Annotated in this window: 56 protein-coding genes (2 of these 56 only partly in view); 26 read left to right on the forward strand and 30 right to left on the reverse strand. The window is 64.7% G+C overall.

Going from position 1 to position 55,417, the window contains the following annotated elements:
* On the reverse strand, positions 1–302 hold the start of the coding sequence (locus tag ABID58_RS05615) for a hypothetical protein (RefSeq protein WP_354031867.1). The gene continues 364 nt to the left of window position 1, outside the view; only the first 302 of its 666 coding nucleotides appear in the window; it begins with the start codon at positions 300–302; the stop codon falls past the left edge of the window.
* Between the two features lie 290 nt (positions 303–592).
* On the opposite strand from ABID58_RS05615, the gene ABID58_RS05620 reads away from it, so the two are divergent.
* From ABID58_RS05620 to ABID58_RS05630, 3 genes are all read left to right on the forward strand, one after another.
* Complete coding sequence (locus tag ABID58_RS05620) at positions 593–1,138, forward strand: sigma-70 family RNA polymerase sigma factor (RefSeq protein ID WP_187434940.1); 546 nt, start codon at positions 593–595, stop codon at positions 1,136–1,138.
* A gap of 2 nt (positions 1,139–1,140) precedes the next feature.
* Positions 1,141–1,779, forward strand: coding sequence for an NrsF family protein (locus ABID58_RS05625; protein ID WP_148752058.1), 639 nt, complete (start codon positions 1,141–1,143; stop codon positions 1,777–1,779).
* 134 nt (positions 1,780–1,913) lie between these two features.
* Complete coding sequence (locus tag ABID58_RS05630; protein WP_354032176.1) at positions 1,914–2,552, forward strand: response regulator; 639 nt, start codon at positions 1,914–1,916, stop codon at positions 2,550–2,552.
* A 178-nt stretch (positions 2,553–2,730) separates the two neighbouring features.
* Here ABID58_RS05630 and ABID58_RS05635 read toward each other — a convergent pair whose 3' ends face one another.
* Both ABID58_RS05635 and ABID58_RS05640 read right to left on the reverse strand, forming a co-directional pair.
* The gene (locus ABID58_RS05635; protein ID WP_354031868.1) at positions 2,731–3,843 is read right to left on the reverse strand and encodes a DUF2336 domain-containing protein; all 1,113 of its coding nucleotides are present in this window, start codon (positions 3,841–3,843) and stop codon (positions 2,731–2,733) included.
* Between the two features lie 60 nt (positions 3,844–3,903).
* Entirely contained in the window at positions 3,904–5,061 is a 1,158-nt protein-coding gene (locus ABID58_RS05640; RefSeq protein ID WP_148752056.1) for a GGDEF domain-containing protein, read from the reverse strand.
* A 437-nt stretch (positions 5,062–5,498) separates the two neighbouring features.
* On the opposite strand from ABID58_RS05640, the gene ABID58_RS05645 reads away from it, so the two are divergent.
* The 4 genes from ABID58_RS05645 to ABID58_RS05660 all read left to right on the forward strand — a co-directional run bounded on the left by ABID58_RS05645 (position 5,499) and on the right by ABID58_RS05660 (position 9,609).
* Positions 5,499–6,068: a sigma-70 family RNA polymerase sigma factor gene (locus ABID58_RS05645; protein WP_354031869.1), complete on the forward strand. Its 570-nt coding sequence runs from the start codon at positions 5,499–5,501 to the stop codon at positions 6,066–6,068.
* The gene (locus tag ABID58_RS05650) at positions 6,065–6,757 is read left to right on the forward strand and encodes a hypothetical protein (protein WP_354031870.1); all 693 of its coding nucleotides are present in this window, start codon (positions 6,065–6,067) and stop codon (positions 6,755–6,757) included. Before ABID58_RS05645 ends, ABID58_RS05650 begins: the two co-directional genes overlap by 4 nt.
* 16 nt (positions 6,758–6,773) lie before the next feature.
* Positions 6,774–8,462 (forward strand): S8 family serine peptidase, encoded by a 1,689-nt coding sequence (locus ABID58_RS05655; protein WP_354031871.1) that lies wholly within the window; start codon positions 6,774–6,776, stop codon positions 8,460–8,462.
* 481 nt (positions 8,463–8,943) lie between these two features.
* Entirely contained in the window at positions 8,944–9,609 is a 666-nt protein-coding gene (locus tag ABID58_RS05660; protein ID WP_354031872.1) for a TIGR03809 family protein, read from the forward strand.
* Positions 9,610–9,620: 11 nt separating this feature from the next.
* Here ABID58_RS05660 and ABID58_RS05665 read toward each other — a convergent pair whose 3' ends face one another.
* The 3 genes from ABID58_RS05665 to ABID58_RS05675 form a co-directional block, all read right to left on the reverse strand.
* Complete coding sequence (locus ABID58_RS05665; RefSeq protein WP_354031873.1) at positions 9,621–10,991, reverse strand: TIGR03808 family TAT-translocated repetitive protein; 1,371 nt, start codon at positions 10,989–10,991, stop codon at positions 9,621–9,623.
* 202 nt (positions 10,992–11,193) lie between these two features.
* Entirely contained in the window at positions 11,194–11,841 is a 648-nt protein-coding gene (locus ABID58_RS05670; protein WP_148752051.1) for a pyroglutamyl-peptidase I, read from the reverse strand.
* Between the two features lie 82 nt (positions 11,842–11,923).
* Complete coding sequence (locus ABID58_RS05675) at positions 11,924–12,529, reverse strand: CGNR zinc finger domain-containing protein (RefSeq protein ID WP_354031874.1); 606 nt, start codon at positions 12,527–12,529, stop codon at positions 11,924–11,926.
* Between the two features lie 88 nt (positions 12,530–12,617).
* On the opposite strand from ABID58_RS05675, the gene ABID58_RS05680 reads away from it, so the two are divergent.
* Positions 12,618–13,520 carry a haloalkane dehalogenase gene (locus ABID58_RS05680; protein WP_354031875.1) on the forward strand — a complete coding sequence of 301 codons (903 nt, stop codon included), beginning with the start codon at positions 12,618–12,620 and terminating at the stop codon, positions 13,518–13,520.
* A 76-nt stretch (positions 13,521–13,596) separates the two neighbouring features.
* Here ABID58_RS05680 and meaB read toward each other — a convergent pair whose 3' ends face one another.
* The 13 genes from meaB to ABID58_RS05745 form a co-directional block, all read right to left on the reverse strand.
* Positions 13,597–14,583 (reverse strand): methylmalonyl Co-A mutase-associated GTPase MeaB, encoded by a 987-nt coding sequence (gene meaB, locus ABID58_RS05685; RefSeq protein WP_354032177.1) that lies wholly within the window; start codon positions 14,581–14,583, stop codon positions 13,597–13,599.
* A gap of 21 nt (positions 14,584–14,604) precedes the next feature.
* On the reverse strand, positions 14,605–14,949 hold the full coding sequence (locus ABID58_RS05690) for a HepT-like ribonuclease domain-containing protein (RefSeq protein ID WP_354031876.1): 345 nt from the start codon (positions 14,947–14,949) through the stop codon (positions 14,605–14,607).
* Positions 14,950–15,264: a nucleotidyltransferase family protein gene (locus ABID58_RS05695; protein WP_148752047.1), complete on the reverse strand. Its 315-nt coding sequence runs from the start codon at positions 15,262–15,264 to the stop codon at positions 14,950–14,952.
* Positions 15,265–15,388: 124 nt separating this feature from the next.
* Positions 15,389–16,378, reverse strand: a complete 990-nt coding sequence (locus tag ABID58_RS05700; RefSeq protein WP_354031877.1) for a tripartite tricarboxylate transporter substrate binding protein — start codon at positions 16,376–16,378, stop codon at positions 15,389–15,391.
* A 124-nt stretch (positions 16,379–16,502) separates the two neighbouring features.
* Positions 16,503–17,303: an RsiV family protein gene (locus ABID58_RS05705; protein ID WP_502916381.1), complete on the reverse strand. Its 801-nt coding sequence runs from the start codon at positions 17,301–17,303 to the stop codon at positions 16,503–16,505.
* A 157-nt stretch (positions 17,304–17,460) separates the two neighbouring features.
* Positions 17,461–19,617, reverse strand: coding sequence for a methylmalonyl-CoA mutase (scpA, locus tag ABID58_RS05710; RefSeq protein ID WP_354031878.1), 2,157 nt, complete (start codon positions 19,615–19,617; stop codon positions 17,461–17,463).
* 32 nt (positions 19,618–19,649) lie between these two features.
* Entirely contained in the window at positions 19,650–20,114 is a 465-nt protein-coding gene (locus ABID58_RS05715; protein WP_148752043.1) for a GFA family protein, read from the reverse strand.
* Positions 20,111–21,982 (reverse strand): methylmalonyl-CoA mutase family protein, encoded by a 1,872-nt coding sequence (locus ABID58_RS05720; protein ID WP_354031879.1) that lies wholly within the window; start codon positions 21,980–21,982, stop codon positions 20,111–20,113. The genes ABID58_RS05715 and ABID58_RS05720 overlap by 4 nt, the downstream gene beginning before the upstream one ends.
* An 81-nt stretch (positions 21,983–22,063) precedes the next feature.
* Positions 22,064–22,555: a 2-amino-4-hydroxy-6-hydroxymethyldihydropteridine diphosphokinase gene (gene folK, locus ABID58_RS05725; protein WP_354031880.1), complete on the reverse strand. Its 492-nt coding sequence runs from the start codon at positions 22,553–22,555 to the stop codon at positions 22,064–22,066.
* Position 22,556: 1 nt separating this feature from the next.
* Complete coding sequence (gene folB, locus ABID58_RS05730; RefSeq protein WP_027533885.1) at positions 22,557–22,925, reverse strand: dihydroneopterin aldolase; 369 nt, start codon at positions 22,923–22,925, stop codon at positions 22,557–22,559.
* A complete protein-coding gene (gene folP / locus ABID58_RS05735) occupies positions 22,922–23,782 on the reverse strand; it encodes a dihydropteroate synthase (protein WP_354031881.1) in 861 nt (286 codons plus the stop codon). The genes folB and folP overlap by 4 nt, the downstream gene beginning before the upstream one ends.
* A gap of 211 nt (positions 23,783–23,993) precedes the next feature.
* Positions 23,994–24,401, reverse strand: a complete 408-nt coding sequence (locus tag ABID58_RS05740; protein ID WP_354031882.1) for a DUF4332 domain-containing protein — start codon at positions 24,399–24,401, stop codon at positions 23,994–23,996.
* A gap of 26 nt (positions 24,402–24,427) precedes the next feature.
* Positions 24,428–24,793, reverse strand: coding sequence for a DUF2267 domain-containing protein (locus tag ABID58_RS05745; protein WP_354031883.1), 366 nt, complete (start codon positions 24,791–24,793; stop codon positions 24,428–24,430).
* A gap of 343 nt (positions 24,794–25,136) precedes the next feature.
* Here ABID58_RS05745 and ABID58_RS05750 point away from each other — a divergent pair, with 343 nt between their 5' ends.
* The 3 genes from ABID58_RS05750 to ABID58_RS05760 all read left to right on the forward strand — a co-directional run bounded on the left by ABID58_RS05750 (position 25,137) and on the right by ABID58_RS05760 (position 29,682).
* A complete protein-coding gene (locus tag ABID58_RS05750; RefSeq protein ID WP_354031884.1) occupies positions 25,137–26,759 on the forward strand; it encodes a helicase HerA-like domain-containing protein in 1,623 nt (540 codons plus the stop codon).
* A gap of 150 nt (positions 26,760–26,909) precedes the next feature.
* Entirely contained in the window at positions 26,910–28,238 is a 1,329-nt protein-coding gene (locus ABID58_RS05755) for a glycosyltransferase family 87 protein (RefSeq protein WP_354031885.1), read from the forward strand.
* Positions 28,239–28,263: 25 nt separating this feature from the next.
* A complete protein-coding gene (locus tag ABID58_RS05760) occupies positions 28,264–29,682 on the forward strand; it encodes a M20/M25/M40 family metallo-hydrolase (RefSeq protein ID WP_354031886.1) in 1,419 nt (472 codons plus the stop codon).
* A 119-nt stretch (positions 29,683–29,801) separates the two neighbouring features.
* On the opposite strand, the gene ABID58_RS05765 is transcribed toward ABID58_RS05760, so the two are convergent.
* The 3 genes from ABID58_RS05765 to ABID58_RS05775 form a co-directional block, all read right to left on the reverse strand.
* Entirely contained in the window at positions 29,802–31,073 is a 1,272-nt protein-coding gene (locus tag ABID58_RS05765) for an IS110 family RNA-guided transposase (protein ID WP_354032179.1), read from the reverse strand.
* A 363-nt stretch (positions 31,074–31,436) separates the two neighbouring features.
* Positions 31,437–32,216 carry a class II aldolase/adducin family protein gene (locus tag ABID58_RS05770; protein WP_148752034.1) on the reverse strand — a complete coding sequence of 260 codons (780 nt, stop codon included), beginning with the start codon at positions 32,214–32,216 and terminating at the stop codon, positions 31,437–31,439.
* A 133-nt stretch (positions 32,217–32,349) separates the two neighbouring features.
* Positions 32,350–33,999 carry a glycosyltransferase family 39 protein gene (locus tag ABID58_RS05775; protein ID WP_354031887.1) on the reverse strand — a complete coding sequence of 550 codons (1,650 nt, stop codon included), beginning with the start codon at positions 33,997–33,999 and terminating at the stop codon, positions 32,350–32,352.
* 314 nt (positions 34,000–34,313) lie between these two features.
* Here ABID58_RS05775 and ABID58_RS05780 point away from each other — a divergent pair, with 314 nt between their 5' ends.
* Positions 34,314–35,189 (forward strand): DUF308 domain-containing protein, encoded by an 876-nt coding sequence (locus ABID58_RS05780; RefSeq protein WP_354031888.1) that lies wholly within the window; start codon positions 34,314–34,316, stop codon positions 35,187–35,189.
* Positions 35,190–35,351: 162 nt separating this feature from the next.
* Positions 35,352–35,768, forward strand: coding sequence for a Ros/MucR family transcriptional regulator (locus ABID58_RS05785; RefSeq protein ID WP_148752031.1), 417 nt, complete (start codon positions 35,352–35,354; stop codon positions 35,766–35,768).
* A 129-nt stretch (positions 35,769–35,897) separates the two neighbouring features.
* On the opposite strand, the gene ABID58_RS05790 is transcribed toward ABID58_RS05785, so the two are convergent.
* Positions 35,898–36,326 carry a SufE family protein gene (locus tag ABID58_RS05790; protein ID WP_148752030.1) on the reverse strand — a complete coding sequence of 143 codons (429 nt, stop codon included), beginning with the start codon at positions 36,324–36,326 and terminating at the stop codon, positions 35,898–35,900.
* A gap of 69 nt (positions 36,327–36,395) precedes the next feature.
* Complete coding sequence (locus ABID58_RS05795; RefSeq protein ID WP_354031889.1) at positions 36,396–36,830, reverse strand: DUF5330 domain-containing protein; 435 nt, start codon at positions 36,828–36,830, stop codon at positions 36,396–36,398.
* Positions 36,831–37,241: 411 nt separating this feature from the next.
* On the opposite strand from ABID58_RS05795, the gene ABID58_RS05800 reads away from it, so the two are divergent.
* The 3 genes from ABID58_RS05800 (at position 37,242) to ABID58_RS05810 (ending at position 40,212) form a co-directional block, all read left to right on the forward strand.
* Positions 37,242–39,098 (forward strand): PAS domain-containing sensor histidine kinase, encoded by a 1,857-nt coding sequence (locus tag ABID58_RS05800; RefSeq protein ID WP_354031890.1) that lies wholly within the window; start codon positions 37,242–37,244, stop codon positions 39,096–39,098.
* Positions 39,091–39,804 (forward strand): peptidoglycan-binding domain-containing protein, encoded by a 714-nt coding sequence (locus ABID58_RS05805; protein ID WP_354031891.1) that lies wholly within the window; start codon positions 39,091–39,093, stop codon positions 39,802–39,804. The genes ABID58_RS05800 and ABID58_RS05805 overlap by 8 nt, the downstream gene beginning before the upstream one ends.
* Positions 39,805–39,867: 63 nt before the next feature.
* Positions 39,868–40,212, forward strand: a complete 345-nt coding sequence (locus ABID58_RS05810) for a DUF1491 family protein (RefSeq protein WP_148752026.1) — start codon at positions 39,868–39,870, stop codon at positions 40,210–40,212.
* A 104-nt stretch (positions 40,213–40,316) separates the two neighbouring features.
* Here ABID58_RS05810 and ABID58_RS05815 read toward each other — a convergent pair whose 3' ends face one another.
* On the reverse strand, positions 40,317–41,294 hold the full coding sequence (locus ABID58_RS05815) for a DUF2336 domain-containing protein (protein WP_354031892.1): 978 nt from the start codon (positions 41,292–41,294) through the stop codon (positions 40,317–40,319).
* Between the two features lie 251 nt (positions 41,295–41,545).
* Here ABID58_RS05815 and ABID58_RS05820 point away from each other — a divergent pair, with 251 nt between their 5' ends.
* The 6 genes from ABID58_RS05820 (at position 41,546) to ABID58_RS05845 (ending at position 47,652) form a co-directional block, all read left to right on the forward strand.
* The gene (locus ABID58_RS05820) at positions 41,546–41,734 is read left to right on the forward strand and encodes a hypothetical protein (RefSeq protein WP_148752024.1); all 189 of its coding nucleotides are present in this window, start codon (positions 41,546–41,548) and stop codon (positions 41,732–41,734) included.
* Positions 41,735–41,749: 15 nt separating this feature from the next.
* On the forward strand, positions 41,750–42,511 hold the full coding sequence (locus tag ABID58_RS05825; RefSeq protein WP_354031893.1) for a hypothetical protein: 762 nt from the start codon (positions 41,750–41,752) through the stop codon (positions 42,509–42,511).
* A 288-nt stretch (positions 42,512–42,799) separates the two neighbouring features.
* The gene (locus tag ABID58_RS05830; protein ID WP_502916386.1) at positions 42,800–46,201 is read left to right on the forward strand and encodes a CHAT domain-containing protein; all 3,402 of its coding nucleotides are present in this window, start codon (positions 42,800–42,802) and stop codon (positions 46,199–46,201) included.
* Positions 46,202–46,228: 27 nt separating this feature from the next.
* Complete coding sequence (locus ABID58_RS05835; RefSeq protein WP_354031895.1) at positions 46,229–46,675, forward strand: hypothetical protein; 447 nt, start codon at positions 46,229–46,231, stop codon at positions 46,673–46,675.
* Positions 46,676–46,687: 12 nt separating this feature from the next.
* Positions 46,688–46,885 carry a hypothetical protein gene (locus ABID58_RS05840; protein WP_354031896.1) on the forward strand — a complete coding sequence of 66 codons (198 nt, stop codon included), beginning with the start codon at positions 46,688–46,690 and terminating at the stop codon, positions 46,883–46,885.
* 2 nt (positions 46,886–46,887) lie between these two features.
* Positions 46,888–47,652, forward strand: coding sequence for a hypothetical protein (locus tag ABID58_RS05845; protein ID WP_148752019.1), 765 nt, complete (start codon positions 46,888–46,890; stop codon positions 47,650–47,652).
* Positions 47,653–47,689: 37 nt separating this feature from the next.
* Here ABID58_RS05845 and ABID58_RS05850 read toward each other — a convergent pair whose 3' ends face one another.
* The gene (locus ABID58_RS05850; protein ID WP_354031897.1) at positions 47,690–48,565 is read right to left on the reverse strand and encodes a LysR family transcriptional regulator; all 876 of its coding nucleotides are present in this window, start codon (positions 48,563–48,565) and stop codon (positions 47,690–47,692) included.
* 94 nt (positions 48,566–48,659) lie between these two features.
* On the opposite strand from ABID58_RS05850, the gene ABID58_RS05855 reads away from it, so the two are divergent.
* Positions 48,660–49,487: an MBL fold metallo-hydrolase gene (locus ABID58_RS05855; protein ID WP_148752017.1), complete on the forward strand. Its 828-nt coding sequence runs from the start codon at positions 48,660–48,662 to the stop codon at positions 49,485–49,487.
* A gap of 88 nt (positions 49,488–49,575) precedes the next feature.
* Here the strand turns inward: ABID58_RS05855 and arsC are convergent, their stop codons facing one another.
* The 4 genes from arsC to ABID58_RS05875 are packed head-to-tail and all read right to left on the reverse strand — an operon-like array spanning position 49,576 to position 51,460.
* Positions 49,576–49,977: an arsenate reductase (glutaredoxin) gene (gene arsC / locus ABID58_RS05860; protein ID WP_354031898.1), complete on the reverse strand. Its 402-nt coding sequence runs from the start codon at positions 49,975–49,977 to the stop codon at positions 49,576–49,578.
* The gene (locus tag ABID58_RS05865; RefSeq protein WP_354031899.1) at positions 49,974–50,675 is read right to left on the reverse strand and encodes an aquaporin; all 702 of its coding nucleotides are present in this window, start codon (positions 50,673–50,675) and stop codon (positions 49,974–49,976) included. Before ABID58_RS05865 ends, arsC begins: the two co-directional genes overlap by 4 nt.
* A 57-nt stretch (positions 50,676–50,732) precedes the next feature.
* Entirely contained in the window at positions 50,733–51,095 is a 363-nt protein-coding gene (locus tag ABID58_RS05870) for an ArsR/SmtB family transcription factor (RefSeq protein WP_354031900.1), read from the reverse strand.
* A 32-nt stretch (positions 51,096–51,127) separates the two neighbouring features.
* The gene (locus tag ABID58_RS05875; RefSeq protein WP_354031901.1) at positions 51,128–51,460 is read right to left on the reverse strand and encodes a hypothetical protein; all 333 of its coding nucleotides are present in this window, start codon (positions 51,458–51,460) and stop codon (positions 51,128–51,130) included.
* Positions 51,461–51,771: 311 nt separating this feature from the next.
* Here ABID58_RS05875 and ABID58_RS05880 point away from each other — a divergent pair, with 311 nt between their 5' ends.
* The 3 genes in view from ABID58_RS05880 to ABID58_RS05890 are tightly spaced (each overlapping or abutting the next) and all read left to right on the forward strand, a layout consistent with a single transcriptional unit that may run on beyond the window.
* Entirely contained in the window at positions 51,772–52,179 is a 408-nt protein-coding gene (locus ABID58_RS05880) for a FixH family protein (protein WP_354032180.1), read from the forward strand.
* Positions 52,176–53,585 carry an efflux RND transporter periplasmic adaptor subunit gene (locus tag ABID58_RS05885; RefSeq protein WP_354031902.1) on the forward strand — a complete coding sequence of 470 codons (1,410 nt, stop codon included), beginning with the start codon at positions 52,176–52,178 and terminating at the stop codon, positions 53,583–53,585. Before ABID58_RS05880 ends, ABID58_RS05885 begins: the two co-directional genes overlap by 4 nt.
* Positions 53,582–55,417 carry the 5' portion of an efflux RND transporter permease subunit gene (locus ABID58_RS05890; RefSeq protein WP_354031903.1) on the forward strand. Its footprint extends 1,350 nt past the window's final position, so 1,836 of the gene's 3,186 nt are visible here — the first part of the coding sequence; it begins with the start codon at positions 53,582–53,584; the stop codon falls past the right edge of the window. The genes ABID58_RS05885 and ABID58_RS05890 overlap by 4 nt, the downstream gene beginning before the upstream one ends.

A 55,417-nucleotide genomic window follows, 5' to 3' on the forward strand; every position in this document is an offset into this window, starting at 1 on the left:
TCCGGGGGCATCTGGCTCGACGCCGGAACGTCGGTGCTGGCCTCTTTGCCAGCCTTGGCCTGGTCGGCCTGCGGCGTGGCATCCGCCTTGTCAGTCTTGTCGTCGGATTTCTGCGCCGTCTTGCTGTCGGTGTGGCGCGACGAATGGCGTCGCGGCTTACCCGGCTTGTCCGCTTCGGCCTGTTTGCTTGCGCCGTCCGGCTTCGTGCTCGCAGAGTTCGGCGCGGCCTGCACCGAAGCTCCAAACAGCAGCAATAGTCCGGCCAGAACGACCAATGCCGCGCGTCCGCTGGCTTTCATCATGTTGACGATCTCCCCAATTCGCCCGTCCCGGGGCGAACAGAGACCCCGGCCCATGACGACAGCGGGGCAAAAAATGGGAATCTTCGGGCCACACCGGGCAAAACCGGGGCAAACCGGTGGGGTACAGAGGCGGCCGGGTGCGGCAGAGACCGATCGGTGTTATGAGCCCCTGACAGAGTTTCTGCGGCTGCCTTGTGGTCGGGGCCCAGCGTCGATCACGACTTCGTGATCACGCAGGTCCCGACGTAACAAATTGAAAGAGCGGCCGAATTGCAATGGTGAGGGCGCGCGTGCGCGGACGTGAGGACGAGTGGACCGGCCTGATGCGGTCGGCCATGGCAGGGGATGATGCGGCATATCATCGCCTGTTGAGGGCGGTCACCCCGGTGCTGCGCGCTGCCGCGAGGCGCGGCCTGGCAAGGGCCGGGCAGCCTCCCGATCAGGCCGAGGATATCGTGCAGGAGATTTTGTTGGCGGTGCATCTGAAGCGGCACACCTGGGACAGCGAAGCGCCTTTCGCTCCCTGGCTGTTCGCGATCGGCCGCAACAAGCTGATCGATGCGCTCAGGCGCCGCGGCCGCCGCGTCTTCGTCAATATCGACGATTTCGCCGAGACGCTGCCCGGGGAGACGCCGCAGGAGACGGCCTCGGCAGGCGAGGTGACGGCGCAGCTCAACACCCTGCCGCAGCGCCAACGCGACGTGTTGCAGTCGATCGCGGTCGACAGCACCTCGATCAAGGATACGGCGGCGAAATTCTCGATGAGCGAAGGTGCCGTGCGGGTCGCACTGCATCGGGGGCTTTCGGCCCTGACTGCCAAACTACGGGACCACTAGTCATGGATACCGATCAACTCATTCGTAGCCTTGCGGCCGATAACACCCATCGCGCCCCGCGTGTCGGCGCGATGCTGACCATGGCACTTCTCGTGGCGGCGCCTTTGTCCATCCTGATCTTCGCGACGTTTCTCGGCGTGCGGCCGGACGTGATGAGCGCCATGCACAACCCGTTCTTCGACATGAAGTTCGCAGTCACGCTGTCGCTCGCGATTCCCGCGATCATCATCAGCCTGCATCTGTCGCGGCCCGAAGCCCTGATGCGCGGCTGGGGCTGGCTCCTGCTGCTCCCCGTCGGGCTGCTTGCAGTCGCGATTGGCAGCGAGGCGATGATGGCGCCGGCCATGCCGATGACGATGCGGCTCGTCGGCAAGAACTCGCGGTGGTGCATGCTGGCGATTCCCGCGATGTCGCTGCCGCTGCTCGCGGGCGCCCTGTTTGGTCTGCGCCACGGCGCGCCGTCGCGGCCGGCGTTGGCCGGTGCGCTTGCTGGCCTGCTGTCGGCCGGGCTCGCCGCCACGCTCTACGCCTCGCACTGCACCGACGACTCGCCGCTGTTCGTCGCGACCTGGTACACGATCGCGACGGCGGTCGTGACCGCGATCGGCGCGGCGGTTGGCTCCAAAGTGCTGCGCTACTAGGCAGCGTGGTTACTCTAAATTGTCTTCGGCCTGTGACCGTTCATCTCGACCGCTGCATCCTTGATTGGAGTTGACTGATATCCTAATACCGTTACGGGCGGGCGCGACACAGGTGCAGACTGGTAAGGACGATCATTGCCGACGATCACGCCATCATGCGGGAAGGCCTGAAACAGCTTCTGTCGACCGTGGACGAGCTTACTGTCAGTGGTGAAGCGGCGGACGCTGAAGCGGTTCATCGGCTGCTGAACGAAAACTCCGCCGATCTTCTCATCCTCGATCTCGGCATGCCGGGTGTGAGCGGATTTCAGTTCATAGCCCAACTGAGAACGGCATGGCCGGAGCTGCGGGTTCTGGTCCTCACCGCCAATGTCGAGCCACGTTCCGTTCGGGCAGCCTTTTCCGCGGGCGCCAATGGCTATTTGACCAAGGGCGGCGATCCATCCGAACTCATCGCTGCGATCGCGGCCATCAGAACAGGCAGCGCCTATGTGGCGGAGGAGGTTCGCTTTGCGGTGAACCAGCATGACGGCCCGAACGAAACCCCGGAGCCCACGGCAGCGATCATATCTCCGGTTACGTTGACGAGGCGTGAGCGGCAAATCCTCGGAATGATCCCTCATGGCGTCACCAATCGCGACATCGCCAGCCGTCTCGGCATCAGCCCGCTGACTGCCAGGAAACATCGCGAGAATCTTATGCGGAAGCTCGATCTGCACAGTGGTGCCGAATTGACAGCCTACGCGGTTCGTCTCGGCCTTCCAGCGGGTTAGCGCAACGGCAACTCGCAAACGAAGCCGCCGCACCTGCCGGCGCGCGGAGAGGTTTCGATGCAAGAGGACAAGATACGCGGGGCGCTCGTCGAGCTCTTGTATCGCAATTCCTATGGCGTGGTGGTCGCCAACATCCTGATCTCCCTGGCGGCAGCATATGTCCTGAGGAGCTCGCCGGCTAAGCGGCCGGCGTTGGGCTCGTCGCACCGCCCTGCATGCGGTGAAAGCGCAGCACCTGCTGCGCCGTCGAGCTGCGCAGGGCCTCGTAGGTATCGCGCAGCGTCAGTATGTCGGTCTGCGAGCCGCCGGACAGCTTTTCGCGCATGGCGATGATCGCGCGCACACTCGACCATTGCATTCCGGCGACCTTGGCGAGGATCATCACGCCCTCGGTCCGGCTCTCGATCATCATGTTCTCGACGGTCTCCACTGCAACGCTGGCGAGCGCTGCGAGCCCCGCATTGGTCTCATCGAACTTGCCCTGTTCGGCGAAGGTCGTGACCTGGAATTCGTTGAGACGGCCGTCGTCGTGGAGTGACTTCACCAGCGCGCGCGCCATCTCGGTCTGCCGGCTCATGGCGGCGGCGCGGACCCGCTGCGCGGCTTCCTGGACCACGCTCGACACTTCGTCGGCGAGCTCCGGATGGGCGGCCTCCAGCTTCCTGCGCACGCTCAAGGAGGCCTTGGCGATCAGCTTCAGAAAATGATGGCGCGGCAGGTCGGGCCGCAGGCCGATGCAGGCGGCGAGGTCATCGTTGCGCGCGGCGCGGGTGACGAGGTCGGTGAGGCTGCCCTCGGAGAGCTGCGCGCCCGGATTGCTGACGGTCGACTGCACCACGTCTTCGTTGCCGCGCGCCACCAGCACATCGGTCAGCGCCTCCGACAGCACCCGCCGCAGCGAGATCGCCTTGAGATGGGCCTGGCTCTTGCTGCGCGCGATCTCGATCAGGGTGGTCTCGTCCAGCCGCTCTGACTTCGTCAGTACGGGACCGGCGACCTCGATCACCTCATCGAGTGCGAGCGTACGTATGATTTTGGGCGGTGCGGCCGGGATCGGCGCGAGGCGGTCGGCGAGCAGCGCTTTCGCCGAGGTCTCGATCTGTTCGATCAGGCACTGGAAGACGTCGTCGAAGACGCGGACATGGTCGTCGGAATAATCCACCGCGTTGTTGATGAAGAGGTCGGTGACCCGGCGCAGCGTCTCGACCCGGCGCGCGACGGTGCCGTGCGAGAGTGCGGACTGCAATTCGTCGAGCAGGTTTTCGGATGATTTGGCGGTTTTGGTTCTCATGGCCCTGTCCTGGAGCGATTGGTCCGGCGGCGTCTTCTCACGCTCCGGCAAATGGATTGGTCAGCTCGTTGCAATGCGGTTGCGGCCTTGTGCCTTGGCGGAATAGAGCGCGCTGTCGGCGCGCGCGAGAAACGTGTCGGCAGTATCGTTGTTGCGTAGCGTCACGACGCCGGCGGAAATGGTCACGCTCATGCCGGGCGAGAATGCGCTCCAGTCGAGATCGGCGATGATGCCGCGCAGCCGCTCGAGCATGCGCGATGCGGCCTCGTTTGCGGTGCCGGGCAGCAGCAGCAGGAATTCCTCGCCGCCATAGCGGCCGAAACGGTCGTCGGGCCGGATGTTGGCGAAGATGGTGATGGCGAAGGTGCGCAGCACCTCGTCGCCGACGGGATGGCCGTAGGCGTCGTTGATGCGCTTGAACCAATCGAGGTCGATAAGTGCGATGGCGCAAGGTGCGGCCGCCTGCCGCGACTTTTCCATCTCGGCGTCGAGAAGTCGCATGATGCAGCGGCGGTTGTAGGAGCCGGTCAGCTCGTCGAGCTCGGCGAGCTCCTCGATGCGCCGATAAGCAGCTTTCAGCTCGATGCTGCGCCGGTACAGGATCTTGCGCAGCGTGGCGCCGAACAGGCCGAGGAAGGCGCACTGGCCAATCACCAGCATGAAGCACAGCATCGAGGCGGTCCGCTGCAACCGCGTCGCCACCGGCATGCCGATCGGCAGGTCCGAGCCGAGGAACACGGCCGCAAGCGCCGCGGAGGCGAGGGCCCAGGTCAGCATCGCCTGGGCCGAGGTCATGCGCAGCGTGCCGAATGCGAAGATCAGGAACAGCACGCTGATGAAGGCGATCCCGATCGTCGGCGCCGACACCAGGAATATGAATTGCAGCGCCATATGCGCCGAGATCTGGAACACCGTGAGATAATGGTCGGCGTGCTTGTCGCCGACGCCGGCCTCCGACATCACGACGAAGATGCCGATGATCAAGAGGCCGCCGACCCAGAACAGCGACGGAACGTTCATGTGGACGGTGCCGTCATAGGCGTAGAGCAACAGGACAAGGCCGCCGAGCGAATAGCTCGCGACCTGGCCGATATACATCTGCCGGCGCTGCCGGATCCGCCGCGCCAACATCTCTGGTGCGGCTGCTTCGGGTGCGAGGACGAGATCCGCGACCTCTGCGGCATTCCTCTCCGGAAAGGACGTCGCGGCCGTGCTCATGGTCCCGCCAATGGTGGATGTCAGCCGAAAAAATCTACGTGGCAAGCCTTTAGGTTTGGTATCCTTTTGCACCGAATCCGGGGAACGCGGCGCGGGTGAAGGGTTCGTGCCGCGCGGAATTTTGCAGCCGGTTAGGCATCGCAGGCGATATCCCGGACCAAAGCCGGCCCCGTGCGACATAAGGTGCACAGGGCCGTGTTATGGACGGGGCTCGACCGGGCCGCATGGCCGGCTCACGGCAAGTCCGCAAGAGAGTGTTTCCGTATTATGTTACCGTTCTGGAGAGAGGCGGCCGACCGCCACAGGTGGGGCAAGGAAATTGCGCTTATGTGGGGTAGATCACACAGATCCCCGTATCAGTGCGGTAGCCTGAAGAATTTTACCCCTCTCGTCGAACCGTCCCCTGCATCGACCCGACAAACCTTGCGAGACGGCCTTTGAGCGTGACACAGGCGGCTACGGACGAGGTCCTCATCGCCAGGATCGCCCAAGGTGACCGGCTCGCCATGCAGGTGCTGTACGGGCGGCACCATGTCAGGGTTTACAGGTTCGGGCTCAGGCTCGTGCGGGACGAGCAGACGGCGGAAGACCTCATCAGCGAGGTATTTCTCGACGTCTGGCGTCAAGCCGGCAAGTTCGAGGGCCGATCCGCCGTTTCCACCTGGCTGCTGGCAATCACCCGATTCAAGGCCCTGTCTGCGCTTCGGCGCCGAAAGGATTTTGAGTTGGACGACGAGGCCGCCAATGCAATCGAGGATTCGGCCGACAATCCAGAGACGGCGGTTCAGAAGAAGAACACCAGTGAAGCGTTGCGGGAGTGCCTGACGGGCCTCTCGCCGGACCATCGGGAAATCGTCGATCTCGTCTACTACCACGAGAAGTCCGTGGAAGAGGTGGCTGAGATCGTCGGGATCCCGGAGAACACTGTGAAGACGCGCTTGTTCTATGCGCGCAAGAAACTGGCCGAACTGCTGAAGGCAGCCGGCATTGAGCGAGGCTGGCCATGATGGCGTTGAGCAAGAAGATGCTGGAGCAAGAGCCCAGTGAAATTGAATTGCTGCTGCCGTGGCACGCTGCCGGCACGCTGAACGCCCGCGATGCCCGCCGCGTCGAGGAAGCGCTCGCCAGCGATCCTGCGCTCGCCAGGCAGTATGCGGCGATCCGCGGCGAATACGAAGAGACCATTCATTTGAACGAGAGCCTTGGCGCTCCGTCGGCGCGCGCGATGCAGAAGCTGTTCGCCGCGATTGACGCCGAGCCGGCGCGGGCGACCCGTTCGCTGCCGTTGTCGGCGCGCGTTGCCACCTTCTTCGCCAGCCTGTCGCCGCGCGCGCTGGCCTGGTCGGCGAGCCTTGGCGCCATTGCGCTGCTGCTCCAGGCCGGCATCATCGGCGCCGTGCTGATGAAGACCCAGACCTCGACTTTCCAGACCGCATCGCTCTCGACCGGCGCACCGATCACGCGCGAGCTCGGGGCGGCAGCACCTTCGCGGGCGCTGGTGCGCTTCACGCCCGAGGCGCGCGTCGCCGACATCACCGCGCTGCTCGACAGCTACCAGGCCTCGATCATCGGCGATGCCAGGGGCGGCATGTTCCGTCTGCAGTTCGACAAGGCGATGAGCCAGGACGAGCTCACTGCGCTGCTCGGCAGGATGCAGCGCGAGAAGTTCGTCAACCTCGCCGTGGCGGCGCCTTAACCGCGCCGCTGCAGCAATGACGCGCAAGTCCGAGAGTCAGTTGCGAGCCGGGGCGTACGCTTCGTCTGCCGGAGCCGCACTCCTGCTCGCCGCCTGCCTCGGCATCGAGGGGACGCACGCCCAGGCGATCATGCGCACGCCGGCCATCAGTGTTCCCTCGCGGACGCCGACGATCTCTCCGGGTGTCGCGGCCAGGGTGATGAGCGTCGACCGCGGTCCTCGGGTCACCCCCGCCATCCCGCATATCTCCACGGCACGGATCGGCTTGACGCCGGTGCTGCCCTATGCGCGCTACTCGCCGAACCTCTACCCGGCCTGCACGGCAGCCTATCGCGACGCCGACGGCGAGTGCCTGGCACAGCCGAACGGAGGCGGCGACGGCTCCGGCAAATCGGCCAGGAAGAGTGCCGGCAAGGGGCGGGGCAATAATACGCCGGTCGCCGTAAATCTGCGCAGCTTCGCCAACGAGTTCGTGGCCGAGATCGACAGTGCGTTGTCGCTGACCGAGGCCGATGAGCTCGCGCGGCGCCACGGCTTGACGCGCGTCTCTTCGGAAAGCTTTCCGCTGATCGGGGCCACGGTCGGCCTGTTCCGCATCGCCGACGGCCGGCCGTATGAGACGGTGCGGCGCGAATTTGCCGCCGACGGCAGCGTGCGTTCGCTCCAGCCGAACTTCCGTTACGTGCTCCAGGACCAGAAGTTGGCGGTGCCGACCGAGGGCGATCCGGCGCAATATGCGCTGTCGAAGCTGCGCCTGCCGCAAGCCCATACGCTGGCGCACGGTGCCAATGTCACCGTCGCCGTGATCGATTCCGGCATCGATGCCAGGCACCCCGAACTCGCCAACTCCATCGCCGACAATTTCGACGCGCTCGGCAGCAGCGAAGGCCCCCATATCCACGGCACCGGCATTGCGGGGGCCATCGTGGCCCATGCGAAGCTGATGGGCAGCGCGCCGGAAGCGCGCATCATCGCCATTCGCGCCTTCGGCGGCACCAACGGCAGCGCCGAGAGCTCGTCCTACATCGTCCTGCGCTCGCTCAATTACGCAGCCGAGCACGGCGCCCAGATCGTCAATATGAGCTTTGCCGGTCCGAAGGACGCCGTGATCGAGCGTGCGATCGCGGCAACTGCCGCGCGTGGCCTAGTGCTGATCGCGGCCGCCGGCAATGCCGGCGCCAAATCGCCGCCGCTTTATCCCGCCGCCAATCCCAACGTGATCGCGGTCAGTGCGACCGACCAGCAGGACAAGCTGTTCACCGCGTCCAACCGCGGCAATTACATCGCGCTGGCGGCGCCGGGCGTCGACATCTTCCTGCCGGCGCCGGATGGCAAATACCAGATGACGTCGGGCACCTCGTTCTCGGCGGCCTATGTCTCCGGCGTCGCGGCGTTGCTGCTCGAGCGCAACTATGCCCTGAAGCCGGAAGCGTTGCGCATGACGCTGGCGAAGACCGCGCGTGATCTCGGTTCACCCGGGCGTGATGATCTCTTCGGCGACGGCGAGCCCGATGCGTTTGCCGCGGTCATGGCCGTTCCGGCCGACAGCACGACGCCGGTCGCGGCTGCGTCCGGTACAACTAAACGTGAAGATGCCGAGAAGCGCCGTGACGACCCCGGCATACGCGCTATCGAGCAGCCCTCGCTGTCGAGCGCGGGCGATAAATCCACGGTTTCTCAGGTGGATAGGCCGGCGGCAAGATAGCGCCTGCGACGACATTGCGCGTCGGCCAAAGGTTAAAAAATCGAACCCCGCTTTGAACGTTCAGCCGGCTGCCACGACCAATTTATGTGGGAGCGGTCATCCCTCCCCATCAGTCATATCAGGCGCGAGCGCCCATCCACCCCAAGCGCCCATATGGCTTGACCCGTCCGGTTGTCCCCCCGGACGGGTCTTCTCTTTTTGGGGCGTCCGATTTCTTGAAGCGTGATGCGAAATCAGCTTGCGATTGAGCCCGCGGGCACAATCGTCGTGACGACTCCGCAGCGGCACGTGGCAAGTCCGCTATGCTTGCGCGGAGCTTGACTCGAAAAGCCCTGAAAACTCCGCACGACTACGGACTTTCGTGACGACAGTCGTGTCGTTGCTGGACAAGTCAAAACTTTTCCACAAAATATTCATGTCGCTCTTAAATTGATTCGTGTGCGTTGCGTCGCGTCCGTATCTTCTCCTGACGGGCTGATTTATGACTCATCGCCACAGCGCGGCTGGAAGCCGCGAGCTTGCAGCACGCTGGTGCGCTCTCGCCGAACAGCGGCTGGAACATCTCTCTGAAATGTTCGAGACCGGACGCTGGCGCCGCTATCACTCCGAACTCGCATTCCTCGAAAACATCCAGGAAGCCAAGCGCGCGGTCCAGACCTGGCGCGCCCTTGCGAATGGCGGGGACGTCGCCGCGGCGGCCGCGAGCGTAACCTCCGCATTCGGCTGGTCACCCGCGACCATGCCGCGCGTGTTTCCGCGCGAGCAGGCCCAGACCTTGCAGCTCCAGACCTTGCAGCCCAAGGCCCTGCAGCCCAAGGCCTTGCAGCCCAAGGCAGTGCACATCGCGCCCGAGACCGCCGTTCCGGTCAGGCTCGAGCCCGAGCTGGACGTGCTCGCCGAAATCGTCGAGGCACCGATCGCACCGGCCGCCCCAGCTGCACCGGTCGCCCCGACGGCGCCGGCCGCTCCGCCTGCGCCGGTCGTTCGGATGGCGCCAGCCGCGCCGGTGGCGTCGATCGCCTCGTTTCTGCAGACCTTCTCGCCACCCGCCGCCGAAATCGTCGCGGCCCCCGAGCGCGTGGTCGAATTCACCTTCAGCCTCGACGGCATCCAGGCGAAGTACCCGCTGCTGCGGAATACGTTCTAGGGGCGTCCCGTCTACTGCCGCACCGCATTGCCGCCGACCACCACCTGCGCAAAGCGTTGGGCGCCGTCCGCCGACAGGTCCGCCGTCACGGCCCGCGCATGATCGAGGCCGACCACGGCGCCGCGCGGGGTTTCCGAGATCATGTTGTTGTTGACGAGCGCGGTGCCCGCACCCGGCACCACGGAGACGCCGACGCCGGCCAGCGCCTTGCGGATCACGTTGCCCGCGATCACGACGTCACGCAGATATTTGCCCCAGCCGGCGACGATGCCGTAGGACGGCGCGTTCTCGATCACATTGCCTGTCACCGAGGCGTCGGCCTCGATATAGATGCCGACGCCGGCATCGTCGTCGGGCGCGGTCCCGATCGGCCGCTTCGGGATCAGGTTGCGGATGATGTTGCCCTGAACCACCGCGATGCGGCCACCTTCGTTGAAATTGCAGACGGAGACGCCGACGGCGGCGCCATCCACAATGTTGTTGGCGATCATCGCGGCCTCGAATGCGAACTCGGAATAAAGCGCGACCTCGCGCACGTCGCTGACGCTGTTGCCTGATATGTGGATGTTGGAGGCCGAGTTGCCGCGCACGGCGGAGTAGTCGCAGTTCCTGATGCGATTGCCGCGCACGATCACGTTGCCGGCGCGGAAGGCGTTGATGGCGTTGCCGTACTGACCGGAGCCGCCGGGGCCGGCCTTGATGTCCTCGATGCGGTTGTCCGCGACCAGCGTGCCGTCGTCACCGATGGCGGTGCGCAGGATCTCGATGCCGTTGTCGTTGGCACCGACAATGGTGTTGCGGGACACGCTGAGGCCCCTGGCGTCGAACGAGACCACTGCCGTCACGGCGATGTTGGTGAAGATATTGCCGGAGATGTCGCCGGACACCTGCTCGAGCCAGATGCCGCTGCCGCCGGAACCGGTGATCTCGCAATCGGCGATGCGGACGTCGCGGCCACCGAGGACGTGGATCAGGCCGCGCCGCGTCGGCAGCGGAATGCCGCTGCCGTCGAAGGTGAGGCCGGTCAGCCCGATCGAGTCCGATCCGTCGCTCTGGATCGCTGAGGCCCCGCCGGTGAAGATAAGCTTTGTCGCGCCGCGCACGCCGATCAGTTGCGCGCCATTCGGCAGCTGCAGCAGTCCGGTTCGGTAAATTCCGGGCGGCAGCGCCAGCGGCATCTGTGCGCGCGAGGCTTCGTCGATCGCGCGCTGAAGCGCGCGGGTCTGATCCTCGCTGCTGCCGGGCCGCACGCCGTATTGGGTCGCATCGCGGCCGAGCGTGGACGTCAGCGGCGCCGCGCGCGCGGCGTCAACAGGCATGGCGAGCGCACCGGCGATGCCGGCGGTCGATGCTCCAATGAGATGACGGCGATTGAGGTCCATGACGCGTCCTTTGGCGGACGCGGGAGGTGTCCGCGGAGATTAGGTAGCGCAGGGCAGGGAGCGCCGTGAGGATTGTTCGCGGTAGGGTTAAATGTTTACGCAACGGGCGGTGCGGTAGGGCGGGCAAAGCGTAGCGTGCCCACCATTGTCGCCGCGCATATCGTTGCATGGTGGGCACGGCGCAAGGGCGCCTTTGTCCACCCTACGAAACGCGTGCCTTCCTTGCGAGCTGCACCATCTCCATCAGCATCGCTTCCCCGGCATCCACCAATTCGTCCAGCGTAATCCGCGGCGCGCCCTTGCGCCGCATCGCGCCGCTGCGCGCAAGCAGGGGAATGTGGATGAACGCCGCGAGCCCCGGCCCGCCGCCCCTGACGTTCTCGATCGCGCGCCAGCTCAGATAATTGCAGAGATAGGCCCCCGCGTCGCGCGAGGGCCGCGCATCGATGCCGGTGAGGCGTGCGGCGCGCAAGAGCCTTGCCGTGTGCGGGCCGAACGTCATGGCGTCCGCATCACCGGCGATGCCGCGCTTGCTCGAGCGGGTGTTGGCGGCATCGGGCCACAGCATGGTGACGGCGTTGCGCGCGCGGCTCTCGATCCGCAGATACGGCGTGCGGGCGGCGAGGCCGAACATCAGCAGCGCATCCGGCTTCACTTTCGCGAGCACCTCGGGCAATTGCCGGTCGACCGCAGCATAGGTCACCGGAAAGATGTGGCGCGATAGCTCGACATCATCGAACGCGGGACGGCGCAGTTGCGCCAGCCGCGCCACCAGCGGCTGGGTCGGATTATGCGGCGCACCGGGAAAGGGCCCGAAGCCGGTGACGAGAACGCGGAGCTTATCGGACAATGGATATGATCCTCTCGATCCTGTCGGGGACGCTGGCATCCAGTAAATACTGGGACCAGCCGTCTTCCAAGCTCGCGGGTCGTCAGATCTCCGATGCGGCATCGTGCCTGTGGCGCTCGCGGTAGGTCCGCGTCTTTTCCCGGTTGCCGCACAAGTTGGATTGGCACCAGCGCCGCGTGCCGGGCTTCGAGCGATCGAAAAACACCCGCCGGCACTCGTCGGCGGCGCACATCTTCAGCCGCTCGAGCGTGCCGGCCGAGGCCGCGTCGTACAATTCGGCGACGATCGCCGACAGGCCCGCTTGCGCATCGCTCATCGCCGGCCTGAGTGCAAAACCATCCTTGCCGATGACGGCGACACGCAGTGCAAACGGCTCCATCGCGGCGTTGAGGGGGGCGGTGACGGCTGGCTTGCGATCGCGCTCCACCGGCTCGCATTTGAGGTAGTCGCGGATCGCGGCGCGCAGCCGCAAGGCCGCCTCGAAGGTCTTCTGCGATGGCGCAGCGGTACGTTCCATCAGCCCGTGCTCGCGCATCCACTCGCCGAGGGCGGTGAGATTTTGCAGCTCGTCCGCCTGCCGATGCTGAACACCGTGATGGGTGAAGTGCCGCAGATCCAGCGTGTTGGCGAAATCGTAGAGATTCGCCAATGCGTCGGGGACTTGGAACTTGCGCGATTCTTTCGACATCGAACACCATTTAATCGCTTTTGCTGGTTGACTCAAGACGCCAGTATTTCTATTTTACTGGTGTCCAACGAGAGAACGGAGTTTCATCATGTTGCACGTCAACCATCCCCCGATCTCGACCGAGGAAGCCTCCTACCGGAAATACGTCGAGGTGCTGGATACCCAGATGGCCTACGTCGATGTCGGCGCGGGCGATCCCATCGTGTTCCTGCACGGCGTTCCGACGCCGTCCTATCTCTGGCGGAACATCATTCCCCATCTCTTGCCCTATGGCCGCTGCCTTGCGCCCGACCTCGTCGGCATGGGCAATTCGGGCGCGGCGCCGAACGGCTCCTATCGCTTCGTCGATCACCGACGCTATCTCGACGCCTGGTTCGATGCGCTGGGCCTGACCGAGAATGTCATCCTCGTCGTGCACGACTGGGGCGCCGCGCTCGGCTTTCACTGGGCCCATCGCCACCCGGAGAGGGTCAAGGCGATCGTTTACATGGAAGGCATCGTCCGGCCGTTCCGCTCCTGGGACGAATGGCCTGACGCGACGCGCGCCTTCTTCCAGGGCCAACGGAGTCCGCAAGGGGAGGACCTGATCCTGCAGAAGAACCTGTTCATCGAATATCTGCTGCCACTGCGCCACATCGCGCCGGAGGCGCTGGAGGTCTATCGCCGCTATTTCCGCAATCCTGGACCGAGCCGCCAGCCGATGCTGACCTGGACGCGCGAATTGCCGATTGAGGGCGAGCCTGCCGATGTGGTCGCGATCGTCGAGGCCTATGCGGATTGGATGTCGAAGAACCGGATCCCGAAACTGTTCATCGATGCCGAGCCGGCGGGCTTCCTGATCGGGGCACAGCGCGACTTCTGCAGGGCCTGGCCCAATCAGGAGACCGTCCTGGTGAAGGGATCTCACTTCCTGCAGGAGGAGGCGCCTCAGGAGGTCGGCGAGGCGACCGCGCGCTTCGTCTCGAAGGTGCTGGCCGGCCAGATCAGTTAGGCCATCGCGAGATTGCGTTGAATCGCGAGCTCGAACTTCGCCTCACCTTTCCCCGCTGGGGAGCGGTGAGGCGGCCTCAATGCAGCAGCTTCATGATCTCCTCGGCGGCGAGCGCCGGCGTGAGGTGGCCGTCGGCGACCTCGGATTCGATCTTCTTCACCCTTGCGCGGACGGCCGCCTCGCTGCGCAGCCGCGCCAGCATGCGCTGCTCGAGCATCGACCACATCCACTTCACCTGCTGCTCGCGCCGGCGTGCGGCGAACTCGCCGGACGTGTTCATCGCCTTGCGGTGATCCAAAACTTTCTGCCAGAGATCGGCGATGCCGGTGCCGGCCAGCGCCGAATAGGTGACGACCGGCGGATGCCAATGCGCGGACCTCGGCGCCAGGATGTGCAGCGCGCTGCGATAGTCGGCCGCGGTGATATTGGCGCGCTTGAGATTGTCGCCGTCGGCCTTGTTGATCGCGATCATGTCGGCGAGCTCGACGAGGCCCTTCTTGATGCCTTGCAGCTCGTCACCGCCGCCCGGCAGCATCAGCGCGAGGAAGAAATCGGTCATGTCGCAGACCGCGGTCTCGGACTGTCCGATGCCGACGGTCTCGACCAGCACGACGTCGAAACCGGCCGCCTCGCACAGCAGCATCGCCTCGCGCGTCTTGGCCGCGACGCCGCCGAGTGTGCCTGACGACGGCGAGGGGCGGATGAAGGCATCGTCGGAGGCCGCGAGCCGTGCCATCCGCGTCTTGTCGCCGAGGATCGAGCCGCCGCTGCGCGCCGAGGACGGATCGACCGCGAGCACCGCGACCTTGTTGTCCTGTTCGATCAGATAGGTCCCGAGCGCATCGATGGTGGTGGATTTGCCGACGCCGGGCGAGCCGGTAATGCCGACGCGAACCGCCTTGCCGGTATCGGGCAGGAGCATCTGCACCAGCTCGCGCGCCTGCGCCTGATGATCGCCACGCCGGCTCTCCACCAGCGTGATGGCCCGCGCCAGCGCCGCGCGATGGCCGGTGCGGAGCTCGCGGGCGAGGGCGGTGATGTTGATGGTCTTGCTATTGGTCATCATGGTCTTCGCATCCAGCCGCTAACGGCCCGACATGCGAATGTGTCTTTCAGCGCAAGATTTCATTGGTGGAAGGTGGATTTGAACGATGTCCCAAACGATCTCGGCCTTCGTCATGTGATAGGCACGACGAAGCAGATTTCCGAAGTCGATCATCTTGCGCCAGTCGATATGTGGCTCGGCCCGCTTAAGATCGTCGGGGATGAATCTCGACGCTTCGCAGATGATTTCGAGAAGACGTTCGATCGCCAGCCGGGTCGTTTTCTCGGCGACAAATTGATCGAAGGTAAAGCCCCTCACGGCATTTTCGATGTCAGTGATGGCTTCCAGAATATCCCGCAGCCGGTCTTCCACGGTCGGCGGCATTCAGAATACCTCGATCAGGTCATCCGCGATCCGCTCTGCCATACGCGGTTTCAGCAAATCTCGCATCGATATTTGCACCTGAAGTCCCAGATGTTCCTCAATCAAGTGGAGGGCTTTGAAATGGTCAAACCGCGGCGATTCCTCGCGCGACGTCGTCTCGATCAAAATATCCAGATCGCTATCGGGCCGTGCGTCGCCGCGCGCACGGGATCCAAACAGGTACAGGCGCGTAATGCCGGAAGCCCTCAAGGCGGGTGCAAGCTCCTTCAGCTTCTCAATGAGCGTCTGGGTTGAAATGTCTACGACATCAGTCATGGCCAAATATTAGCACAGGGTCGTCAACCAGCCCAGCGCCGTCGGAGCCCGTTAGGCGCTCCGGCGGGCAGGCAAGGCTCGGCTTAAAGAATGGTGCCGCGATTTCTGCGTTCGGCACGAAATCTCATGGCGCTTTCGCAAAACCGGCCGCTTTCATCGCCTGGCCCATCTGGCTATTCGCCTGGTCCATGAAGGTCTCGAACTGACCGGCATCGCACCAGACGGTGCCAAAACCGCGTCCGGTCATGAAGTCCTTGAAGGCGGGGGAATCGTACACCTTCTTCAAGGCCGCGGTCAGCGTGGTGGCGATATTTGGAGGCAAGCCCTTGGGGCCGCCGATCCCGCGCCATGAGCTGGTGGAATAATCGACGCCGAGCGTCTCCTTCAGCGTCGGGACGTCGGGGAAGATCGGATTGCGCGCGTGCGCCATGATCGCAAGGCTCCGGGCCTGGCCGGCCTCGATGGTGGCGCGCGCTTCGGGCACCGAGCAGGTGGTGAGATCGAGGCTGCCCGCGACCAGATCCTGCATGGCCGGTGCTGCGCCATTCGACGCTGACCAGGCGACCTGATTGGCCGGCAATCCCATCGCCTGCATCCAGCCGACAAGGGCGAGATGCCAGATGCCGCCTTGTCCGGTGCCTGAAGCCTTGAACCGTCCCGGAGGCGCCAGCTTGATGGCGTCCAAGAGCTCCTTCACCGTCTTGTATGGCGAGGACGTCGATACCTGGACGCCAGGCGGATCTTCGTTCACCAGCGCCAGCGGCGTAAAATTCCGTGGCGTCAGCTGCGTCAGGGCTTGCCAGTGCAACATCGCGATTTCCACGGTCAGCGTGCCGATCGTGTAGCCGTCCGGCGCTGCGGCTGCGATCTCGGCATGGCCGACGGCACCGGATCCGCCGGTGCGGTTGACGACGTTGAACGGCTGGCCGAGCTCCTTCTCCAGCAGCGTCGCGACGATGCGCGCGGTCGCATCCGTGCCACCGCCCGCACCCCAGGGCACGATCAAGGTCACCGGCCGCGCCGGATAGGCTTGCGCGCGCGCAGGTGAGAGGAGCGCGGACGTGGCGGCAGCTACAGAAGAAGCCGCGAAAATGCGGCGCGTGATTCCTAGCATAACATAAATGGTCCCGGCGGCGGGGAATCGGGCTCGCGTCAATGCAATATGCTACGCGGCTTTGCATGGATGTCGCAAGCGGCCGCCCAACGGCGCCCTGAGCAAGTGTTCCGTCGGAAACTTATTACTGCTCGTCAGCGTCGCCTTTTGGCCGCGTACCGCCGAAGATGCGCGTGCCCTCCGGCGTGAGATAGGGCTTAAATGTCTCCCACGGAACGAATGCGACATATTGGCCCTCGGCGTAGGGGCCGACCGCATAGGGCGGATAATGGAAGGTGAGGCCGGAGCTCTTGCCTGTTTCGGTCGACGGCGCGAGCGTCGCGGCACCGATCTTGAGCAGGCTCGGCTCGACGCCCTTGAACCATTCATTGGTCGCGGTCTCGCTGGAGTCGCGCTTCTTTTTCTCGATTCTGAGCGAGGCGATCACGGCCTTCGCCATCGTCTTCATGGCGGGGCCGCCATCGGCCGTCTCGGTGAAGAACGGGCGGATCGAGATGCGCTTGCTCTCGGACTTGTCCCACAGGACCGTGTTCACATCCGAATTGGGATGGGCGCCATGGGTGTCCATGTAGTCGTCACGCAGGATGCTCACATAGCGGTCGGCGACGACGGAGCGGATCGAATATTTGCGCTCGAAATCCCAACTGCCGTCCTTGAAGAATTGCGGATCCTGCTTTCGCGAAGCGGCAGCGTCGGCTGCGTTCTTGTCGAGCCATTTCTCGCCGTCAGCGAGGCAATCGGCGGCGAGTGGCGTGTCGGCCTTGATCCTGTCATCAAGGAACACACGCGCCTCGATGTTTCTGTTTTTGACGACGGCGTCGGGCTTGGGGTCGGCGGCGAGGGAGGGCGAGGCAAGGCCGATCGTCGCGACGGCAAAAAGGCTCGCGAGCAATCCTGCCCGCACATTTGCACGATGATATGTCACTTCAATATCCATCAATTCTGCGACGTTCGGACATCGGCGTGAGCGTAGCGATCGCAACATGAACCGGCGCAGAACGCGCGGCGCGAACGCTAGGACGTGAAGATTGGTCGCGGCAGCGCGCCCGCGAGTTTGATAGGAAGCCCCCACGGCGGCGGAATTACTCCGCCGCCTCGCTATGGCCGAGCCGGGCGTTCAGCTTGCGGATCAGCTCCTCGGCTGCGTCCGCGATCACCGTGCCGGGCGGGAAGATCGCTTCCGCGCCGGCGGCATAGAGTGCGTCGTAATCCTGCGGCGGCACCACGCCGCCGACGATGATCATGATGTCCTCGCGGCCCTGCTTCTTCAGCGCGGCCTTGAGCTCCGGTACGGCGGTGAGGTGGGCGGCGGCGAGCGAGGAGACGCCGAGGATGTGGACGTCGTTCTCGACCGCCTGTCTTGCGGCTTCGTCCGCGGTGGCAAACAGCGGCCCGATATCGACATCGAAGCCGATGTCGGCGAAAGCCGAGGCAATCACCTTCTGGCCGCGGTCGTGGCCGTCCTGGCCGATCTTGGCGACCAGGATACGCGGGCGGCGGCCTTCGGCCTCCTCGAACGCGTCGATCAGCGCCTGAACCTTCTCGACCTGATTGCCCATGCTGGACGCCTCCCGCTTGTAGACGCCGGTGATGGATTTGATCTCGGCGCGGTGCCGGCCGAACACTTTCTCCATTGCGTCAGAGATTTCGCCGACGGTCGCCTTGGCCCGTGCCGCGTCGATTGCGAGCGCGAGCAGATTGCCGTTGCCTTCGCCAGCCGAGCGCGTCAACGCGGCGAGCGCGGCCTCGACGTCCTTCTGGCTTCGCTCGGATTTCAGCCGCGCCAGCTTGTCGATCTGGAGCCGGCGAACGTTGGTGTTGTCGACCTTGAGGACGTCGATCGGCGCCTCGTCAGTCGGCTTGTACTTGTTGACGCCGATCACCGCCTGCTTGCCGGCATCGATGCGCGCCTGGGTCTTGGCCGAGGCCTCCTCGATGCGCAGCTTCGGCACGCCGGCCTCGATCGCCTTCGCCATGCCGCCGAGCTCTTCGACCTCCTGGATGTGGCTCCAGGCTTTTGCGGCGAGGTCGCGCGTGAGCCGCTCGACATAATAGGAGCCGCCCCAGGGATCGATGATATGGGTGGTGCCGCTCTCCTGCTGCAGGAACAGCTGGGTGTTGCGGGCGATGCGGGCCGAGAAATCGGTCGGCAGTGCCAAGGCTTCATCGAGCGCATTGGTGTGCAGCGACTGGGTATGACCTTGGGTGGCCGCCATTGCCTCCACCGTCGTGCGCATTACGTTGTTGAAGACATCCTGCGCGGTCAGCGACCAGCCGGAAGTCTGGCAATGCGTGCGCAGCGACAGCGAGCGCGGATCCCTGGGATTGAACGGCTTGAGCAGTTTCGCCCAGAGCAGCCGCGCGGCGCGCAGCTTGGCGACCTCCATGAAGAAGTTCATGCCAATCGCCCAGAAGAACGACAGCCGCGGCGCGAAGCGGTCGACATCCAGGCCTGCGGCAAGGCCGGCGCGCAGATATTCGACGCCGTCGGCGAGCGTATAGGCCAGCTCGAGATCCTGCGTCGCACCGGCCTCCTGCATGTGATAGCCGGAAATGGAAATGGAGTTGTATTTCGGCATCTTCTGCGAGGTGTAGGCGAAGATGTCCGAGATGATCCGCATCGAGGGCGCGGGTGGATAGATATAGGTGTTGCGCACCATGAACTCTTTCAGAATGTCATTCTGAATAGTCCCCGAGAGCTTCTCTGGCGGAACGCCTTGTTCCTCGGCGGCGGCAACGTAGAGCGCGAGAATCGGCAGCACCGCGCCGTTCATGGTCATGGAGACGCTCATCTGGTCGAGCGGAATGCCCGCAAACAGCGTGCGCATGTCGTAGATGGAATCGATCGCCACGCCGGCCATGCCGACGTCGCCGCCGACGCGCGGATGATCGCTGTCATAGCCGCGATGGGTGGCGAGATCGAAAGCGACAGAGAGGCCCTTCTGTCCGGCCGCCAGGTTGCGGCGGTAGAACGCGTTGGAGTCCTCCGCCGTGGAGAAGCCGGCATACTGCCTGATAGTCCAGGGCTGGTTGACATACATGGTCGGGTAGGGGCCACGCAGGAACGGCGCGATGCCCGGATAGGTATCGAGGAAATCGAGCCCGGCCAGATCGGCCTCGCCATAGGCCGGCTTCACCAGAATGCCCTCGGGCGTCAGCCACGGCTCGGCGCTGCCGGTCGGGGCGGCGGTTGCGGTCCGCTCGAAGGCAATGTCTGCAAAGTTTGGAATGCGGCTCATGGCTTCAACTCACAGGTGGGCGCTTCGGGCGCTCAATCATGGTCCGGATGCTGATGGCTGACGATGGTCGCCATCTTCTCCGGTCCGTAATTCTGCTGCGTGGTCTGGCTCGGCAGGTTGGCGATACCGACGACCCAGCCGAGCCGGGATTCGGTTCCATATTGCCGTGTCGGTACGACGTGATCCGGGCGGTCGAAGGTTCCAGTCATGATCTCGATACGCGGGCCATCGATGCGGCGGAAGCTGAGCGGCGTGCCGCAGGCAGCGCAGAAATCGCGCATCGCGATCGAGGAGGATTGAAACGCCGACGGCGTGCCCTTGGTCCAGGCAAAGTCGGTTTTCTCGATGTCGGCATAGGAGGCGAATGGCGCGCCCGTCGCCTTCTGGCACATCCGGCAATGACAAATGCTGATCTTGGCGGGTGCCGCCGAGACCGCGAAGCGGATGGCACCGCATTGGCACCCGCCACTCAGAACTGTCTTGGTTGCGTCGGTCATGCCTGTTCCATCCGTCGATAGGCGTCGCCCAGCATGGCTTGCGCGTCGGCGCCGGCAAAGATGAAGCCCGTAACGCCCGCCTTGCGCAGGGCCGCCTCGGCCTCTGCCGGTCGGCCTGCCAGATAGATATGTTTGGCGCCCGCGCTTTGCAGGGCCTTGGCGGCGGCTTCGGCATGGTCCGCATAGACCTTGTCATGGGAACACAGGCAGGCAAGCTCGGCACCCGACGCCTTGAAGGCGGCCGCCAGCTTGGCCGGATCGGCGAAGCCCTCGCTGTCGACGGCCAAAATGCCGCCAGTTTCGAAGAAGCTTTTGGCAAAGGTCGCGCGCGCGGTGAAATCGACGGCCGTGCCGAGATTGGCCAAAAACACCTTTGGCCGCGCGCCGCGTGCCTTCAGCGCCGCGTCGGATTTGTCGCGCAGCGCCTCGAACGGTTCCGCCAGCCGGATCGGCGGCAGCGCGTCGAACTTGTATTTCTGTTCGCCATAGGGTGCGAGCGCGACCGGCGTCGCCTTCAGCACCGCCGTCTCGCTCTCATGCAAGTTCGGAAACTCGCTGGCGCCGGTCAGCACCTCGCGGCGCTTTGCGATGTTGGCATCGCGCGCCTTTCGTGCGGCTGCGACATTGCTCTGGAATACGCCCTGCTGAAGCGCGGCAAAGGCGCCACCCGCTTTCTCGCTCTCCTGGAACAGCGCCCAGGCGGCCTCGCAGAGCTGCGCCGTCAGCGTCTCGATGCCGCCTGCACCTGCTGCGGGATCGCTGACCTTGGCGAGGTTGCTTTCTTCCAGCAGCAGAAGCTGCGTATTGCGCGCCACGCGCCGCGCGAACGGATCGGGCAGTCCAAGCGCGAGCGTATGTGGCAGCACCGTGATCGCATTGGCGCCGGCGAGCCCTGCGGCAAACGTTGCGATGGTCGCGCGCAGCATGTTCACATAGGGGTCGCGCTGCGTCAGCATGCGCCACGCCGTATCGGCGGCAATGAACAGCGGCTTTGGCGCAAGCCCGCACGCGGCCTCGATGCGCGCCCAGAGCAGCCGCAGCGCACGGAACTTTGCCATGGTCAGGAACTGGTCGGCGTCGGCTGAGAGCCGCGCATAGACCATGTCTTGCGCCTGCTCCAGCGGGACGCCGGCGCCTTCGATCGCGCGCAAATAGGCGGCGCCGCAGGCGAGCACGAAGGCGAGCTCCTGCACCTCCGATCCGCCGGCATCATGGATCACGCGACCATCGGCGGAAGCAAACGGTCCCTTGAAGCCAAGCGCGGCAAGGCCCTTGATGCCGCCGGTGACGGCGGGAACGATCTCTTCCCATGTGTAGGGGCTGTGGCCCCACACCGCGCACGCCGCGAGCGGATCGAGCCCGAAGCGGATGTCGCAGGCTGCAGGATCGATGCCGTTGCTCTTCACATATTCCGCGACATGGATCGCCGCCATCCGCGATTGCGGGCCGACCTGAAGCTCGATGCCGATGCCGGCATCGAGATGAATGTCCTTCAGTGCTTTCGCGACCGCATCGGCCGTTGGTTCCAGGCCGAAACCGTGGCTGCCATTGCTGCCGGCGAACACCAGCGAAAGCCCTGTCGCCCCGTTCTCCAGATCGGTCAGTGCCTGCGCGTTCGCGGCCACCGCGTCGGGATGATCAACCCGCTGCATGATCTGCCACGGCGCTGCCGCCGGCCGTCCTGCCACCAGCGCAGCGTCCTTGGCGCGCGGATACAGCGGCTCGATCCTCACGCCGTCATAGGTCTTGCCGACCAGCTTCTCGAACGGCGCGCCCTTGAGCACGCCGTCGACCAGCTTGCGCCAGTCCGCGTCCGTCGCCTTGGGAAAATCGGCCGCCAGCGGCAGATTGTCAGTCACGGAGGTCATACGGCCAAGGGCTCCCAAACGTCTCGTTATTCGCAGGCGAAATTGCCACGGCCGGCCGTCCCTGCAAACGGTTGTTTTTGGTTAACCGGTATCCGGAAGCCGCTCAATGCCTTGCGTCGAGACGCTGGCGAGGCCGTCACGCACGCGGATGCCCGAGATCACGCGGTCGGGCGCGATTTCGGCCAGCGGCACCAGCACGAAGGCGCGCTCGAACAGCCGCGGATGCGGCAGGGTCAGGTCGGGCTTCTGAAACGACACATCGTCATAGGCGATCATGTCGAGATCGAGCGTGCGCGGACCCCAGCGCCGATCCCTGTCGCGCGTGCGGCCGAACTTCTGCTCGACTTTCTGCATGACGAACAATAGCGCGTGCGGATCGAGGTCGGTCTCGATCTCGACGCAGGCATTGATGAAAGGATCCTGGTCCTCGTCGCCCCAGGGCGGCGTGGTGTAGTCCGACGAACGCGCGATCACCGTGGCTTGCGCCATGCCGCAGATATGGGCGATCGCCTTGCGGAATGTCGCGCGGACGTCGCCGACATTGCCGCCGAGTGCGATCAGCACGCTCGCCATGTCAGGGGTGCCGCGAGCGGGTCAGCATGATGCCGACATCGTCGAAGATCGCGGCGATCGGCGCATGCGGCTTGTGCACGGTGATCTTGACGGCACGGATGCGCGGGAAGTGCGACAGGATGGCGTCGGCGACAGCGCCGGCGGCACGCTCCAGCAGCTTGTAATTGGTGTTCTTGAACGCTGCCGTCGTGGTCGCCACCACATCGGCATAGGAGACGGTGTCGGCGAGGCGATCACTGCGCGAGGGCTCCGACAGGTCTGTGTAGAGCTCGAGGTCGATGACAAAGCGCTGGCCGACTTCGGTTTCGTGATCCATCACGCCATGGCGTGCATGGATCGACAGGCCGGTCACGAAGATCGTATCGGTCATTGCTTGCTCTCGATTGCGTTTGCGACCCGCAGGGCCTGCAAGGTTTCGGCGACGTCATGGGTCCGGATGATTTTCGCGCCCTTCTGCGCGGCGATCAGATGCGCGGCGATCGATCCGGCGAGCCGCTCTTTCGGCTCCGACGGCGACACCGAGGCGATGAAGCGTTTTCGCGAGGCGCCGACCAGCACTGGCAGGCCGAACATGTCGAGTTCGCGCAGCCGCGCCAGCGCGATCATGCTCTGCTCGGCGGTCTTGCCGAAGCCGATGCCGGGATCCAGCACGATCTTTTCGCGTGCGATGCCGGCCTTGGCGGCGATGTCGAGCGAGCGCAGGAAGAACGCCTTCATGTCCGTGACGATGTCGATGGCGGAATCGACGCTGTCACGGTTGTGCATGACGATGACGCGGACGCCTCTTGCGGCGACCAGCGGCGCCATGCTGGCGTCGCGCTGCAATCCCCAGACGTCGTTGGCGATGGCCACGCCCTGGTCGAGCGCGAAGGCCACGACCTCCGCCTTCATGCTGTCGATCGATACGGGGACGCCGAGCGCGACGATTGCCGATAGCACCGGCCTCAGTCGGGCAAGCTCGTCCGCCACTGTCACCGGCTGGGCGCCCTTGTAGGGCCGGGTAGATTCGGCGCCGATATCGATGATGTCGACGCCGGCCTCGATCATCGCCTGCGCCCGTGCCAGCGCTTGGTCCGGTGCGATGAAGTTGCCGCCGTCGGAGAAGGAGTCCGGGGTGACGTTGAGCACGCCCATCACCGCTGGCAGAGGCCGTTCCAGCAGCGTCCGCAGCGCGTCAGGCCCGGCCGAGCCGGCCGGCGGGACGGATGGGGAGGGCGAGGCATTCATGCCGCCCGCTTTAGCGGTCGGGGAGGGGGAGTCAAGACCAACACCCTAGCTGTCATTGCCCGCGAAGGCGGGCAATCCAGTATTCCGAGGCGGTGCGGTGATACGGAGGAGCCGCGGCGTACTGGATCCCCCGCCCCAGTGCGCAAGTGCGCACAAGGCGGGGTATGACATCGAGAGCTAACGCTGCAGGTCATCGCCCGGGAGAGACGCGCTAATACGTAATCTTCGGCGACAGCTTCTTGGCCTTGGCGATGATGTCGCCGACCGACTTCTCGGAAGGAAGGATGCGGACGAGCTTCCTCCGATCGTTGGCTTCGCGCATGCTCTGCGCCAATCTCACCGGATTCCGATAGGCGAGCTCGCGCACCGTGGTGACGCCGGCGGCGCGGACCAGGCCGACCTTGGCCCGGCCCATGCCGGGAATGCGCATGTAGTCGGAGACGTTGGCCCACTCCAGCAGCAGCTGCTCGCTGATGCCGGTCTTGGCCGAGAGCGCCTTGCGCCCCTTGGCGGTGCTCGCGGCTTCCAGCAGCGCGTCGGTGGTGCGGATTCCCTGCGCCTTCAACTTGTTGGCGGCAAAGGCTGGCAGGCCCTCAATCTCGGAAATCGGATATGTCATGATACTCGATATAAAAAGCGTGGCTCTCAGGCGAACTGGCTGAGGCCCGGCGTCCCCGCAATGATCTTGCCCATCTGATCCGCTCCGATTTTGTCTCGGCCGTAGCGGAAAAGTTCACGGGCAATGGTCTGGATGTCGGACATGCCAAGCCCAAGGCCCATCAGGCGCGTGCCGACGGCCATCAGGCCGCCGCCCATCAGCCGCGACAGTCCGCCGCCGCTCGTGGACGCTTCGATCGCGCCGTCTGCGCCAGGGATCTGGTCGATCAGGGCCTGCACGCTGTCGGAAGGACCCTCGCTGCGGAGGAATCCCAGGATAATGCCGACGGTCTTTTCAGCGACAGCACTATCTATGCTGGCGTTTGTCGCCAGCCTTCCGATCAGCTCGTCCATATGGGCCGCCCCTCAGCCGGTTCACATGCCGGAGATTTATTTCGAAAACTGATCTTGAGCCGGTGTGATGTGAAATACAAGCTATGAACGGAGGCGAACATGCGATTCATCTTCGAACGCGCGTAAAGTGTTGCAGCGTTGCAAGACCGGGGAACGAATCCGTGAAAAATTGCCGCGATGCGAATGTATCACTCCGACTTTTGGCGCATGCCGCGCGCGTAGTCTCCGACGATGTCGCATGTCCGCGCCGCCTTGAACGGTTTCAATCGGCTTGCGACATGAGTTAAACTACGGAACTGGTGAGTTCGAGTTTCAATATGCGAAACCAACGATAGAGAGAGTAATGACGGCGCAGGACAACAAGCTCGGCGATACCGACGGCAAGATATTTGTCGGCAAGGGAGACGAGCAGGCCTGGTTGACGCTGGCGCTCGCCAATCGCCACGGCCTCGTCACCGGCGCGACTGGAACGGGCAAGACGGTCACGCTGCAGGTAATGGCGGAAGGATTTGCGCGGGCCGGTGTTCCGGTGTTCGCCGCCGACATCAAGGGCGACCTCTCCGGCATCTCCGAGGTCGGGGAGGCAAAAGATTTCATCGTCAAGCGTGCGACCGAGATGGGGTTGACGTTCCAGCCCGACCAGTTCTCGACGGTGTTCTGGGATGTGTTCGGTGAGCAGGGCCATCCGGTGCGAGCCACCATCACCGAGATGGGGCCGCTGTTGCTGGCGCGCATGCTCGATCTCAACGACGTGCAGGAGGGCGTGCTCAACGTTGCCTTCCGCGTCGCCGACGACAACGGTCTTGCTCTGATCGACATGAAGGATCTGCGGGCGTTGCTGGACGCCATCGTGCCCGACGGCGGCAAGAAGGAGCCGGACGCGGACGATGATCCGCTCGCGCCGATCCGGAAGGCGGCCCAGGGTTTTGGCAACGTCACCAAGGCCACAATCGGCACCATCCAGCGCCAGCTCCTGGTGTTGGAGAACCAGGGCGCCACAAAATTCTTCGGCGAGCCGGCGCTGACCTTGAAGGACTTCATGAAGACCGACCGCGACGGCCGCGGCATGGTCAACATCCTCGTCGCCGACAAGCTGATGCAGAGCCCGCGGCTTTACGCGACATTCCTGCTGTGGATGCTGTCGGAGCTGTTCGAGGAATTGCCCGAGGCCGGCGACCTTCCCAAGCCCAAGCTGGTGTTCTTCTTCGACGAGGCGCATCTGTTGTTCAACGACGCCCCGAAGGCGCTGATGGACAAGATCGAGCAGGTGGTCCGCCTGATCCGCTCCAAGGGGGTCGGCGTCTATTTCGTTACGCAAAACCCCATCGACGTGCCCGACCGCGTGCTCGGGCAAATGGGCAACCGGGTGCAGCATGCGTTGCGCGCCTTCACCCCGCGCGACCAGAAGGCGGTCGCCGCCGCGGCCCAGACCTTCCGGCCCAACCCGAAGCTCGACACCACCAAGGTGATCATGGAGCTCGGCAAGGGCGAGGCGCTGGTGTCGTTCCTCGAAGGCAACGGCACGCCGGCGATGGTCGAGCGGGTGATGATCCGTCCCCCATCGGCCCGCATCGGGCCGATCAGCCCGGAGGAGCGCAAGGCGATCATGGATGCGAGCCCGGTGAAGGGCAAATACGACACCGCGATCGATTCCGAGTCCGCCTATGAGATCCTTCAGAAGCGCATCGCCGGCACCGCGGCGCCGGCCGATGGCCAGGCGGGCGGCGGCGGTGGCGGCATCCTCGGCCAGATCGGCTCGATCGTCGGCACCATCTTCGGCACCAACACCGGACGTAACCGGCTGACGACGGGACAACGCATCGCGCGCGATGTCACGCGCACGGTCACCGGCAAGGTGGTCGGCGGCGTCGTGGCCGATCTCGGCAAATCGGTCGGCGGCCAGCTGGGCAGCTCGGTCGGCCGCGCGCTCGTCCGCGGCGCGCTCGGCGGATTGCTGCGAAGGTAGGCATAACGCCCCGGTTGCAGGCCAGTGGTCCGTAACGCCACTCAGGTGGCGGGGGAAAGAGCATCTTTGCCAGCTACAAATTCGGGTGAGGAGGACTCTCCAAGCGTCCGTCGGTCTGCTACGTGCTATATGTTTCCGACGGGACATCATGTGACATCACCGAATTCATCAGACAAACCGGGCGCGCTTCGAACTCTCTCGCTGCGCAGGCCGCTCGACCTGCTCTTCTTGTTTTGCTGCTTGATCCTGACTGCGGATGTCCTCGGTCCGGAGATCTTCGGTCATGGCAAAACCAAGGACTATGCGCTGTGGTACTGGGCCGGGCAGCAGGTGCTGCATGGCGGCGCGCTCTATCCCAGCGAAATGGATCACCCGTTCGAGTTCATCTATCCGCCGCTGCCGGCGATCCTGCTGGCGATCCCGAGCTGGTTCGGCAAGATCCCGCTCTACATCGTGCTGTCGATCCTGAATGGGATGGCATGGTGGTACACGAGCATTCTCTCCAATGCCATGACCGGCTCGGATCGCGAGCCGGGCCCGTGGCTCGAAGCACTGCCGGTGGTCGTCACCGTCTCCTTCGCGTTCGACATGTTCGATCTCGGTCAGCCGAACCTCGTTCTGCTGGTGATGATGCTCTACGGCTTCTGGAGCCTCCAGCATCGACGGTCCTGGCTCGCGGGCTTCATGTTCGCGCTCGCCGCCGCCATCAAGGTGTTTCCGATCGCCGTGCTGCCTTATCTGGTCTGGCGCCGGCAATGGGCGGCGGTCGTCAGCATGCTCGCCTTCATCGGCATCCTGCTCTATCTCGTGCCGGCGCCGATCCGCGGCTTCGAGCGCAACGCCGCCGAGCTCAACACCTGGTACCGGGGCATGGTCGGCTCGAGTTCGGAAAAGGGCTTTGGTCAGCGCGACGAGCAGAACTGGTCGTGGGTCAACCAGTCCGTCATCGCGGTGACGCACCGGCTGGTCAGGCCGATCAACTACAATCTGGACGATCCCGGCAAGCCGGCGCGCACGATGAATGTCATCGACGTCGACTACAAGACGGCGAACTGGATCGTGCTTGCGGTATCGGCGTTGCTCGGGCTCGGCTTCATCGCGGTCATTCCGCGGCAAGCGCGGCGAACGGCGCGATCGGACGCCGAGGAGCTCGGCATCCTGTTCTGCCTGATGACGATCGCCTCGCCGCTGGCGCGACAATATTACTTCATGTGGCTGTTCCTGCCGCTGACGGTGCTGATACATCGGGCCGCCTTCGACCTGCGGCCGAATGTGCGGCTGGGAACCGTGCTCGCGCTTGGCGCTGCTGGCATCCTCATGCTGCTGTCGCTGCCGCCGTTTCCCAACGCCATCCAGGCCTGGGGTAACAACCTCATCGCGACGGCGATTCTCGCAGTTAGCCTTGCCTGGCACATCCGGCATCCGCCGGTTGCGGCTAGCTCCGACGCCGCGGCAGGGTTAAAACCACAACCATCTTGAGGTTAGAAAAGTGGGACATCCGACCATGGCCAATGCGCAACTTCAATCCGTGCTCGACCACATCGACAAGGACTTTGATAACAGTCTCGAGCGCCTGTTCTCGCTGTTGCGGATCAAGTCGATTTCCGCAGATCCGGCCTATGCCGGGGATTGCAAGGCGGCGGCCGAGCATCTGGCCAAGGACATTGCGAGCCTCGGCGTCGCGACCGAAGTGAGGCCGACCGCCGGCCATCCTGCCGTCGTTGGCAAGGCCAAGGCGGACGACAAGGCGGACGACAAGGCGGGCGGACGGCCGCATGTGATCTTCTACGGCCATTACGACGTGCAGCCGGTCGATCCGCTCGAGCTCTGGCACCGTCCTCCGTTCGAGCCCGCCGTCGCCGATCATGCCGACGGCCGCAAGATCATCGTCGCGCGTGGCGCCGAGGACGACAAGGGTCAAGTGATGACCTTCGTCGAGGCCTGCCGCGCCTGGAAGAAAGTCACGGGCTCGCTGCCGATCGACATCACCTTCCTGATCGAAGGCGAGGAGGAGGTCGGCTCCAAGAACTTCGTGCCGTTCGTCGAGGCCAACAAGGACGAGTTTAAAGCCGATTACGTGCTGGTCTGCGACACCGGCATGTGGGACCCGGAAACGCCGGCGATTACGACGGCGCTGCGCGGCCTGCTCTATGAAGAGGTGAAGATCACCGCCGCCAGCCGCGATTTGCATTCCGGCGTATTCGGCGGCACGGCGATGAACCCGATCCGGGTGCTGACCAGGATTCTCGGCGGTTTGTTCGACGATGACAACCGCATCACCATTCCCGGCTTCTATGACGGCGTAAAGGACACGCCGCCGGAGATCCTGGAGCAGTGGAAGAAGCTCACCTTCACGCCGGAGTCGTTCCTCAAGCCGGTCGGCCTGTCGATTCCGGCTGGCGAGAAGGGGCGGCTGATGGTCGAGCAGGCCTCCACGCGTCCGACCTGCGACGTCAACGGCATCTGGGGCGGCTATATCGGCGAGGGCTCCAAGACGGTGATCCCGTCGCATGCCTCGGCAAAAGTCTCGTTCCGGCTGGTCCAGGGGCAGGACCCCCAGACCATCCGCAAGGCCTTCCGCGACTACGTGACCGCCCGGATTCCGGGCGACTGCAAGGTTGCGTTCGGCGACCATTCCGCCGCGCCCGCCGTGGCGCTCGACTGGAACATGAAGCCGCTTGCCGCCGCGAGGCAAGCGCTGACCGAGGAATGGGGCAAGGAGACTGTGCTGATGGGCTCCGGCGCCTCGATCCCGATCGTCGCTGATTTCAAGCGCGCGCTTGGGCTGGATTCGCTGCTCGTCGGCTTTGGCCTGGACGACGACAACATTCACTCGCCGAACGAGAAGTACGATCTGCGCAGCTTCCAGAAGGGCATCCGCTCCTGGGCACGGATCCTCGCGGCGCTCGCGGAGGTGAAGTAGGGCGCGAAGGCTCTCCTCGTCATTGCGAGCGAAGCGAAGCAATCCAGAATCCTTCCGCTGAAACAGTCTGGATTGCTTCGTCGCAAGAGCTCCTAGGAAGAAACTGATCTGTCAGGGCATCAGGCGGCCTTTGGAGTTGGTTGGAGTTGGACGGTGAAGCCTAGCTTTTTGAGACGGGCGACCAACGACTTGGCTTTGACCTCGGTCGAACGACGATCGAAGTGGTTTGCACCGAGGTCGTGGTGCTCGGTTCCGTTCTTGAGCATGTGATAGATCGCGGTGAGGATCGAGGCGGCGACCGCGCAGATGGCTTTTTGCGGGCCGCGCCGATGTCGCAGGCGAACGAACTGGGCCTGGTAATAGCTGCCCTTCTTGCGAACGGCCGCCCACGCGCATTGCACCAGCATGGTCTTGAGCCAAGGCGCGCCCTTGCGCAGGCGCGATGATTTGCGCCTGCCGGCACTCTCGTTTTGCTCCGGGCACATGCCGGCCCAGGCGAGCAGATGGCCGGCGGTCGGGAAGCGGCTCATGTCGGTGCCGATCTCGGAGAGGATTGCCGGCGCCGACACGGCGCTGACTCCCGGGACCGTATCGGCGTTCTCGATCAAGGCGCGAAAGGGCGGTTCGCCGGCACGGCGCTGCTCGTCGATGCCTCTGATCCGCTGGTCGATCTCCAGATCGATCGTCCGGATCGACGCATCCAGCCCGTCCCATTGTCGCAGGTGGAGTTCGAGCAGGAAGCGGTGATGATCCGTCAACCGCCCATGTAGCGCATCGTACAGCTCCTTGGGCGTCGCCTTGATCTGCTTGCCGGCAAGGTCGGCCAGCTTGTGCGGCTGGCGCACGCCGGCGATCATTGCTTCGATGATGCGCCGTCCACTTGCGCCCATGACGTCGCTGATCACCGAATCGAGCCTGATGTTGGCTTCGGCCAGCGTCTTCTGGATCCGCTGCACGTGCCGTGTTTGCTCGCGCACCAGCTGCTTGCGGGTGCGGGTCAGCGAACGCAGCTCGTGCATCGGCTCGGTCGGCACGAAGCTCGCCTTGATCAGCCCGAAGGCCACCAGATCGGCCAGCCACATCGCGTCGTTCATGTCGGTCTTGCGGCCCGGCACGTTCTTGATGTGCGCCGCATTGGCGACGGTCAGCTCGAAGTCACCCGCGTTGAGTATCCTCCATACCGGTGTCCAGTAAACACCGGTCGCCTCCATCGCCACGTGCGTGCACCGGCTTTCCGAAAGCCACGCTCTCAACGCCAGAAGTCCGTCCGTCGTCGTTGCAAACGTCCGGCATTCCCGCGCCGTTTCCTTGCCGGTCATCATGCGTACACAGGCCACTACCGTGTTCTTGTGCACGTCCAGGCCGGCCACCTGCTCATGCAAAATATCCATTGTCTTCTCCTCTCCAACGGCGCCGCCGGCGTGGGGGGCCGTCCAAAAGAGAATCCTAGGAAGCGTGCTCCGGGACATGGCTGTCCTTAGCGCCAGTGTGGGTCATCCAGGTCCCCCGGGTCCAACTCGCAACCGGGCTCTCGCGCACCAGGGAGATATCGACCTCTTTGCCGACGGCGCGCCCAATCTAGCGCGCCGGCCTCCGACCGAATAGTTTCATCCAATGCGGGTCGGTTCTTCCCGCCGATCAGAACTCGCAATGACAGCGGGCCCAAATAAAAACGCCGCCCGGAATTGGGCGGCGTTTCATTCCGAAATGTGTAGAGGGTGTTGACGCCTAGTCTACACCAAACTCCGTAAATCTCAAGAGCGGTAGCCCGGGAGCTCGCGGTCGAGCTTGCGCAGCAGCGGCGGCCATACCAGGTTCGTCGCGCGCAGCTCGGCGCGGTCGCGGTTGGCGAGCAGCTCGGTGTTCTTCTCGATCGCGATGTCCTCGACCGGATAGACCGGCGTGCCCAGCGCGCGGGTGCGCACCTGCATCGAGCAGGCGCGCTCGAGGTGGTACATGCGCTCGAAGGCGGAAGCGACCGAGCGGCCGACGGTCAGCGTGCCGTGGTTGCGCAGCAGCATGTGGTTGTGGTCGCCGAGATCCTGCTGCAGCCGCGGCCGCTCGTCGTGATCGAGCGCGATGCCTTCATAGTCGTGATAGGCGAGGTCGTGGGTGACGAGCTGCGCGGTCTGGTTCAGCGGCAGCAGGCCTTCGGCGCTGCTCGACACCGCGGTGCCGTCCAGCGTGTGGAGATGCAGCACGCAAATCGCATCTTCTCGCACCTCGTGGATCGCCGAATGGATGGTGAAGCCGGCCGGGTTGATGCTGTATTCGCTCTCGCTGAGCTGGTTGCCGTGCAGATCGACCTTGACCAGGCTCGAGGCCGTGATCTCGTCGAACATCAGCCCGTAGGGGTTGATCAGGAAGTGATGGTCGGGGCCGGGCACGCGCGCGGAGATGTGGGTGTCGACCAGATCGTCCCAGCCGTACAGCGAGACCAGACGATAGCAGGCGGCGAGATTGACCCGTTGCTGCCACTCGGCCTCCGTCATGTTCGACGGCACTTCCTTCAGGCGCGCTTCCGCTGGTGACATGGCAAATCTCTCCGAACCTCGTTGTTGCGGGGAGGGAGCCTAGTCTCGCAAACGGCTGGCAGCAAGGTGCGCGCCAAGCGCGGCAGTTCAGCGTGGTCCGCATGGAGCGGGCTACGGCTTCCGGAGAAAATTATTACGGCGCCGGGATCGACAGCAGGCCGGAAATGCTGCGGCCGCGGATGTCGTAGACGCGGGCGAACACCACGTCGTCGCGCTTGATCTCGACCAGCACGGGCGCGGTGAGGCCCTTGCAGTAGAATTCGCCGAGCGTCATGGCGAAATCGGCCGCGTTGGAATCCCAGCCGATGGTGAAGTCGGGGCCGAGCGCGACCTGGGCGGGGCGTTGCGGACCGCACACCGCGACCTTCCATTTGCGATTGCGCGGCGGCACCTCCTGGCGCTCGACCAGCTGCTCGCGCAGTTCGTCGGAGGCCTGCTTCAGCGCGAGGCCCCAATAGTCCAGCATGAAGCGGTCGTCGGCGGCGCGCACCGTGCCGGCGATGTGGTTGAAGTGGGTGTATTGATAGGGATGCAGCCGGATCATCTCGGCGAGCGGCAGCGCCAGGCCGAAGCAGAACACGGCGAGCACGGCCGGCTGCCAGGCGCGGTGGCTGGCGCGCAGGCGTTCCATGGTCCGGGCGAAGGCAATGCCGCCGAGCACCGCCATCGGCGGGATCACGAAGACGAAATGGCGGATGCCGTTGTAGAGCGCAGGACGCTTCACCATCGCGATCGCGAGCGGCAGGGTGGCCGCCAGCGTCAGCATCAGCAGGATGGTCTTGCGACGCGCCGGAACCTCGCGACGCGGCAGCATCGCGAAGGTGCTGAACACGGCACCGGCCGTCAGCACCAGCATCACTTCGGGAAGCTGCAGCGCGAACAGCGTCGGCAGATAGGACCAGGGCATGTCGGGCACCGACACGATCGCGCCGTCGAACATCTCCTTCCAGGGCTTCTCGAAGAAGTGCGAGAAATAGGTCAGGGCCTCGAAGGGATTGCCGGGCTCCATGATCGACCACGGCCAGATCAGGCCCATCACGAGGTAGCCGAACGCGAGGCCGGGCAGCAGCACGTAGACGACATGGGCGAAACGGCGGACCGCCTCGCGCGCGCCCTCGGTGCGCAGCTCTTCCAGGAACAGCGGCATGAAGCCGACCATCGCATAGACCAGCGCGAGCCCGCCAAGGATGCGGCAGCCGATCGACAAGCCGGCACCGAGGCCGACGATCAGGATCGTGCGCGGCGAGGGTTTTGGATATTCCTCGGCAAGCCGGACCAGGCCGAGCATCAGGATGATCATCGCCACCGCGAAGGGCGCATCCTTCGGGTTCATGAACATGTGGCCGTAGAAGATCGGGCAGAGCGCCAGCAGCAAGAGTGCGGCAAGACCGGCAAGCGGTCCGGCGACGCGGCGGCCGAGCCGCCACGTCACCGCAAGCCCGATCACGCCGACGATCGCGCCGACCAGGCGTCGCGTCTCGAACAGCTCGAGCGGGAGAATCTTGTGCAGCAGGGCTGCGACCATGTCGAAGCCGCCGCCATACATATAGAGGTTGGCGAAGGAGAGGGCAGACGTGTCCCTGAAGCCGGAGCCGTACATGCGCAGCAGCAGGTCGGCATATTCGGCATGGGTGTAGTCGTCCCAGCCAAGCCCGTAATCGCGGAAAGTCAGGCCTGCGATGACGGCGACGGCAGCCAGCACCAGCATGGCGAGGTCGTCGCAAGTCCGTTCAACCGAGCGCCCGAGAGGCGTGTCGATCGCCGAAGTCGTGATGGATGTCATGGCTATTGGTGACCCGGAATCCCCTCTTGGCCCTGCTGGCGCGCGCGGGCCTGTTCCCCGGAATCCCTATAGCGCAGTTCCATTACCAAGTAATTGGGCATTATGGCTAAATTCCTGATGCGACGCAGCAATTTCCAGAAACGCGGGAAGCACATGAGAGCTAGCGGACCATTGCTGAAGGGAATGTGAATAAGTCCCTGATATCCTTCCCTTTAGGAACGGCGCCGGCAATTGGTCGTTGGCGAGGAACGCAGTATGACGGTATCGTGGCGTAACGGGTGCCGCGCGTGGATGCGCGGCCGGGGGTGTGTTCGATGAGCTTGGCTTTGTTGATCGCAGGGATTTTCGCCGTGGCGGCGGGCCTCCTTGCGGTCGCTTTTGGCTATTCGATCAGGGATTTCAGCCTCGGCAGCACGCTCATAACGAGCGGAACGATTGGCGTCTGCTCCGGAATGTTACTGGTCGGTCTCTACATCGTGCTGCTGGAGCTGCGAGGCATCGCCCGACGGCTGGCCGCGACGGCCGCGCCGTCGGACGTTCGCGTGCGGCCGGTGCTGCCGCCGGGCCTCGCTGCACCAGGCACGGCTGCGTCCGAGCTGGCTCCGGCGATGCGAGTCGAGCCGCAGCCATCGCCCGCTGCGCCGCCTTGGCAGGCCGAAGCACCGGCGCGCGAGCGACCGCGGGCCGAGGCTCCGGCCGAGCCGGAAGCGCCGCCTACGCCCCCGCCCGCAGCTCAGGAGGCGCCGCGTCGGCGCAACCTGATGTTCGCCTCGAGCTCGCGCAAGGAGCGCGAGCGTGCCGAGGCAAAGGCCACGGAGGAGTCGCCGCCGCAACCACACGCCGAGCCCGCGGAGCCGGCCGTGCCTGAGGCCCCGCCCGCGAGCTTCGACGATGCCTGGCCGAAGGCCGACCGTGCGCGGCCGCCTGAACCGCCCGCGCCGCGTCGCCCATCGCCGCAGCGCCCGGCGTCGACCTTCGAGCCTGCTGCTCCTCAGCCCGCCGCACCTCCGCCCGCACCCGAGCCGCCGCCGGCCGAACAGGCGCCGGTCACGGTGCTCAAATCCGGTATCGTCGACGGCATGGCCTATTCGCTTTATTCGGACGGCTCGATCGAGGCGCAGATGCCGGAGGGCATGATGCGCTTCGCCTCGATCGACGAGCTGCGCGCCCATCTCGACCAGCGCGGCTGAAGCTTCGCCGGGTTCAAGTAAAGTCTCGCAACTGCTGTCGCGAGATCAGTAATCGGTTCACATTCTCCAGTCGTCGTATTTCGGCCAAAGGTATTGTTGACAGAGAATACTTCACCGCCGCCAATGAAGCCGCGACGGAATCGGATTGGAGAGGTCGAGCCCATGTCGGATGTTGGGGCTAAAAATTTCATCGAGCTGACGGCGAACATCGTCTCGGCCTATGTCAGCAACAACCCGACGCCGGCCGCCGAGATTCCGAGCCTGATCAGCCAGGTGCATGGCGCGTTGACGCGGGTGTCGTCGGGCCGCGTCGAAGCGCCGCTCGAGCCGGCAAAGCCTGCCGTCTCGTTGAAGAAGTCGATCGCCCCGGACTATCTGGTGTGTCTGGAAGACGGCAAGCGCTTCAAGTCGCTGAAGCGCCATCTGCGCACCCAGTACAACCTGACGCCCGAGCAATATCGCGAGAAATGGAGCCTGCCGGCCGATTATCCCATGGTCGCGCCGAACTACGCGGTGGCGCGTTCGCAACTGGCGAAGAAGATGGGTCTGGGACAGCAACAGCGGAAAAAAGGAAAGTAGAGCCGCTTGCCTGATTTCGTAGGGTGGGCAAAGGCGCGACAGCGCCGTGCCCACCAATTCTCGTTGGTCGCACTCAGATGGTGGGCACGCTATGCGCTTTGCCCACCCTACGAAGCGCAAGTTAGCGCTTCACGACGCGTCCGCGAGCGCCTCTTTCGCGTCGGTCTTGATCCGCTCGACCATCGAGCGCAGGCCGTTGGAGCGCTGCGGCGTCAGGTGGTCGCGGAAGCCGAACTCGTTGAACACGGAAATCGCATCGGTCTCGAGGATCTCCTGCGGCGTGCGGCCGGAATAGAGCGCGAGCACGATCGCCACCAGCCCGCGCACGATATGCGCGTCGCTGTCGCCGCGGTACTTCAGGATCGGCGCGCCATTGCCGCGATCGACCAGCTTCTGGAGCCAGACCTGGCTGACGCAGCCATTCACCTTGTTCTCGGCCGAGTGTTCCGCCTCGGGCATCGGTTCCAGGGTGCGGCCGAGCTCGATGACGTACCGGTAACGGTCGTCCCAGTCGTCCAGAAGCTCGAAATTGTCCCTGATCTCGTCAATCGCAGTCATTTGTGGCCCGTGATCCCCGTTCAGGCCAATATAGGGACGGGCGCTGCCGAAATCGATAGGATTTGGGCCCTAATTCGCCGTTTCCGGTCCGCGCCAGTCCAGCGCGAGATCGTCCTGGGTCAGCGTGTCGCGCGGCGCTTCGGTCGCGGCGGCATCGCCCTCACCGGCGACCGTGATCGAACCGGTGTGGTCGGGCGCCTTCTTGTCGGCTTTCTCATTCTTCTCGTTGGTGATCTGCTCCTTCTTGTCGTTGATGATCTGATAGATCTTCTTCGCGCCGTCCTGCGCCCGCTGACCGATGATGGTCGCGGCCTGTCCGCCGACCTCGCAGGCCGCCGGCTGGCGTTTGCAGAACTGGGTCATGTCGGAGACGGCCGCGGTCGCAGCCTGCACCGCGTCGGCAGCGCCGATCTGCGGCAGCTTGTCCGATCCGGGCGTCTTGTCCCGCGGCAGGAGCACCAGCACCAGCCCGAGCCAGAATGTGATGCGGAGCAGAAAGCGCATCTTGCGAACCTGTACGTTAGATCCCCGCCGCGGCGATTCCCGCAGAACGCACCGGACCTAGCAACTCTCGATAAATCGCAAGTGATTGCCTTCCGCTTAATTCGCAGAAAATTTACGCAAAAATCTTCGCGGTTGCAGGTCTCGTAAATTTTCGATTGATGCCTGCGCCCGTGGTGTTCCGGACCGGCGCATCCACCAATTCGAAACCATGAAACGGACGGCGAAACCCTGTGTTCACCATCCCCGATGATGACATCGCCAAATCGCTTAAAAATGTCCGCGATGACGCGGTGTCAGGCCGCAGGCCGGATCGCCTTAGCACTCGTTTAAGGTCGCTCTGACACGTTGGCTCAACAATAAGGAGGCGTTCCGGCACGTCTTCAAGGACGATTGAGCCGAAGCGCGAGACCCGTGACAGTTTTGAGTATCATCCGCGATTGTCTCGATGCGCTGCTGCATCCCTCCGCGCGTTACGATGCGTTGACGCGTGCGCGCCATCGGGCTTTCATGGCGCCGCGGCTTCTCGGAAGCCTGGCCGCCTTCGCCGCATTTCCGGTCTATCTCGTCCTGCGTGGCGCGCCGAGCGCGATCGAGGTCGCGGCTTTCGCGTGGCTGATCGCGCCGATCCTGCTGTCCTGGTTCCTGTCGCGCACCGGCCGCTATGAAGGCGCCCACGTGCTGTCGTCGCTTGCGCTCGCCGGCCTGATCATGGCGATCGCCGCCACGACCGGCGGCATCGAATCGTTCGCCGCGGTCTGGCTGGTCGTGGTTCCGCTCGAAGCCGCGCTGTCGGCCTCGCGCCGCGTCGCGGCCTTTGCCTCGTTGCTCGCGCTGTCCTGCGCGGGCCTGTTGATCCTGCTCGGCCAGCTCGGCTGGCTGCCGCTCGAACATGCCGGTGCTACCGAGCGCGGCGTGATGATGGCGTTTGGCGTCGCCTCCGCAACGCTCTATGCCGCGGGCCTCGCCTTCGGCGCCGAATCGCTCGCGCGCACCAGCGTCGCCTTGCTGTCGCGTGAGGAGGAGCGCTATCGCCTGCTCGCGCGCAACATGAGCGACGTGATCTCGCGGCATCAGCGCAATGGCGCGGTGCAGTTCATCTCACAGGCCGCGGAAGCCATGCTCGGCATGCCGGTCGCGCAACTGCATGGTCATGGCCTGTTCGACCGCGTCCATGTCGCCGATCGCCCAGCCTATCTCACCGCACTCTCGGATGCCGCGCGCGGCGACGTGCGCAGCGTCGAATTCCGGCTGCGGCGGGAGCCCACCGGTTCGGAGCGCAGCCAGATCGATTTCATCTGGGTCGAGATGCGCTGCCGGCCGCTCGATCAGGATCCGGGCCGTGATCTCACGCGCGAGGCTGAAGTCGTCGGCGTGATGCGCGACGTCACCGATCGCAAGCTGTCCGAGCAAGCGCTCGATCAGGCCCGCGACGCGGCGGAAGCCGCCGACGCCGCCAAGACGCGCTTCCTCGCCACCATGAGCCACGAGCTGCGCACGCCCCTCAACGCCATCATCGGCTTCTCCGAGATGATCGCGCAGGAGCAGACCCTGATGCTGGGCGCCCCCCAGCGCAAGGAATACGCAGAGCTGATAAACGCTTCCGGCCAGCACCTGCTGTCGGTCGTCAACGGCATCCTCGACATGTCGAAGATGGAATCGGGCAATTTCGAGATTGCGTCGGAGCCGTTCGCGCCGCGCGCGGCGCTGATGCATTGCTGCAACCTGCTCGCGCTGAAGGCGCGGGAGAACGGCGTCGATCTTATCACCGATGCGCCGCAGGATCTGCCCGTCATGACCGGCGATCCGCGCGCCTTCAAGCAGATCGTGCTCAATCTCGTCGCCAATGCCGTCAAGTTCACGGAGCGCGGCGGCCAGGTCGCGGTGTCTGCGGCGGCATCCGCCTCGCAGCTCACGCTGTGCATCAGCGACACGGGGGTCGGCATCGCGCCCGACGATCTCAAGCGCGTCGGCGCGCCGTTCTTCCAATGCGGCAAGACCTATCAGCGCCGTCACGAGGGCACCGGTCTCGGCCTTTCCATCGTGAAGAGCTTCGTGGCGTTGCATCTCGGCGAATTGACGGTACAAAGCAGGCTCGGCGAGGGCACCGCCGTCACGGTCAAGCTGCCGCTGGTCTATACGCCGCCGCAAGCAAAGGCTTCTGATAAAAGACCCGCGGAGAGCAAGATCGCGACGCTGACGCCGGTGCTGCGCCAGGAGACTCAAGACCGACCTCAGGACCAACCTGCTCGGGTGAAGAAAAGTGCCTAGAAAATCTGCTGCAAAGGACGAAGCCGCTCCGCGCCGCCGTGGCGCCAAGGCGGCTGTCGTGGATGTCGAGACCGAGCGCAATCTCGTGATGCGCGTGCTCTTGCACAGCCCCAAGGACACGCTGGCCGGCCTCGTCGCCGTCGCCACCATCAGCGCCATCGTTGCGAACGCGCTGTTCCTGCAGACCGGCCGGCATCCGGCGCCGATGTTCGGCACCGTGATCAATCTTCCCGTGCCGTCGTCCATGTCGCTGTCCAATCCCATGCCGCGTCCGCGTCCCGTCGGTGCGGATACGTCGCCGCTCGAGCCCAAAGCGACCGAGTTTCGCGTCGAGCCGAAGCCGGCAGAGAAGGCGCCCGAGAAGCCCGCCGAGACGACCGCCTCGACGCCGCGCGCGAGCGATCCCATGACCAATCTGGTCATCAAGGCCACGACACCCACGCCGGCTCCGTCTGCGGTGGCCGTTGCGCGGCCACCGGCGCCGGTCCCGATGCAGCAAAGCCCGGCGGCACGTCGCCTCGCCGGCGTACAGCGCGCGCTGTCCGAATACGGCTACGGGAATTTGAAGATCACGGGCACGATGAGCGGCGAGACCCAGTCGGCGATCCAGACCTTCGAGCGCCAGCACAAGATGCCCGTCACCGGCCAGGTGTCCGACCGCCTGCTGCGGGAGCTTGCCGCCGCAATCGGTCACCCCGTCGAATAGTCGTCGTTGTATCGCGAAGCCTGAAGACTGGTGCTGATTGCAGCACTGGCCTATCGTGCGCTCATGCGTTTGAAATCGAATATCTGGGTCTCAGCCTACTTGCGCCGGTGCCAGACCGAGGGCGTGTTCGGCGCCGTGCGCCATCGTGGTGCGGAGGAAGCGGGGGCAGTGTTCGTCAAGGTGTCGCTGCTCGACGGCAATGCGATGCTCTACGTGCCGGCGCCGCAGACCTCTTATGACGACGGTCGACCGGTCGATCGCTTCTTCGTGCCCGCCGCGCCGCAGCCGATGCCGGAGCAGTCGGTCGAAGAACGCCTGACCAAGGAACTCCGCTTCGACCCGGATGCCTGGATCGTCGAGACCGAAGACCGCGCGGGGCGGCATTTCCTGGAGCTGGCGAAGACCTGATCGGGCCTTCCGTCATTGCGAGCGCAGCGAAGCAATCCAGAGTCTGTCCGCGGAGGCACTCTGGATTGCTTCGCTGCGCTCGCAATGACAAGCGTGGGGCGTGATCAGCGCTCCGACGACCCGCCATTGCCCGTGCGCACCGCCGGGCTCGAGCCGGGCTGCACGCCCGGCCGCGACTGGCCGGACGTGCCACGCGCGCGCTGGCGTTCGCTGTCGTGCAGCGACGGCTGATATTTGGCGCGCGTGACGGCGAGTGTCGAGCCGCGCCACGCGGCAAGCATCACCAGTGCGGCGCGATCGCTGAGGCGGTCGTAGAGCCGGGACAGCCGGTAGACCGCATCCACCGAGTTGCCGATCTCCGGCTTGAAGAACAAGAGGATGCGCTGGAAGTTCGGGCTCGGCATGTCGAGCGCGCGCGCGGCGATTGCGAGCGCCTCGCCGCCGGCATCGTCGACGATCTCTGCTGCGACGCGCGAGGGCAGGATCAGGCTGTCGCCGAGCTCCAAGGTGAAGTTCTCGACGTCGCGCGCGATCGCCGCCATCTCCAGGATCTGGATTGCGCGCTTGGCGCGCACGGTCGGAATTCGCGGCGCGGCCTTCAGCGGGGTCTGCGCCAGATTGTGCAGGATCAGCGCGCGCTGGCTCGCATCGGCGCCGAAGAACATATCGTGGATCTCGGCGGCTTCCTTCGGCTGCATCGCCATGCTGGCGGCCATGCGCTGCTCGGCGTCGGTCGGCGTGCGGGCAGGCGAGGGGACGGGCGCAGCACGCGGGATTTCGCGCGCGAGCGGCACCCGGCGGCCTTCTTGCGCTGCGACCAGCCCGAGCTTCTGCAGCACCGGGACCGGCGTCTGCGGATAGATCGCAAGCCGCGCCTTGACGGCGGCGCGCGTCGCGTCGTCGACCTGATCGATCAGCCGCGTGGCGAGCTCGATGAATTGCCGCTGCTCGTCCTCGCTGTGGGTGGGCGCCTGGACATAGAGGTCGGTCAGCACCCGCAGCAACGTCGGACGAACATCGACGCCCTCGCGGCGGGAGAGTGTCATCAGCCCGTCGAATCCGGGAAACAGCGACTTGGTCATGGAGGGTACGCAACTTGGAAAAAACCGTTGTCTCAGCCTATCAGGGGGTCCTTTAAAGGCTCGTTAAGGAAAACGAGGCGTGAAGCAAACCCGCCCGTTTCAATGGTTCTCGTCTCGCAGCGGGACGATCTGGGCCGGTCCGTGCGGTTACGGTCCAGAGGCCATGTTTACATCCCGTTAACCATAAACTGATCCTAATGCCCCCATGTTGCATGGTCGCGTTCTGTCGCGCGGCAATCGAGAGAGCTGACATGGGGACCATCATCGAATTTCCGGCCGGTCGCCGGGTGGGCTCGTCGGGGGACGTCACACCGCGCGCGGACATGGGGACGATTCTGATCCTTCCCGTCGTCCGTATCGAGCGCGATGCGGACGCAACCAACGGCGATCGCGGGCCGGAAGCGGGCACAGCGCCGGGGCGCCGTCGTCGTCGCCGCTAAGGTCCGGCCTTTGCCATGCCGGCATCCATCCGCCAGATCCGCACCATCGTAACGGCCATCCTGCTCTTATCTGTGGGCGCGACGCTCGCCGCCTGCAGCGGCGGCGATTTCGGCCGCACCCGTGCCGACATGCGCAGCGACGACATGCATCGCTGGCTCGGCACCGAGGTCACCTCCAGCCTTGGCCTGAAAGCGTCGCAATTCCAGCTCACCGACGAGGAGCGCCAGCTTCGCGATCTCGCCTATCCCATGATCGAGCCGCCGCTGTCGCGGCCGGCGTGGAAGAGCGTGTTCGGCGACTACAAGGCGTTGCCGTCGCCGTGGCGGCAGAAGATCGTGTTCGACCGCACCATGTATGGCCGCACGCTGATCGACGAGCCGCACCGCTCGCATTCCTCACGCTATGCGCAGTTGATGGAAGACGTGCGCAACGACATCACCCGCTTCGAGCCGTTCTTCGGCTGTGCCATCCGCGTCATCGATCTCGACAAGAAGCGTGAGGCCAGCATGGCGCGGGTCTCGGCGCTTTCGCCGCAGGAAAAGGCCGACGCCGTCGAACGCATGCAGGAGAACTCGCTGATCATCCAGTGGGTGCAGCTGTCGCTCGAGCAGCGTGTCTCGTCTTATCGCTTTGCGCTGGAGCGGCTGGTGATCCAGGCCCCCGACGGCATGGCTGCGGATGCCGATCGCCTGATCGGCGAGCTCGCCGCCCAGACCACCAATCCGCCGGTTGCGGCACAGCCGGCTTACGGCCGCGCGGTCGTCTCGAAGGGCTGACGGCGGATCGCCGCGCCTACGGACGCATCCGGTTGCGTTCCCATCAGCACGAGCCGCGATCCCGGGCCGCCGCGACGGCGGCCAAATCATGCAACCACGGCGAGGATCACGTCCAGATGCCACCAGGACGGAGCCCCGGGACCTTGTGTTGGCCGCCGCCTACGCCGTTCAGCACATAGTCGGACCGCCCCGATTGGCGCTTGTTCTCCCAAGCCAGATCGATAGGATTGCGCCGTTATACCAAGTCATTTTACACGAAGGTCTTTTGGGATGAGCACCAATTCCAGGATGCCGTCTGACGCCCGTCGAAATTCCAGCCCTCTGCGAAAGTTGCTGGTCCTTGCCATCCTGCTCGGATCGACCGGCTCCGCCGCTGCCCTGACCAAGGAGGCGGCGCTCGAGAACTGCCGGATGACCGTCGGCAAGCCGATCGTGCATGCTTGCATGCAGGCCCAGGGAGGTCGCAAGGCCGGTGCCGATGTCGAGGGGTGCCGCGCCAAGGCTAAACCGCAGGTCCACGCCTGCGTGCTCGCCGCCCTTAACGCCGCGAACGGACGCGCCAATGTCGCCGTCGCGCTTCCGACGGAGGTCGCGCCGACGCTTGCGCCGGGAACGGCCTTGCCGAAGGACTTTGTCGCGCCGCCGCGCAACATTTCCGACATCACGGCGATTCTCGACGGCGAGAAGCCAGACGAGAAGATGATCGCTGAATTAAAGTCGGATGCCGATGCCGCGCCGAACGGCAAGGAGTCCCGCGAGGACCTTGCGCAATTCTACTTCGATCGCGCCAATGCCCGCTCGCAGCTCGGCCGCCTCGCCGAGGCCACTGCCGATGCCAACAAGGCGGTGGAGACGGGACGCGGCGCCGTCAGCGCGAACATGCTTGGGCGGATGATGCAGCTTCAGTCGCTCCAATATGCCCTGGCCGGCGATCCCAAGCGCGCGCTCGAAATCATCCAGCGGCTGCTGCGCGAGTCGGCCGGCGTGCCCGGCGCCAAGGGATTTCAGTTCAACGCCAACCGCTCGATTGCAGCCATCCTGATCCAGATGGGCGACATCCCGCAGGCCGAAGCCTATTTGCGCCGCAGCCTGACCGGGATCCAGGAAGCGCGCACCAGTGGATTGCCGGGCTGGCGCGCCTCCTATGCCAAGTTCGGCCAGAACTGGGAGGGCGAGATCGAGATTTCGCGCGGCCAGATCTTCGAGGCGCGGGGCCAGTTTGCCGAAGCCGAGGCCGCTTATCGCACCGCAGAGGTGCGCAAGCGTGCCGGCCACAAGGGGGTTCTGGACTCGGACAATCCACCTGCCGAGACCATTCTGTTGCAGGCGGTCGACACCACCATCCTGAATCAGGCGCGCATGAAGGCGCGGCAGGGCAGGCTCGCCGAAGCCGAGGTCGATGCGCGCCGGGCGCTGTTGTCGCGCCTGAAGGACACCGGCAAGTACAATCCGGTGACGCCGCGCTTCGTGATGGGATTGGCCGGAATCCTGGTCGACCAGGGACGTTACGACGAAGCCGAGCAGCTCGGCCGTGTCTCGCTTGAGATCAACAAGGCGGTGGGCGTGCCGGACGACTCGCAGTCGACCGTGCAGCTGCTGTTGCAGGTCGCCGGCATCCTGAATCTGCAGCGCAAGAATGCCGAAGCCAACGACATGTTTGCGCGGATCGACAAGGCGGTCGCCAATTGGGATCCGCAGCGCCGCCAGGTCATCGAGCTCAATCCGGCGCGCATTCTCGCGCTATACAATTCCGGCCAGCTCGACGCCGGCATCGCCGCCGCCGAGCAACTGGTCAAGAAGCAGATCGGGCGGGTCGGCGAGAACCATTTCGATGCGGCGTCGGCGCGCGGCACGCTGGCGATCGGATTGATGCGCGCGCGGCGCGATGCCGACGCGATTCGGGAGTTCAAGGCCGCCATTCCGATCATGATGGCGAACGCAAACGAGAACGCCGACGACGAGAACACGACCGTCGTGGCCGCGCGCGGCCAGCGGCTCCAGACCATCGTCGAGAGCTACCTCCTGCTGCTCGCGCGGGCCGAAGGCACCGGCAGCGGCGTCGGCGAGGAGACGTTCGGTCTGGCCGATGCGATCCGCGGCCGCTCCGTGCAGCAGGCGCTGGCCGCCTCCAGCGCGCGTGCGGCGGCGAAGGATCCGGCGCTGGCCGAGCTCGTGCGCAAGGAGCAGGACCTCACCAAGCAGGTCAACGCCCAGCTCGGCACGCTCACCAATATCCTCGCCATTCCTTCGGCGGAACGCGACGAGAAGGGCGCGCAGCAGATCCAGGCCTCGATCGTCGCCTTGCGCGGTGCACGCGACAAGGCGCGCCAGGAGATCAAGCAGAAGTTTCCGACCTATGCCGATCTGGTCTCGCCGAAGCCGCCGGCCGTCGCCGAAATCCGTGCGACGCTGGCCGACAACGAGGCCATGCTGTCGTTCTATTTCGGTCAGAACGGCAGCTTCGTCTGGGCCGTGCCGAAGGCGGGGCCGGTGGCGTTCGCGGCCGTCAAGGCCGGCATCGGCGACGTCGAGACCAAGATTCGCAAGCTGCGCGAGGCGCTCGAGCCGCAAGCCGCGATGATCTCGGATATTCCGCCGTTCGACCTCAAGCTCGGTTACGAGCTCTATGAGCTGCTGCTCAAGCCCGTTGAGAGTGGATGGAAGCCCGCGAAGAACCTGATCGTCGTCACCAATGGCGCCCTCGGCTTGTTGCCGCTCTCGCTGCTGCCGACGGCACCCGCCGAGGTGGCGCAAGACGAAGACCCGTTGTTCGTCGGCTACCGCAACGTGCCATGGTTGGCTCGTACCCACGCTGTGTCGACAGTGCCGTCGGCCGCGGCGTTGCGCACGCTGCGGCAGTTGCCGCCCGGCAAGCCCGGCCGCGGGGATCTCGTGGCGTTTGGCGATCCCTATTTCAACAAGGATCAGCAGGCCGAGGCGGAGAGCGATCAAACCAAGGTTCAGCTCGCCGACGCGGGTGGCAACGTCACGCGCGGCATGCCGCTGAAGCGTCGTAACAGCCCGAAGCTCGACGGTGTCGATAGTGCCGAGCTCGGATTGCTGCCCCGGCTGCCAGATACTGCCGACGAGCTGAAATCGATCGCGCTGGCCCTGCAGGCAGACCCCTCGAAGGTGCTGTTCCTCGGCAAGAATGCGACCGAGAGCGCCGTGAAGACGATGGACCTCTCCGGCTTCAGGATTCTCGCATTTGCCACCCACGGTCTTGTTCCGGGCGAGCTCAACGGCTTGACGCAGCCGGCGCTCGCATTGTCATCGCCAACGGTGACGGGCGAAAGCGGAGACGGCCTCCTGACCATGGAGGAGATTCTCGGCCTCAAGCTCGACGCCGACTGGGTCATCCTGTCGGCCTGCAACACCGGTGCCGGTGCTGGCGCCGGCGCGGAGGCCGCATCCGGACTTGGTCGCGCGTTCTTCTACGCGGGTACGCGCGCGCTGCTGGTGACGAACTGGTCGGTGCATTCGCAATCCGCGCGGCAACTCGTGACCGATCTGTTCAAGCGGCAGGCCGACGATCCCAAATTGTCGCGGAGCGAGGCGTTGCGTGAAGCGATGATGGCTCTCGTCGATGGACCCGGCTATCTCAACGGCGAAGGCAAGACCGAGTTCGCCTATGCGCATCCGCTGTTCTGGGCACCTTACACGATCATTGGCGATGGCGGCGTGCGCTGACGGCAAGTGAAGAGGGTTGGAACTGAGATGAAACGGAATATCTTGCCGGTGCTGATCGCCGCAGGTCTCCTGTTTTCGGGAGCGGCGAGAGCGGCAACGCAATTGATCACGGAAGAGGAAGCGAAGCTGCCGCCGCCAAAGGGTGCAGTCGCGGCCGACCGGCGCGGCATCCTGCGCGGGCCGAAAGTCGAATTTGTTTCGCCGAGCGATTCGGTCAGCTCGCCCGTGCACCTGGTCTTGAAGTTCGAGTCCTTTGGCGGCGCCAGGATCGATCCGGATTCGGTCAAGGTGATGTTTCTGAGGACGCCGAACGTCGATCTGACGGCGCGCGTCAAACCGTTTGTCGAGGCCAGCGGCATCAACATACAGGATGCCGAATTGCCGGCGGGCGAATACATGGTTCGCGTCGACATCAAGGACAGCGATGGACGGCCCGGCACGAGCATCTTCACCTTGAAGGTAGCGCCCAAATGAGGTGTCGTTGAGGTGAAATGTCCCTATTGCCAATCCGGGAATCTGGAGGGCGCCCTGATCTGCGCGTCGTGCGGGCGTGACGTCGCCGTTCCCGCGACGCTGATCGCCGAGCGCGACGATCTCTTGCGCAAGCGGGACGCCCTGCGTGCCGAATTGAGGCAGGCGAGAGCGGAGATGGAGGCGATCATGCAGCGCAGGAAGTCGCGCTAGCAATGGAATGTCCATTCTGCGCCGAGACGATCAAGGACGAGGCCATCGCGTGCAAGCACTGCTCGCGCGACTTGCGCGTCGTGCGGCCGACGCTTGTCGAGATCGAGGAGATCGTTGCCGAGCTCGACAAGCTCAGGCGCGATCTCGATCGGGTCAACATCCGGCTTGAACGACAGAGAAATCCGCTGCGATATTTCGGAACGCACGCGGTTCTCTACGTCGTTATTCCGTCGATGCTGCTGACGGTCACGCATTTTCTCGTGACGATCACGTTCAATCTCTCGCCGATCCCGCTCCGGATAGCGTCGATCATCGTCCCGCTTCTGTTCGGGCTCCTCGCATATCCCCTGCACAGGGTTTCCGCACTCGGCGCGTTCGTGCTGGCGTTCCTGGCTGCGACCATCAGCATCCTCGCGATGCTGACGGTCACCGGCATCCACGACGGCGTTCCGATCCTGCCGGCGGTGTGGGTCGAATGGCGCGAAGTGTTCGAATACGGTGCGAGCATCCTTCTCGCTTTCGTTTCCGGAAACATCCTGGGAGTCGTGATCTTCCAGGTCTTGCCGCGCGTGCTCAGCCAGGGAGGCAAACCGAACGCATTTGCCTTCAGGATGGCGCGTCTGCTCGGGCAGCATGTCGGTGAGGAGCAGCTCCGCCGCCGCGCCCGCCTGATTCAGGATCTGATGCAGACCGTCGGCCCGCTCGCAGGTGTCGCCGCAACGGCCGTCGGCTCGATCTATGCCGGTCTGAAGGGCTTGCTTGGATAGCTTGTTGCCAGTCGCCGAGGGCGGGATCCTCGCGCGATCAACGTCCGCGGCCGGCAGTCTTGCGCGCAGCGGGGCGAGGCTCGCTCCGATTGGGCTTGACCCGCTGCTTCCGAAGCTTCCCGACGAAATCCTTCAACGCATCCGCCAGCGGCACTGACGCGCGATAGGCGAGCCCGACCTCGCGCCTGACCTTCACCTCGATCTCCCGGATGGCGACGTCAGGATGGCCCTTGGCGACGCCCTCCGGGACGATGGCGATGCCGATGCCGGCCGCGACCAGCGCCATCGCCCAATCCTCCGATTGCGCGATCGCCGCGGAAGGGCGCCGTTGCGCGGTGCGACCGAAGAACGTGCTCTGCTCGCAATGGCAGCGGTCGATCATGGGGAATTCGGCGAGGTCGGCGGCGCGGAGCCGCTCCTTCAGCGTCAGCGGATGCGACGGCGGCAGCGCCGCGACATAGCGCTCGCTCCACAGCGGGACGAAATGCTCGTCATCCCCAAGCATGCTCTTCGAGATGATCCTTGCATCCGCGCGCTCGTCATGGCCGACGAGCCGGAGCGCGATGTCGCTGCGTGACGTGAGCGGCTTCAGCAGCGCGATGGTCCGGGGCACGTCGAGCGTGCGCATCAGGCCGAGCGTCAGATTGGTCTTCGTGCTGGGTTTGCGGAACAGGCTGCGCGCAGTATCGGCCTCGTCGATGATGCGACGGGCCAGCGCATGAAACTGCTCGGCCGAGGCGGTCGGCGCCACGCCCTTTTTGTGCCGGATGAAGAGCGTGGTGCCGAGCTCGGCCTCCAGATTGGTGATCGCGGTCGAGATCGACGGCTGCGACACGAAGCAGGTGCGCGCGGCGGCCGTCAGGTTGCGTTCACGGTAGACGGCGGCGAAGTAGCGAAGCTCGCGAATGTCCATAGTTCAAGCCTATATATAATATCAATATTCGATATTTTACCTATGGATAGGATAATGACAAGAACGCCCTGTTCACAACAGGCGAGCGTCATCCATGAAAATCCATCATCTCAACACCGGCACGATGTGTCCCATGGGCCGGCGGCTGGTGAACGGCACCGGCGGCCTGTTCCAGCGCGCCCGCATGGTCTGCCATTGCCTGCTGATCGAGACCCGTGACGGCCTCGCTCTGGTCGATACCGGCATCGGGGTCGGCGATATCGCCACGCCCGAAAGGCTCGGCAAACGTTGGCTGCGGCAGACCGCGCCAAAGCTCGATCCGGCGGAGACGGCCGTGCAGCAGGTGAAAGCGCTCGGCTATTCGCCTGCCGACGTTCGCCACGTGCTGCTGACGCATCTCGACCGCGACCACGCCGGCGGCGTGCCCGACTTTCCCCATGCCGCGATCCACGTTCATCGCGCCGAATACGACATGGCGGTGCTGCGAAAGCCCGCGCCGCCCGAGGGGCGCTATGTCACCGGGCAATGGAGCCACGGGCCGAGCTGGTCTTTCTACGGCGAGGCCGGCGAGGACTGGTTCGGCTTCAAGGGCGTGCGCGCGCTCGGCGACCGGGAAGCGGACATCCTGATGATTCCGCTCGCCGGCCACACGCTCGGCCATTGCGGCATCGCGGTTCGCAGCGGTGACAAATGGCTGCTGCATGCCGGCGACAGCTATTTCCATCACGCCCAGCTCGACGCCTCACCGCGCGCACCTCTGGTGCTTCGCTATTTCCAGCGCCGCGTCGACATGGACCGCAACGCCCGCATCGCCAATCAGGCCCGGCTGCGCGAGCTGAAGCTCAGCCACGGCAGCCGCGTGACGATTTTCAACAGCCATGATCCCGTGGATTACGAGACCTGCCGGTGCGGCGCGCATTGAGCAGCGCAGTCTTCCAGAGGCGAACCTTGCAGTGCAGCGGCGCCAAGGTTTTGAAACGCAGATCGGACTTCGGACCGCCGGGCCGCAGCTATCGCGCTTCGACCACCTCGCCGTCCTCTTTCACGAAGCGGCCGACAGGATTGCTCAGAAGATCGATGACGGCCTCCGAAGGCCGGCACAAGCGCGTACCTTTTGGCGTCACCACGATCGGACGGTTGATCAGGATGGGATGCGCGAGCATCTGGTCGATCAGCTCGTCGTCGGACCATTTGGGATCGGCGAGGCCGAGCTCCTTATAAGGAGTGCCCTTTTCGCGCAGCAATGCGCGGACGGATATTCCCATCGCGGCGATCAGTTGCTTGAGCGTTTCGCGTGCCGGCGGCGTCTTCAGATATTCGATGACGACGGGCTCCACGCCGCTCTGCCGGATCATCGCCAGCGTGTTGCGCGAGGTGCCGCAATCGGGGTTGTGATAGATCGTGACGCTCATTGCAGGGGTTCCGTGATCGGGAGAGGGGCCGGCGCGCGCGAATGTCCGAGCAGCCAGTTCATCAACAGCAGGCCGGCGAACGCTCCGCAGAGTTCCGCGAGGATGAATCCGGGCAGGTCAGCGGGACGAATGCCCGAGAATGTGTTGGTCAGCGACCGTGCGATGGCTACCGCAGGATTGGCAAACGACGTGGAGGCCGTGAACCAATAGGCGGCGGTGATGTAAAGGCCGACCAGCCAGGGGACCGCCGTCCGCTGAAAGCGGATGCCGGCGAGGATCGTCGCGACCAGCCCGAACGCGGCGACGGCTTCGGCAAACCATTGCGGCCCTCCGGTTCGAACCTTGGTCGAGACATCGAGCAGGGGCAGTCCGAACATCAGATGCGCCGCCATCGTCCCCGCGATGCCGCCGGCGATCTGCGCAATCACGTAAAGAGCGGCCTCATTCACCGGCAGCTCGCGCTTACCGGCAAACACGAGCGTAACCGCCGGATTGAAATGCGCGCCGGAGATCGGACCGAGCACCGTGATGAGCACGGCCAGAATGGCACCGGTCGGCAAGGTGTTGCAGAGAAGCGCAAGCGCGACGTCCTTGGTCAGCGTCTCCGCCATGATGCCGGAGCCGACCACCGTGGCGACGAGAATGCCGGTGCCGAGCGCTTCGGCCGCAAGGCGCCGCGAAAGATCGAAATTATCCATCAGCCGGCCTTCGGCGTCGGGTGCAGCACGCCTTCGAAGGCATCGATCAACCTCTGGTCAGGCACGGACTTTCCCCTTTCGCTTTGGAGAGCAGCAGGCTTGCAGGCTTTCGACGACCGGCTCGCAAACCTCCGGCCGTCCGCCGCAGCAATCACGCAGCAGGAAAACCGCGACATCGCGGAATTCGGCGAGGTTGGCGCGGTAGACGATCGACCGGCTGTGCCGCTCTGATGTCACGAGGCCGGCGCGCGTCAGGATCGAGAGATGGGCCGACAACGTGTTCGGCGGCACTTCGAGCAGGCGTGCGAGGTCGCCGGCCGCAAGGCCATCGGGCTCGTGCCCGACCAGCGCCCGGAACGCCTCCAGGCGGGTCGATTGCGCCAGTGCGGCGAGCGCGAGCACGGCTTCGTCGGTTTCCATATATCCAGACTTATGGAATTATAGGTGAGGCGTCAATCCGGAAATCTCTTTGGTCGTGTCGAGGCGGGTTGCGGTTGTTCATGAAGCAGGTTCCTCCGGGCCAGGCGACCGGTTCGCTTGCTGTCGCTACTGGGCTCGGCACCACGCAAACCACGGCAAATCTGGCGCAATCGTGATGAATCGACGATTTGCACGGCTGCTGCTGACGTGCGAAAAGGGAACATGGGTCCCCTGAAGACATTCAAGTGGCTGATCGCGCTTTCGGTGGCGGCGGGACTTATGGTCGCGCCCTTGTCATTGCCCGCCGTCGCTGCACCGCAGGCGGCAGCTGCTTCCGACAACATGCAGGCGATGTCGACCGACATGCCCTGCTGCCCCGACCAGCAGAAGAGCGCGGACTGTCAGGACTGCCCGCTCGTAGCAATGTGCATTCTGAAGACAGCGCAGGCTGGACCGTCCATGGCCGCCGCCCTCCCGCTGCGGTACGCCGTCCGTACCGCCCATCTCGTCACGGATGACGTGCTTGGTGACGGCCTCGACCGTCCCCCTCCCGAGCAGCCACCTCGAACCCTGGCCTGAGCGGCGCCTTGGCGCCGACTGCATCCGTGCGCTTGCGCGCGCGGATGACGCACGCCGCCTCGGCGGCGGATTCCAGGACATCGAGGACACAGACAAAATGAAGACGTTTAGCTTCGCGCGCGCCGTCCGGGCGGCGTTGATCGCTGCCGCCATCGGCGGCACCAGCACGGCCGCATTGGCCGACATCAAGGACTACAGGTTCGAGCTCGTCGATCAGTCGGTTCAGGCCGGGCCCGACAAGGTCATCACCGTCAGGCTTGTGAACACCAAGACCGGCAAGCCGGTACCGGATGCCGTGATCTTTGCCAGCCGCTTGGACATGGCTCCGGACGGCATGCAGGAGATGGCGACCAAGGTCACGCCCATGCCGGGGACGGAGCCCGGCACCTACCGCTTCAAGGCGACGTTGGGCATGGCGGGACGCTGGCAGCTTTCTCTGGGCGCCAAGATCCAGGGCGAGACCGGCAGCGTCGAGAACAAGCTCGTCATCACGGCGCAGAAATGACCCGCGCCCTCACTGCAAGCCTGGCCGCCGCGTTGATCGCGGCGGCGGGCATCGCATTCGTTGTCGCCAGCCCGCAGCGGCCGGCGGCGCGAGCGGTCGCCGTGATCGGCCCGGCTTCGGCCGAAGAGAGCGGCGCGCCGATCTATTACCAGGATCCGGACGGCAAGGCATCGTATTCGCTTGTGCCGAGAAAGACGCCGGACGGCCGGGACTACCGGCCCGTGCCCGCTGGCGCCGACATCAGCTTCGACGATGAGCAGGCGGCAGCCCCGCCGACGGCGACAACGGCCGGCGGCGAGCGCAAGATCAAGTACTACCGCAATCCCATGGGCCTGCCGGACACCTCGCCGACGCCGAAGAAGGATTCCATGGGGATGGATTACATCCCCGTCTATGAAGGCGAGGACAGCGAGGACGGCTCCGTCAAGCTGTCGCCCGGCAAGATCCAGCGGACCGGAGTCAAGTCGGAGCCCGCAGCGAGACGGGTGATCCGGACCATCGTGAGGGCGCCAGGCACCATCGCCCTCGACGAGCGGCGGATTTCCGTGATCGCCATGCGCTCGGAGAGCTTCATCCTGAAGGTCGCAGACGTCACGACGGGTTCGCATGTGGCCAAGGGCCAGCCTTTGATGGAGGTCTACAGCCCGTCGGTTTCCTCGGCGGCGGCCGAGTACCTCGCGACGATCACCTCGAAGACCACGGCGGGCGATGTTCAGTATGGACGCGGCTCCCGGCAGCGGCTGATGAACCTGGACGTGCCGGAGAGCGCCATTGCCGCCATCGAGAACAGCCGAACTGTGCCGACCTCGATCGCGTGGACTTCGCCGCGCGACGGCATCGTGCTGGAGCGCAATGCGATCGAGGGCATGCGCGTGCAGCCTGGAGGGGTCCTGTTCCGGATCGCCGACCATTCGATGGTATGGGCCCTGATCGACGTCGCCGAACGCGACCTCGGCATGATCGCCAAGGGTCAGCCCGTCACGGTGAAGGCGCGGAGCTTTCCGGGCCGCGAGTTCACTGGAAAGGTCCAGGTGATCTATCCCGAGATCAACAAGGAGACCCGGACCGCGCGCGTGCGGATCGAGCTGCAAAATCCGGACCTGATCCTGCTGCACGACATGTACGTCGACGCCGGGATCGACACCGGCAGCGGTGAGGCCGCTCTCACAGTGCCCGAGAGCGCCGTGATGGACACGGGCAGCCGGCAGGCCGTTTTCGTCGATAGGGGGCAGGGTCGGCTGGAGCCGCGCGAGGTCAAGCTCGGCAATCGTGGCGGCGGCTTCGTGGAGGTCCGGGACGGCCTTGCGGAGGGCGACGCCGTGGTGGTCTCGGCGAACTTTCTGATCGATGCCGAAAGCAACCTGAAGGCCGCACTGAAGGGCTTCGCGGAGGGAGCGCAGCAATGATCGCCCGCCTCATCGGCTGGTCCGCCCGCAACCTGCTGCTGGTGCTGTTCGGGACCGGCTTCGCCGCCGCTGCAGGTCTCTATGCGCTTCTGCATCTGCCGCTCGATGCGATCCCGGATCTCTCGGACACCCAGGTCATCGTCTACACGGAGTACCCCGGCCAGGCGCCGCAGGTGATCGAGGACCAGGTCACCTATCCGCTCACGACGGCCATGCTGACCGTGCCGAAGTCGAAGGTCGTCCGCGGCTTTTCGTTCTTCGGCGTCTCCTTCGTCTACGTCATCTTCGAGGACGGCACGGACATCTACTGGGCGCGCTCGCGCGTGCTGGAATTCCTCAACGGCGCGAGCGCACGGCTGCCGGCCGGCGTGACACCCACGATCGGTCCCGACGCGACCGGCGTCGGCTGGGTCTACCAGTACGCCGTCATGTCCAAGGAGCTGAACCTCGCCGACACGCGCACGATCCAGGACTGGAATCTGAAGTTCGCCCTCGCCAAGGCCGAGGGCGTCGCGGAAGTCGCCAGCGTCGGCGGCTTCGTCAAGCAGTACAACGTGATCCTCGATCCGCAGCGGATGCGCGACCGCGGCATCACCATGCAGAAGATGCGCGATGCCATCCGCGCCAGCAACGCCGACGTGGGCGGCCGGACGGTCGAATTGTCGGAGTTCGAGTACGTCATCCGCGGCAAGGGCTACATCAAGTCGATCAACGACCTCGGCGACATCGTGCTGAAGACGAGCAACGGCACGCCCGTGCTGCTGCGCGACGTCGCACGGGTCGAGCTCGGCCCCGACGAACGGCGAGGCATCACCGAGCTGAACGGCGAGGGTGAGGTCGCCAGCGGCATTGTGCTGCAGCGCTTCGGTCTCAACGCGCTGGAGGTCATCCAGAACGTCAAGAAGCGCTTCCAGGAGATCGCCTCGAGCCTGCCGAAGTCCGTCGAGATCGTGCCGGTCTACGACCGCTCCAACCTGATCTACGCGGCCATCGATACCCTCAAGCACACGCTGTTCGAGGAAAGCGTCGTGGTCGCGCTGGTCTGCATCGTATTTCTGCTGCACGTCCGCAGCGCGTTGGTCGCCATCCTGATGCTGCCGGTCGGCGTCTTGATGGCGTTCGGCGCCATGAAGCTGCTGGGCCTCGGCTCCAACATCATGAGCCTCGGAGGGATCGCGATCGCGATCGGCGCCATGGTGGACGCGGCCATCGTCATGATCGAGAACGCGCACAAGCATCTCGAACGCGCCGAACCGGGCAAATCCCGGATCGACATCCTGATTGCTGCTGCTTCAGAGGTCGGCCCGGCGCTGTTCTTCAGCCTGCTGATCATCACCGTCTCGTTCATGCCGATTTTCACGCTGGAATCGCAGGAAGGCCGGCTGTTCAGCCCGCTGGCGTTCACCAAGACGTTCTCGATGGCGGCCGCCGCGCTGCTGTCGGTGACGTTGGTGCCGGCGCTGATGGTGATCTTCGTGCGCGGGCGAATCGTTCCGGAGCACAGCAACCCGATCAACCGGTTCCTGATCTGGATCTACCGACCGGTCATCAAGGGCGTGATGCGGGCAAAGATTCTGGTGATCGTGCTCGCGCTGGCCGCCCTCGCGGCGAGCATCTGGCCCGCGCGCCAACTCGGCACGGAGTTCATGCCGAACCTCAACGAAGGCACGCTGCTCTACATGCCGACCACGCTGCCGGGCATCTCGGTCACGAAGGCGGGCGAGCTGATGCAGGCCCAGGACCGGATCATCCGGTCGTTTCCGGAAGTCGCCTCGGTCTACGGCAAGGCGGGACGCGCCGCGACCGCCACCGATCCGGCCCCGTCCGAGATG

Source organism: Bradyrhizobium sp. S3.2.6 (assembly GCF_040546885.1).
GTDB lineage: Bacteria > Pseudomonadota > Alphaproteobacteria > Rhizobiales > Xanthobacteraceae > Bradyrhizobium > Bradyrhizobium cytisi.

Excerpts from the sequence above, each read along its gene's own strand:
- ABID58_RS05795 (WP_354031889.1), bottom strand. The coding sequence starts at position 36,830 with ATGCGCTTTCTGCTCCGCATCACATTCTGGCTCGGGCTGGTGCTGGTG.
- ABID58_RS05880 (WP_354032180.1), top strand. The coding sequence starts at position 51,772 with ATGAAGACGTTTAGCTTCGCGCGCGCCGTCCGGGCGGCGTTGATCGCT.
- ABID58_RS05835 (WP_354031895.1), top strand. The coding sequence starts at position 46,229 with ATGAAACGGAATATCTTGCCGGTGCTGATCGCCGCAGGTCTCCTGTTT.
- ABID58_RS05695 (WP_148752047.1), bottom strand. The coding sequence starts at position 15,264 with ATGACTGATGTCGTAGACATTTCAACCCAGACGCTCATTGAGAAGCTG.
- ABID58_RS05765 (WP_354032179.1), bottom strand. The coding sequence starts at position 31,073 with ATGGATATTTTGCATGAGCAGGTGGCCGGCCTGGACGTGCACAAGAAC.
- ABID58_RS05870 (WP_354031900.1), bottom strand. The coding sequence starts at position 51,095 with ATGGAAACCGACGAAGCCGTGCTCGCGCTCGCCGCACTGGCGCAATCG.
- ABID58_RS05625 (WP_148752058.1), top strand. The coding sequence starts at position 1,141 with ATGGATACCGATCAACTCATTCGTAGCCTTGCGGCCGATAACACCCAT.
- ABID58_RS05690 (WP_354031876.1), bottom strand. The coding sequence starts at position 14,949 with ATGCCGCCGACCGTGGAAGACCGGCTGCGGGATATTCTGGAAGCCATC.
- ABID58_RS05700 (WP_354031877.1), bottom strand. The coding sequence starts at position 16,378 with ATGCTAGGAATCACGCGCCGCATTTTCGCGGCTTCTTCTGTAGCTGCC.
- meaB (WP_354032177.1), bottom strand. The coding sequence starts at position 14,583 with ATGACCAATAGCAAGACCATCAACATCACCGCCCTCGCCCGCGAGCTC.
- ABID58_RS05815 (WP_354031892.1), bottom strand. The coding sequence starts at position 41,294 with ATGACCAAGTCGCTGTTTCCCGGATTCGACGGGCTGATGACACTCTCC.
- arsC (WP_354031898.1), bottom strand. The coding sequence starts at position 49,977 with ATGAGCGTCACGATCTATCACAACCCCGATTGCGGCACCTCGCGCAAC.
- ABID58_RS05845 (WP_148752019.1), top strand. The coding sequence starts at position 46,888 with ATGGAATGTCCATTCTGCGCCGAGACGATCAAGGACGAGGCCATCGCG.
- ABID58_RS05750 (WP_354031884.1), top strand. The coding sequence starts at position 25,137 with ATGACGGCGCAGGACAACAAGCTCGGCGATACCGACGGCAAGATATTT.
- ABID58_RS05825 (WP_354031893.1), top strand. The coding sequence starts at position 41,750 with ATGCCGGCATCCATCCGCCAGATCCGCACCATCGTAACGGCCATCCTG.
- ABID58_RS05680 (WP_354031875.1), top strand. The coding sequence starts at position 12,618 with ATGTTGCACGTCAACCATCCCCCGATCTCGACCGAGGAAGCCTCCTAC.
- ABID58_RS05775 (WP_354031887.1), bottom strand. The coding sequence starts at position 33,999 with ATGACATCCATCACGACTTCGGCGATCGACACGCCTCTCGGGCGCTCG.
- scpA (WP_354031878.1), bottom strand. The coding sequence starts at position 19,617 with ATGAGCCGCATTCCAAACTTTGCAGACATTGCCTTCGAGCGGACCGCA.
- ABID58_RS05660 (WP_354031872.1), top strand. The coding sequence starts at position 8,944 with ATGACTCATCGCCACAGCGCGGCTGGAAGCCGCGAGCTTGCAGCACGC.
- ABID58_RS05635 (WP_354031868.1), bottom strand. The coding sequence starts at position 3,843 with ATGAGAACCAAAACCGCCAAATCATCCGAAAACCTGCTCGACGAATTG.
- ABID58_RS05640 (WP_148752056.1), bottom strand. The coding sequence starts at position 5,061 with ATGAGCACGGCCGCGACGTCCTTTCCGGAGAGGAATGCCGCAGAGGTC.
- ABID58_RS05830 (WP_502916386.1), top strand. The coding sequence starts at position 42,800 with ATGCCGTCTGACGCCCGTCGAAATTCCAGCCCTCTGCGAAAGTTGCTG.
- ABID58_RS05850 (WP_354031897.1), bottom strand. The coding sequence starts at position 48,565 with ATGGACATTCGCGAGCTTCGCTACTTCGCCGCCGTCTACCGTGAACGC.
- folB (WP_027533885.1), bottom strand. The coding sequence starts at position 22,925 with ATGACCGATACGATCTTCGTGACCGGCCTGTCGATCCATGCACGCCAT.
- ABID58_RS05720 (WP_354031879.1), bottom strand. The coding sequence starts at position 21,982 with ATGACCTCCGTGACTGACAATCTGCCGCTGGCGGCCGATTTTCCCAAG.
- ABID58_RS05745 (WP_354031883.1), bottom strand. The coding sequence starts at position 24,793 with ATGGACGAGCTGATCGGAAGGCTGGCGACAAACGCCAGCATAGATAGT.
- ABID58_RS05650 (WP_354031870.1), top strand. The coding sequence starts at position 6,065 with ATGATGGCGTTGAGCAAGAAGATGCTGGAGCAAGAGCCCAGTGAAATT.
- ABID58_RS05885 (WP_354031902.1), top strand. The coding sequence starts at position 52,176 with ATGACCCGCGCCCTCACTGCAAGCCTGGCCGCCGCGTTGATCGCGGCG.
- ABID58_RS05810 (WP_148752026.1), top strand. The coding sequence starts at position 39,868 with ATGCGTTTGAAATCGAATATCTGGGTCTCAGCCTACTTGCGCCGGTGC.
- ABID58_RS05820 (WP_148752024.1), top strand. The coding sequence starts at position 41,546 with ATGGGGACCATCATCGAATTTCCGGCCGGTCGCCGGGTGGGCTCGTCG.
- ABID58_RS05785 (WP_148752031.1), top strand. The coding sequence starts at position 35,352 with ATGTCGGATGTTGGGGCTAAAAATTTCATCGAGCTGACGGCGAACATC.
- ABID58_RS05760 (WP_354031886.1), top strand. The coding sequence starts at position 28,264 with ATGGCCAATGCGCAACTTCAATCCGTGCTCGACCACATCGACAAGGAC.
- folP (WP_354031881.1), bottom strand. The coding sequence starts at position 23,782 with ATGAATGCCTCGCCCTCCCCATCCGTCCCGCCGGCCGGCTCGGCCGGG.
- ABID58_RS05770 (WP_148752034.1), bottom strand. The coding sequence starts at position 32,216 with ATGTCACCAGCGGAAGCGCGCCTGAAGGAAGTGCCGTCGAACATGACG.
- ABID58_RS05875 (WP_354031901.1), bottom strand. The coding sequence starts at position 51,460 with ATGTCGGTCGACATCGCCTGCATGTTGTCGGAAGCAGCTGCCGCCTGC.
- ABID58_RS05715 (WP_148752043.1), bottom strand. The coding sequence starts at position 20,114 with ATGACCGACGCAACCAAGACAGTTCTGAGTGGCGGGTGCCAATGCGGT.
- ABID58_RS05855 (WP_148752017.1), top strand. The coding sequence starts at position 48,660 with ATGAAAATCCATCATCTCAACACCGGCACGATGTGTCCCATGGGCCGG.
- folK (WP_354031880.1), bottom strand. The coding sequence starts at position 22,555 with ATGGCGAGCGTGCTGATCGCACTCGGCGGCAATGTCGGCGACGTCCGC.
- ABID58_RS05665 (WP_354031873.1), bottom strand. The coding sequence starts at position 10,991 with ATGGACCTCAATCGCCGTCATCTCATTGGAGCATCGACCGCCGGCATC.
- ABID58_RS05865 (WP_354031899.1), bottom strand. The coding sequence starts at position 50,675 with ATGGATAATTTCGATCTTTCGCGGCGCCTTGCGGCCGAAGCGCTCGGC.
- ABID58_RS05655 (WP_354031871.1), top strand. The coding sequence starts at position 6,774 with ATGACGCGCAAGTCCGAGAGTCAGTTGCGAGCCGGGGCGTACGCTTCG.
- ABID58_RS05740 (WP_354031882.1), bottom strand. The coding sequence starts at position 24,401 with ATGACATATCCGATTTCCGAGATTGAGGGCCTGCCAGCCTTTGCCGCC.
- ABID58_RS05780 (WP_354031888.1), top strand. The coding sequence starts at position 34,314 with ATGAGCTTGGCTTTGTTGATCGCAGGGATTTTCGCCGTGGCGGCGGGC.
- ABID58_RS05790 (WP_148752030.1), bottom strand. The coding sequence starts at position 36,326 with ATGACTGCGATTGACGAGATCAGGGACAATTTCGAGCTTCTGGACGAC.
- ABID58_RS05675 (WP_354031874.1), bottom strand. The coding sequence starts at position 12,529 with ATGTCGAAAGAATCGCGCAAGTTCCAAGTCCCCGACGCATTGGCGAAT.